This window comes from Shewanella sp. Iso12 (assembly GCF_012030025.1).
GTDB lineage: Bacteria > Pseudomonadota > Gammaproteobacteria > Enterobacterales > Shewanellaceae > Shewanella > Shewanella algae.
Map to the genome: position 1 here is coordinate 54,956 of NZ_JAAUHW010000001.1, position 57,671 is coordinate 112,626.

Annotated in this window: 49 protein-coding genes (2 of these 49 running past the window's edge); 19 read left to right on the top strand and 30 right to left on the bottom strand. The window is 53.1% G+C overall.

The window, feature by feature from the left end; translation table 11 throughout:
* Both HCX89_RS00335 and pdsO read right to left on the bottom strand, forming a co-directional pair.
* Positions 1-1,693, bottom strand: the 5' portion of a protein-coding gene (locus HCX89_RS00335; RefSeq protein ID WP_167714690.1) for a marine proteobacterial sortase target protein. The gene continues 635 nt to the left of window position 1, outside the view; the window shows 1,693 of its 2,328 coding nt (coding positions 1-1,693); its start codon is at positions 1,691-1,693; the stop codon falls past the left edge of the window.
* Positions 1,694-1,707: 14 nt separating this feature from the next.
* Positions 1,708-2,475: a sortase-associated OmpA-like protein PdsO gene (gene pdsO, locus HCX89_RS00340; RefSeq protein WP_101094910.1), complete on the bottom strand. Its 768-nt coding sequence runs from the start codon at positions 2,473-2,475 to the stop codon at positions 1,708-1,710.
* A 218-nt stretch (positions 2,476-2,693) separates the two neighbouring features.
* Between pdsO and pdsR the strand changes: the two genes are divergently transcribed.
* The 3 genes from pdsR to HCX89_RS00355 all read left to right on the top strand — a co-directional run bounded on the left by pdsR (position 2,694) and on the right by HCX89_RS00355 (position 6,846).
* Positions 2,694-3,386: a proteobacterial dedicated sortase system response regulator gene (gene pdsR, locus HCX89_RS00345; protein ID WP_025009526.1), complete on the top strand. Its 693-nt coding sequence runs from the start codon at positions 2,694-2,696 to the stop codon at positions 3,384-3,386.
* Positions 3,383-5,554 carry a proteobacterial dedicated sortase system histidine kinase gene (gene pdsS, locus HCX89_RS00350; protein WP_025009525.1) on the top strand — a complete coding sequence of 724 codons (2,172 nt, stop codon included), beginning with the start codon at positions 3,383-3,385 and terminating at the stop codon, positions 5,552-5,554. Before pdsR ends, pdsS begins: the two co-directional genes overlap by 4 nt.
* 113 nt (positions 5,555-5,667) lie before the next feature.
* Positions 5,668-6,846, top strand: coding sequence for a cystathionine beta-lyase (locus HCX89_RS00355; protein ID WP_044734353.1), 1,179 nt, complete (start codon positions 5,668-5,670; stop codon positions 6,844-6,846).
* Positions 6,847-6,898: 52 nt separating this feature from the next.
* On the opposite strand, the gene HCX89_RS00360 is transcribed toward HCX89_RS00355, so the two are convergent.
* Positions 6,899-7,096 (bottom strand): PA3496 family putative envelope integrity protein, encoded by a 198-nt coding sequence (locus tag HCX89_RS00360; protein ID WP_025009524.1) that lies wholly within the window; start codon positions 7,094-7,096, stop codon positions 6,899-6,901.
* A gap of 568 nt (positions 7,097-7,664) precedes the next feature.
* Between HCX89_RS00360 and HCX89_RS00365 the strand changes: the two genes are divergently transcribed.
* Positions 7,665-10,499, top strand: coding sequence for a TonB-dependent siderophore receptor (locus tag HCX89_RS00365; protein ID WP_107004715.1), 2,835 nt, complete (start codon positions 7,665-7,667; stop codon positions 10,497-10,499).
* A 60-nt stretch (positions 10,500-10,559) separates the two neighbouring features.
* Here HCX89_RS00365 and HCX89_RS00370 read toward each other — a convergent pair whose 3' ends face one another.
* Together HCX89_RS00370 and yegD are read right to left on the bottom strand one after the other, a co-directional pair.
* On the bottom strand, positions 10,560-11,048 hold the full coding sequence (locus HCX89_RS00370; RefSeq protein ID WP_051541651.1) for a CreA family protein: 489 nt from the start codon (positions 11,046-11,048) through the stop codon (positions 10,560-10,562).
* Between the two features lie 29 nt (positions 11,049-11,077).
* Complete coding sequence (yegD, locus tag HCX89_RS00375; protein ID WP_167714691.1) at positions 11,078-12,451, bottom strand: molecular chaperone; 1,374 nt, start codon at positions 12,449-12,451, stop codon at positions 11,078-11,080.
* Between the two features lie 503 nt (positions 12,452-12,954).
* Here yegD and ppk1 point away from each other — a divergent pair.
* Both ppk1 and HCX89_RS00385 read left to right on the top strand, forming a co-directional pair.
* Positions 12,955-15,057: a polyphosphate kinase 1 gene (gene ppk1 / locus HCX89_RS00380; protein WP_044734349.1), complete on the top strand. Its 2,103-nt coding sequence runs from the start codon at positions 12,955-12,957 to the stop codon at positions 15,055-15,057.
* A gap of 52 nt (positions 15,058-15,109) precedes the next feature.
* Positions 15,110-16,564, top strand: coding sequence for a Ppx/GppA phosphatase family protein (locus HCX89_RS00385; protein ID WP_254428342.1), 1,455 nt, complete (start codon positions 15,110-15,112; stop codon positions 16,562-16,564).
* 58 nt (positions 16,565-16,622) lie between these two features.
* Here the strand turns inward: HCX89_RS00385 and HCX89_RS00390 are convergent, their stop codons facing one another.
* The 3 genes from HCX89_RS00390 to HCX89_RS00400 all read right to left on the bottom strand — a co-directional run bounded on the left by HCX89_RS00390 (position 16,623) and on the right by HCX89_RS00400 (position 20,866).
* A complete protein-coding gene (locus HCX89_RS00390) occupies positions 16,623-17,462 on the bottom strand; it encodes a hypothetical protein (RefSeq protein WP_174839988.1) in 840 nt (279 codons plus the stop codon).
* Between the two features lie 249 nt (positions 17,463-17,711).
* Entirely contained in the window at positions 17,712-19,349 is a 1,638-nt protein-coding gene (locus tag HCX89_RS00395; protein ID WP_025888382.1) for an alkaline phosphatase, read from the bottom strand.
* Positions 19,350-19,363: 14 nt separating this feature from the next.
* Positions 19,364-20,866 (bottom strand): alkaline phosphatase, encoded by a 1,503-nt coding sequence (locus tag HCX89_RS00400; RefSeq protein WP_167715128.1) that lies wholly within the window; start codon positions 20,864-20,866, stop codon positions 19,364-19,366.
* Between the two features lie 676 nt (positions 20,867-21,542).
* On the opposite strand from HCX89_RS00400, the gene HCX89_RS00405 reads away from it, so the two are divergent.
* The 4 genes from HCX89_RS00405 to HCX89_RS00420 all read left to right on the top strand — a co-directional run bounded on the left by HCX89_RS00405 (position 21,543) and on the right by HCX89_RS00420 (position 25,110).
* On the top strand, positions 21,543-22,457 hold the full coding sequence (locus HCX89_RS00405; protein WP_107352202.1) for an alpha/beta hydrolase: 915 nt from the start codon (positions 21,543-21,545) through the stop codon (positions 22,455-22,457).
* A gap of 59 nt (positions 22,458-22,516) precedes the next feature.
* Positions 22,517-23,455 carry an alpha/beta hydrolase gene (locus tag HCX89_RS00410; RefSeq protein ID WP_167714695.1) on the top strand — a complete coding sequence of 313 codons (939 nt, stop codon included), beginning with the start codon at positions 22,517-22,519 and terminating at the stop codon, positions 23,453-23,455.
* A 73-nt stretch (positions 23,456-23,528) separates the two neighbouring features.
* Positions 23,529-24,233 (top strand): hypothetical protein, encoded by a 705-nt coding sequence (locus tag HCX89_RS00415; protein ID WP_167714697.1) that lies wholly within the window; start codon positions 23,529-23,531, stop codon positions 24,231-24,233.
* The gene (locus tag HCX89_RS00420) at positions 24,220-25,110 is read left to right on the top strand and encodes an AraC family transcriptional regulator (RefSeq protein WP_167714699.1); all 891 of its coding nucleotides are present in this window, start codon (positions 24,220-24,222) and stop codon (positions 25,108-25,110) included. Before HCX89_RS00415 ends, HCX89_RS00420 begins: the two co-directional genes overlap by 14 nt.
* A 127-nt stretch (positions 25,111-25,237) precedes the next feature.
* Here HCX89_RS00420 and HCX89_RS00425 read toward each other — a convergent pair whose 3' ends face one another.
* Positions 25,238-26,218, bottom strand: coding sequence for a rhodanese-related sulfurtransferase (locus tag HCX89_RS00425; protein ID WP_045283770.1), 981 nt, complete (start codon positions 26,216-26,218; stop codon positions 25,238-25,240).
* A 305-nt stretch (positions 26,219-26,523) separates the two neighbouring features.
* Between HCX89_RS00425 and HCX89_RS00430 the strand changes: the two genes are divergently transcribed.
* Positions 26,524-27,168 carry a glutathione S-transferase gene (locus HCX89_RS00430; RefSeq protein WP_144165608.1) on the top strand — a complete coding sequence of 215 codons (645 nt, stop codon included), beginning with the start codon at positions 26,524-26,526 and terminating at the stop codon, positions 27,166-27,168.
* A 55-nt stretch (positions 27,169-27,223) separates the two neighbouring features.
* Here the strand turns inward: HCX89_RS00430 and HCX89_RS00435 are convergent, their stop codons facing one another.
* Positions 27,224-29,011, bottom strand: coding sequence for a SulP family inorganic anion transporter (locus HCX89_RS00435; RefSeq protein WP_109247890.1), 1,788 nt, complete (start codon positions 29,009-29,011; stop codon positions 27,224-27,226).
* Positions 29,012-29,345: 334 nt separating this feature from the next.
* On the opposite strand from HCX89_RS00435, the gene HCX89_RS00440 reads away from it, so the two are divergent.
* The 3 genes from HCX89_RS00440 (at position 29,346) to ilvN (ending at position 33,212) form a co-directional block, all read left to right on the top strand.
* A complete protein-coding gene (locus HCX89_RS00440) occupies positions 29,346-30,512 on the top strand; it encodes a multidrug effflux MFS transporter (RefSeq protein ID WP_174840003.1) in 1,167 nt (388 codons plus the stop codon).
* A 481-nt stretch (positions 30,513-30,993) separates the two neighbouring features.
* Positions 30,994-32,715 carry an acetolactate synthase 3 large subunit gene (locus tag HCX89_RS00445; RefSeq protein ID WP_167714701.1) on the top strand — a complete coding sequence of 574 codons (1,722 nt, stop codon included), beginning with the start codon at positions 30,994-30,996 and terminating at the stop codon, positions 32,713-32,715.
* On the top strand, positions 32,715-33,212 hold the full coding sequence (gene ilvN / locus HCX89_RS00450) for an acetolactate synthase small subunit (RefSeq protein ID WP_025888373.1): 498 nt from the start codon (positions 32,715-32,717) through the stop codon (positions 33,210-33,212). The genes HCX89_RS00445 and ilvN overlap by 1 nt, the downstream gene beginning before the upstream one ends.
* A gap of 79 nt (positions 33,213-33,291) precedes the next feature.
* On the opposite strand, the gene HCX89_RS00455 is transcribed toward ilvN, so the two are convergent.
* Positions 33,292-34,164, bottom strand: a complete 873-nt coding sequence (locus tag HCX89_RS00455; RefSeq protein ID WP_025009508.1) for an OmpA family protein — start codon at positions 34,162-34,164, stop codon at positions 33,292-33,294.
* A 141-nt stretch (positions 34,165-34,305) separates the two neighbouring features.
* Here HCX89_RS00455 and rnt point away from each other — a divergent pair, with 141 nt between their 5' ends.
* Entirely contained in the window at positions 34,306-34,974 is a 669-nt protein-coding gene (gene rnt, locus HCX89_RS00460) for a ribonuclease T (protein ID WP_025888370.1), read from the top strand.
* 234 nt (positions 34,975-35,208) lie between these two features.
* Here the strand turns inward: rnt and HCX89_RS00465 are convergent, their stop codons facing one another.
* Both HCX89_RS00465 and HCX89_RS00470 read right to left on the bottom strand, forming a co-directional pair.
* Positions 35,209-36,225, bottom strand: coding sequence for a DUF3137 domain-containing protein (locus HCX89_RS00465; protein ID WP_071239049.1), 1,017 nt, complete (start codon positions 36,223-36,225; stop codon positions 35,209-35,211).
* 143 nt (positions 36,226-36,368) lie between these two features.
* Positions 36,369-36,974 carry a peroxiredoxin gene (locus HCX89_RS00470; protein WP_025009505.1) on the bottom strand — a complete coding sequence of 202 codons (606 nt, stop codon included), beginning with the start codon at positions 36,972-36,974 and terminating at the stop codon, positions 36,369-36,371.
* Positions 36,975-37,287: 313 nt separating this feature from the next.
* Between HCX89_RS00470 and HCX89_RS00475 the strand changes: the two genes are divergently transcribed.
* Positions 37,288-38,607, top strand: a complete 1,320-nt coding sequence (locus HCX89_RS00475; protein WP_071239050.1) for a Na+/H+ antiporter family protein — start codon at positions 37,288-37,290, stop codon at positions 38,605-38,607.
* A gap of 113 nt (positions 38,608-38,720) precedes the next feature.
* Here the strand turns inward: HCX89_RS00475 and HCX89_RS00480 are convergent, their stop codons facing one another.
* From HCX89_RS00480 to HCX89_RS00490, 3 genes are all read right to left on the bottom strand, one after another.
* The gene (locus HCX89_RS00480) at positions 38,721-39,170 is read right to left on the bottom strand and encodes an Hsp20 family protein (RefSeq protein WP_028779347.1); all 450 of its coding nucleotides are present in this window, start codon (positions 39,168-39,170) and stop codon (positions 38,721-38,723) included.
* A 268-nt stretch (positions 39,171-39,438) separates the two neighbouring features.
* Positions 39,439-41,133, bottom strand: a complete 1,695-nt coding sequence (gene ushA / locus HCX89_RS00485) for a bifunctional UDP-sugar hydrolase/5'-nucleotidase UshA (RefSeq protein WP_093982861.1) — start codon at positions 41,131-41,133, stop codon at positions 39,439-39,441.
* 395 nt (positions 41,134-41,528) lie between these two features.
* A complete protein-coding gene (locus tag HCX89_RS00490; protein WP_144168502.1) occupies positions 41,529-42,200 on the bottom strand; it encodes an alpha/beta hydrolase in 672 nt (223 codons plus the stop codon).
* Positions 42,201-42,380: 180 nt separating this feature from the next.
* Between HCX89_RS00490 and HCX89_RS00495 the strand changes: the two genes are divergently transcribed.
* Positions 42,381-43,391, top strand: coding sequence for a glutathione S-transferase family protein (locus HCX89_RS00495; protein WP_109247896.1), 1,011 nt, complete (start codon positions 42,381-42,383; stop codon positions 43,389-43,391).
* A gap of 4 nt (positions 43,392-43,395) precedes the next feature.
* Here HCX89_RS00495 and HCX89_RS00500 read toward each other — a convergent pair whose 3' ends face one another.
* The 4 genes from HCX89_RS00500 to HCX89_RS00515 form a co-directional block, all read right to left on the bottom strand.
* A complete protein-coding gene (locus tag HCX89_RS00500; RefSeq protein WP_025009501.1) occupies positions 43,396-43,623 on the bottom strand; it encodes a DUF3389 family protein in 228 nt (75 codons plus the stop codon).
* A gap of 70 nt (positions 43,624-43,693) precedes the next feature.
* On the bottom strand, positions 43,694-44,176 hold the full coding sequence (locus tag HCX89_RS00505) for a peptidylprolyl isomerase (protein ID WP_071239052.1): 483 nt from the start codon (positions 44,174-44,176) through the stop codon (positions 43,694-43,696).
* 70 nt (positions 44,177-44,246) lie between these two features.
* Complete coding sequence (locus HCX89_RS00510; protein ID WP_223828942.1) at positions 44,247-45,131, bottom strand: WYL domain-containing protein; 885 nt, start codon at positions 45,129-45,131, stop codon at positions 44,247-44,249.
* 136 nt (positions 45,132-45,267) lie between these two features.
* Positions 45,268-46,431 (bottom strand): lytic murein transglycosylase, encoded by a 1,164-nt coding sequence (locus tag HCX89_RS00515; protein ID WP_232786028.1) that lies wholly within the window; start codon positions 46,429-46,431, stop codon positions 45,268-45,270.
* 257 nt (positions 46,432-46,688) lie between these two features.
* On the opposite strand from HCX89_RS00515, the gene HCX89_RS00520 reads away from it, so the two are divergent.
* Entirely contained in the window at positions 46,689-47,048 is a 360-nt protein-coding gene (locus HCX89_RS00520; RefSeq protein WP_025009498.1) for a DUF2750 domain-containing protein, read from the top strand.
* A 71-nt stretch (positions 47,049-47,119) separates the two neighbouring features.
* Positions 47,120-47,758 carry a hypothetical protein gene (locus tag HCX89_RS00525; protein ID WP_167714703.1) on the top strand — a complete coding sequence of 213 codons (639 nt, stop codon included), beginning with the start codon at positions 47,120-47,122 and terminating at the stop codon, positions 47,756-47,758.
* Here the strand turns inward: HCX89_RS00525 and HCX89_RS00530 are convergent, their stop codons facing one another.
* From HCX89_RS00530 to HCX89_RS00575, 10 genes are all read right to left on the bottom strand, one after another.
* Positions 47,759-48,697 carry a chemotaxis protein CheV gene (locus tag HCX89_RS00530; protein WP_096141654.1) on the bottom strand — a complete coding sequence of 313 codons (939 nt, stop codon included), beginning with the start codon at positions 48,695-48,697 and terminating at the stop codon, positions 47,759-47,761.
* Positions 48,698-49,193: 496 nt separating this feature from the next.
* The gene (locus HCX89_RS00535; protein WP_025888359.1) at positions 49,194-49,805 is read right to left on the bottom strand and encodes a class I SAM-dependent methyltransferase; all 612 of its coding nucleotides are present in this window, start codon (positions 49,803-49,805) and stop codon (positions 49,194-49,196) included.
* A 64-nt stretch (positions 49,806-49,869) separates the two neighbouring features.
* Positions 49,870-50,463, bottom strand: coding sequence for a hypothetical protein (locus tag HCX89_RS00540; protein ID WP_025009494.1), 594 nt, complete (start codon positions 50,461-50,463; stop codon positions 49,870-49,872).
* A gap of 148 nt (positions 50,464-50,611) precedes the next feature.
* A complete protein-coding gene (locus HCX89_RS00545; RefSeq protein ID WP_167714705.1) occupies positions 50,612-51,283 on the bottom strand; it encodes an exonuclease domain-containing protein in 672 nt (223 codons plus the stop codon).
* A 1-nt stretch (position 51,284) separates the two neighbouring features.
* Positions 51,285-53,132, bottom strand: coding sequence for a DUF294 nucleotidyltransferase-like domain-containing protein (locus HCX89_RS00550; protein ID WP_167714707.1), 1,848 nt, complete (start codon positions 53,130-53,132; stop codon positions 51,285-51,287).
* 221 nt (positions 53,133-53,353) lie between these two features.
* Positions 53,354-55,087, bottom strand: coding sequence for a sodium:solute symporter family protein (locus HCX89_RS00555; protein ID WP_025009491.1), 1,734 nt, complete (start codon positions 55,085-55,087; stop codon positions 53,354-53,356).
* A 12-nt stretch (positions 55,088-55,099) separates the two neighbouring features.
* Positions 55,100-55,366, bottom strand: coding sequence for a DUF4212 domain-containing protein (locus tag HCX89_RS00560; protein WP_025009490.1), 267 nt, complete (start codon positions 55,364-55,366; stop codon positions 55,100-55,102).
* A 432-nt stretch (positions 55,367-55,798) separates the two neighbouring features.
* Positions 55,799-56,419: a thiol:disulfide interchange protein DsbA/DsbL gene (locus HCX89_RS00565; RefSeq protein ID WP_144191652.1), complete on the bottom strand. Its 621-nt coding sequence runs from the start codon at positions 56,417-56,419 to the stop codon at positions 55,799-55,801.
* Positions 56,420-56,454: 35 nt separating this feature from the next.
* Entirely contained in the window at positions 56,455-57,276 is an 822-nt protein-coding gene (locus tag HCX89_RS00570) for an SDR family oxidoreductase (RefSeq protein WP_025888352.1), read from the bottom strand.
* Positions 57,277-57,393: 117 nt separating this feature from the next.
* Positions 57,394-57,671, bottom strand: the 3' end of a protein-coding gene (locus HCX89_RS00575; RefSeq protein WP_028779362.1) for an HD-GYP domain-containing protein. Its footprint extends 931 nt past the window's final position; only the last 278 of its 1,209 coding nucleotides appear in the window; its start codon lies off the right edge, out of view; it ends in the stop codon at positions 57,394-57,396.

Here is a 57,671-nt window from a genome sequence, read left to right on the forward strand (position 1 = left end):
TAAAGCTGCCACGCCCCAGCTCGGCGGCGCGCTGCATAAAGTGGGAGTTGGGGGCACTGCCTATACCTACGGTAAACAGACGGTTGTCGCCGAGCCTGTCTTTAATCAGTTCAAACAGCGCCTGTTCATTGCCTACGGCGCCATCTGTCATGAAAATCACTTGCCTGAGCGCCTTACTCTCACCTTGCGAACCAATGTTATTTTGAGCGGCAAAATCATTGTTCAATGCCAGCTCAAGCGCCTTGGCCATCTCGGTACCACCGTTGGCTTCCAGGGCGCGAATAAACTGCTGCGCCCGACCTATATTGTGGGCCGTCGCCGGCAAAGAGTTGGCCGCCATGGTTTGCACTGCAGAGTTGAATTCAACAACATTGAAACTGTCCTCCGGTTTGAGACTGCTCAAGGCATACAGCAATGCCTGTTTGGCCTGAACAATTGCATCTCCCCCCATGGAGCCCGAAGTATCTATCACCAGAATAAGCTCCCTGGGCAAGGGCTTGGCCACCTCTTTGCTCTGTGGAGGCATCAACATCAATAGACTGTATTCATCCCTGGCAGCTTGGCCTTCGGCCTGCGCTAAAGAAGGTGCTGGGGTATGGGTCTGGCCTTGCTGGCTGAACAGCGCCGCTGCGGGCTTAACGCCCGGATCCGCTTGCCATTGCAACACAAAGTCGCTGTCGGCCTTGGTATTGTCTTGTTGCAACTGCACCCGAATACGGCCATCACTCAGGGTTTGTTGAGAAATAGCATGATAAGGGGATTCCAGCGACAGCAAGGGAAAACCGGCATCCAGGATAATATCCAAACTGAGGCGATTCTCCTGGCCACCGTTGTGCGCATGGGGGCTTTGCGCTTGGGAGCTTTTAAGATCAGAGCTTTCGCTATCTGTACCGGCAAACATCTTTTCAAGGCCCGCGGCTTCAATCACAGGACTCAGCAACCGCGCCGCCTCCTCCACACCCTTGAAGCTTTGCAGCATGCTTTGAGGCAGATAACGGGGCGTGTGGGTCATGGGAAAGCGCAGGCTAAACTGACCATTACGGTAATCCAATGCCTGCTGGTAGCTGAAGCTGACTTTAAGGGTTTCCCCCGGGGCCAAATTAGCCACCTGAGTGGTGAACAGGTTGGGCCGCTCCTGACTCAGTAAACTGGCGCGCTTGCCCTGAGCCTTGGCCTGCTCAAAAGTGCGCTTGGCCTCTTCCTTTGGTTGAATAACCCCCTCGATGATCCGCTCACCTATTCTCAGCTGCATGCTGTCCACCGCCGCCTCATTGGGCAGCGGGAACAGGTAACGGCCGTGGATCCACTCCTGGGTATCATTGGTGAATGACTGGGTGACGCTGACTCTGTTACTCCAGCCACTGATGCTCATGCTGACTTCGGTTGCCAGTGCCGGGGCCTGAGTGTCGCCAAAAGCGAGCACCCCGGCACCTGGCCATTGCGGATTATCAATCAGTTGAAGGGTACCTTCCTGAGCCTGGACACTTGCAGGCTCTTCGGCAAATTGGGGACCATTCTCGGCCCAGGCTTCAACCGAGCTCACCAGGTTAAACACCAGCAGTGCCAGCAGGGCAAAGCCTGAAAATTGCAGGGCGTTGACGGCCCTGCATAAATAAGTATCAGAATCGCTGTGACTGGCGGCGGGCATTCTCTGAAACTGCTCGTTTTCCTGCCGAGGGATATCCATATTCATTTTGTCGCTCCCTCTCAATTACCGCTTTGTTGATTGGCTGCCAGAGCAGCTCCCTGAGTCTGCAATTTCAGCGTGACCCGACGGTCAAAGAAGTCACTCTCGCGGCTCTGTTTGGCACTGAGGGGAGAACTGGCACCCAAAGCCTGGGTTTGCAAACGCTCTTCGGCAACGCCTTGGCTAACCAAATAGCTTTTCACCGCCTCAACTCGCTGTTCAGACAGCGTCTGGTTGTAATCAGAATTACCACGGCGATCGGCGTAACCGGTCAGATCCAACATCAGCTCAGGCGACAGGCTCATGGCATAGGCCAAATCGTCCAGCTGGCGGGCAAAGTGGGGTTCGATTTCGGCGGTGCCGGTACGAAACTGCACATTCATACCCACTATCAACTCTTCGAGCTGGGTAGCCCGGTCGCGGGAAAGCGCATTAAGACGGCTCTGGGCATCGGCGTATTGCAACGATAACTCCTTCAGTGCTCGCTGCTTCTCACTGAGACTCGCCAGTTGTTCGGTTTGCTCGGCCAGCTGTTGCTGCTGACTCTTGAGCTGCTCGTCATCGCCCACAGACTTACCCACTATGCCGCCGGTGAAGGCACCGATAACGGCCCCCACAGGTCCCCCAACCACGGCGCCCAGCAGTGCGCCTGTGCCAAAGCCAACCAACTCTTCGTTGTGGTCTCTCTCCTGAGTCGGTAAGTTTGGCTGGCTGTCGGCGTGCGCCAGAGAAGAAGTCAGCAACAGTGATGCCATGATCAGGGAGGCTATGGGGGTCTTTTTCATCATCTCGATTCCTTTTGTCTTGTAGAGCTTGCTGCCCAGTTGGCAGCGTTCCTCGTCGTTGAGATGATTAAACCCCATTGAAATGGCAAGTCTGGGGAGCAAAAATGGCACTTTGGCTATCAATTGTGGCAACAAAATGGCAATTGGAAGCGATCGCTTTTTTCACGGCTAAAATCCTGTATAGTCACGGCTATTCACGGCTCGGCAGGAACAAGAGGCAGATGAAACGCATTGCCATAGTGGAAGATGAAGCTGCAATAAGAGAAAACTACAAAGATGTGCTGCAATCACAGGGTTACTCTGTGCAGACTTACGCCAACCGCCCCGAGGCCATGCAGGCCTTCAACACCCGCTTACCGGATCTGGCCATTATTGACATAGGTCTGGAGCATGAAATCGATGGTGGCTTTACCTTGTGCCAGTCGCTGCGGGCGATGTCGGGCACCCTGCCGATTATTTTTCTCACCGCCAGAGACAGCGACTTCGATACGGTTTGTGGCCTGCGTCTGGGTGCCGATGATTACCTGAGCAAAGATGTCAGTTTTCCCCATTTGCTGGCGCGGTTGGCGGCGCTGTTTCGCCGCTGCGAACTCGCCGGCAGCAGCGCTCCGGCCGACACCCTGATGGAGCGCGGCGCCCTCACCATAGATGCCAACCGAATTCAGGTATACTGGCAACAGCAGCCGATTGAATTGACAGTGACCGAATTCTGGATGGTGTACGCCCTGGCCAAACATCCCGGCCATGTGCGCAGCCGCACCGAATTGATGCAGGAAGCCAAGATTTATGTCGATGACAGCACCATTACCTCCCATGTAAAGCGGATCAGGCGCAAGTTTATCGCCGCCGATCCGGCCTTTGACTGCATTGATACCGTCTATGGCATGGGTTATCGCTGGGATCCCGAATCTTGAAGTTTCCCTCCTATCACCCGCCAATAGGCCTCAGAACCAAGACTCTGGTACTGTCGCTGTTTTTGCTGTGCCTGCCCTGGCTTGGCTATCAGTATGTGTGGGAGATGGAGAAATATCTGCGTCACGGCCAGGAGAAAACCCTGGAAGGAACCACTCAGGCCCTGGCTACGGCGCTACATGAAAGACCCAGGCTGTTCGACAGCCAGGCCAGTTTCCTCAATCAAGTGGAAAAGGGCCGCGATCTCTACGCCTATCCGCTCAACGGCCCCATTCAGCTGGATGGCCGCCTCAATGATTGGGAGGCCTACCGCCATCGCGCCATGACCTATGGCGAAGAGCATACCCTGATGCGCTTGAGTGACAGCCAGTCAACGCTGAGCTTTACCCATATGGTAGGTAAATATGGCGGCTACCTTTACGGCTTTTTCGAGGTAACGGATCCAAAGGTAATTTACCGCGGCCGCAACAGCCTGAGTGTGGATCGCAACGACTATCTGGCTATCGCCACCCTGGCCCCGGATGGCCGTTTTCGCCGCTACACCATAGCCAACAAGCACGATGGCTGGCTCAGCGCCTTCGAGTTGCCTGAAAATCCGGCGCTCAGCGCCCCGGTGACACCAGAGGTCCGCATTCAGGGCCAGTGGTTGAAAACCGATAAGGGTTACAATATTGAACTCAGAATGCCGCTGGAGATGGTGGGCAGTAAACTCAGTTTTGCCATTCATGATGTCAACGACAAAAAGAGCCGCAGGCTGGAAGCCATAGTTGGTACCTCGGCCACTGACCGCGCCGACAAGCTGGGGACGGTTCTGGTACCATCACCGGAAATTGAAAGTATTATCAAAGGTATGGGGCATAACAGCTCGCGGATATGGGTGGTGGATGTCCATGGCCGGGTGCTGGCCAAGTCGGGCGATATTCGCGCCGATTCCAGTGTCTGGACCCGCTCGGTCGAGGAGGAGCGGCAACCGGAAAGCTTCTTTGGCAAACTGGAACACGACTATCTACACCCCATCTACTACACAGTGCTGACCAAGCCGCCTATGGATTTTATCGACTCACTGCAGGACTCGACTGAACTCGGCGGTAGCCATATTCGCCGGGCGCTGAATGGCCAGATGGCCTCCACCTGGCGCCTGACACCGGATAACAAGGCGGTGGTGTTGGCGGCGGCCAGCCCCATCTGGATTGACGATAAGGTGATGGGCGCCGTGGTTGCCGAGGAAACCACCCATGGTATCCGTACCCTGCGTAACCGGGCACTGGAGAAGCTGTTCAATGTGATCCTGACCGTGATGGCCATGGGAACCCTGGCACTGTTTGTGTTTGCCTCCGGGATCTCCAGCCGCATTCGCAAACTCAGGGATCAGGCCGAGCGCGCCATCGACAGCCAGGGGCGGGTTCGCGACACCATTCCACCTTCAAAAGTGCGCGATGAAATTGGCGATCTGTCGCGCAGTTTTGCCAATATCGTCAACCGATTGGGGCAATATACCCACTATCTGGAAAACATGTCCTCGCGGCTATCCCACGAATTGAGAACCCCGGTGGCCGTGGTACGCAGCTCATTGGAGCACTTGAGTCTGCAGCAACTGGACAAGGACACGGCCAAGTACGTCGACCGCGCCCAGGAAGGGGTCAATCGCTTGTGGCTGATCCTCGCCAACATGAGCGAAGCCACCCGGCTCGAGGAGTCCCTGTCCCAGGCCGAGATAGATGAATTCCCACTGACCAAGGTTGTGGCAGGCTGCGTCGCCGGGTATCAGATGACTTACAAGGAACAAGGTTTCGTGCTGGTGTTGCCGGATGAACCTTTGACCATGCGTGGCGTGCCTGAATATGTCGCCCAGCTGATGGATAAGCTGGTCACCAACGCCATTGAGTTCAGCAAAGCCGATACCGATATCCGCATCAGCCTCAAGGTGCAGGGCAAACAGGCCCTGCTCAGGGTGGAAAACCAAGGGCCACTGTTGCCGGAAAACATGACCGAGCAGATCTTCGAGTCCATGGTCTCAGTGCGGCCACAAACGATGCAGTCCAAACCTCATCTGGGACTGGGACTTTATATCGCCAGGCTTATCACCGCCTTCCATGGCGGCCATATCAGTGCCAGCAACCTGAGCGACGGCTCAGGTGTCGAAATTCGGGTCAGCCTGCCGCTGCTTTAAGCCGCGGACAACTTGAACAAGTCTCAAGCCCGCCGCACTGGCAATGACAAGATTCAATGTTAATATGCCTCAAAGGGGCGCTCGCCCCGCAATCACAGACAAGAGTTGCATCCATGAAGAAAGCCACCAAGCTGGTCTCGCTCGGCCGGGACAAAAAGTGGAGCAAGGGAGTGATCAATCCTCCCGTGTTTCGAGCATCAACCGTCGTATTTGACAGCATGGAACAGATGCGCCACGCCACGGCCAATCGCGCCAAAGGGGAGATGTTCTATGGCCGCCGCGGCACCCCGACTCACTTTGCCTTTCAGGCGGCCATTGCCGAACTCGAAGGTGGTGTTGGCACTGCGCTCTACCCTTCAGGCTCTGCGGCCATCAGTGGCGCCCTGCTGTCTTTTCTGAAGGCCGGTGATCACTTGCTGATGGTAGACAGTGTCTACGAGCCCACCCGGGATCTGTGCGACAAGCTGCTCAAGGGGCTGGGGATTGAAACCAGTTACTATGACCCCTTGATTGGCACCGGTATCCGCGAGCTTATCCGCCCCAATACCAAAGTGCTGTTTCTGGAATCTCCCGGCTCCATCACCATGGAAGTCCAGGATGTGCCGACCCTGTGCCGCATCGCGCATGAGCATCAATTGGTCACCATGCTGGACAACACCTGGGCCTCCCCCATCAATTGTCGCCCGTTTGAGATGGGCGTCGATATCTCGATTCAGGCCGCTACCAAGTACATAGTGGGTCACTCGGATGTGATGCTGGGTACGGCGACCGCCAATGAAGCACACTGGGATACCCTGAGGGAGAACAGCTATCTCATGGGCCAATGCACCTCTGCAGACGATATCTTTCTGGCGGCCAGGGGCCTGAGAACCCTGGGGGTGAGAATGGCGCAACATGAAAAAAATGCCCTCAAAGTGGCCAATTTCCTGGCGCAGCGCCCGGAAGTGGATCACCTGCGCCACCCAGCGTTTGCCAGTTGCCCGGGGCACGAGTTTTTCCTGCGTGACTTCAGCGCCGCCAACGGCTTATTTTCCTTCGTGCTGAAAGAGGGTAACCGCCAGGCGATGACCGCCTTCGTCGAAGGGATGGAGCACTTCAAGATGGGATTTTCATGGGGTGGCTTCGAGAGCCTTATTCTGGCGATATCCGGTATAGAGAAATTGCGCACGGCAACCCAGTGGGAAAGCAGCAAGCCCCTGGTGAGACTGCATATAGGTTTGGAAGATCCGGACGATTTGATTGCCGACCTCGAGCGAGCCTTCGAGCGTTATCACACCGCAATGCAGGCTTAATCAGCAAAAAGCCCGCTTGAATGCGGGCTTTTTAAGCTTATCGCTGTTAGCGTCAGTCAAAGTCCAGCTCATCTGCCGACACTCCTACGCCCAATTCACGGGATAAGGCCATCTGCTCACGAATATCCTCTATTCGCCTGCGTGCAGCGCTTATCCGTATGTCTTTTTTACTGACCCGGTTATTGGATGTCAGTGTTCCCTCTTGGGCCGCTTCGCTCTTGCCTCTACTCACAGATTGATTAAATGACATGTTCTTCCCTTAACTTCACGCCGGTTCTCTCCAGCTGTCTCAAGAGCGCTTCCTGCTCACTTGGGGCAAAGCCGGTAACCCGGAGTTAAAAACGACACATCCGGTATTAAACACACCGGCAACCCTCACATCATGCCTTATTAAAGAGCCCGTTCCTATCGGAAAGTTCCCTTATTTTAATTCCGTTCAGCAAAAACTCAGGCGTATAAAAAACAAACAAGTGCAAACGCTCAATTAATTAACGCACGACACACCTTATAAATGCATAGAAACATTTGCTTACTATTATCGGTGATACAAATTTGTTTAAATAAAAACATATATTTAACAATGTGTTTTAAAGAGCAATAAGAGCAAAAATAACATATTGATTTTAAATAGATTAACTCTTCATCCTTAGTTGTTTTATAAATGTTAATTTTAAATTAATTTTAAATTAATAAATATAGACAAGTGTTGCCAAATCTAGGTTTAAATTGAATCATATCTTTGTCATTGAAACATTTAACAAACAAAATAAAAACATTGCCACGCAAGGCAATTTACAATAATAATCAAGGAGAGAGATATGACATCCATATCTACAACAGCCAAGGCCGTTCGCTTCGGTCTTCTGGCTGCTGCAACCAGTATTGCTTGTACAGGTTTCAGTTATGCTGAAGATAAGCCTGAAACATTTGAACGTATTGAAGTCACAGGTTCAAAAATCAAGCGTATAGGGGAGATAGCACCAACACCCGTCACAGTGATCACAGGCGATGGCCTTATCGAAGCAGGTGTTACCAACGTAGCAGATCTGCTGCATAAGATGCCTAACACTCTGGTTGGTCTGTCACCGGAAACCACCAACAACACTGTTTTTGCCAGTGGTCTAAATAACACTGACCTGAGAGGACTGGGCTCCGACCGTACTCTGGTGCTGGTTAACGGCCGGCGCTTTGTAGCCGGCTCGCCAAGCTCAGGCGCCGTGGATTTAAACAACATCCCAACCGCCATGGTTGAGCGTATTGAAATTACTACAGGTGGCGCTTCTGCAGTTTATGGCTCTGATGCCATTGCCGGGGTGGTCAACATAGTGACCAAAACCAGTTTTGATGGCTTGGCTATCGATGCTTCTACCACCCGTCCTACCGAAGATGGTGGTGAAGAGGAATACGCCTCGCTGACTTTCGGCTCTGACTTGGGTAAAGCCAACTTTGTGACCAACATCAGTTGGTCACGTCAGGGGCAGATTTCATACATGGACAGAGAGTTCCTGCGTGAAGCGCCGATTGTGGTTCGCAATCAGAATGCCAATGGCCCGAATGATCCGCAGGCAGTAATGTGGGGCTATGGTCAACAGGTACTGGCTTCATACAGCAAGACAGGAACTTTTGTCTCCAACGGCACCCGTTATACCTTCAGCGATGACGGTCAAATTCGGCCAATGGATCTGGGTCAACCACTGCCGCCGCTGACCAGCGGCCGGGTGGACTATCTCGGTGGTGAAGGCTACAACTTTGCCGAGAACTCTTTCATCAAGACACCACTGGACAGGATCAATTTCTTTACTGTGATGAACTATGACATCAATGATGATCATAAATTTACCATGGAGGCCAACTACACCAAGTCTGAAGCCTATGGTGAAAGTTCACCTGCATTCCTCAACTTCCGTCTGTACGATGACAATGCCCTGCTCTCACCCGAAGCGGCGGCTTTGGTGACGGCCGGCGAATCCACTGCTGGCGCCGGGGTAAACGTAGGCTATCTGGCATCTGATTTCGGCAACCGTAAATACAGTCAGGACAGAACCACAGCGCGTTTGGCACTGGGTGTTGAAGGTGCGCTGTCCGATACCTGGTCCTATGACGTTTACGCCACTGTTGGCCATGTTCAAGCCGACACCGAATGGTATGGCGAAATGTTCGAGCAGCGCTTCTATGACGCTGTCGATGTGATTAAAGATACCGACGGTAATCTGGTATGTCGTGACGAATACGCCCGAGCCAATGGCTGTAAGCCTCTGAACGTATTCGGCCGCGGCCAATATGATGAAGCCGCCTACAACTGGGTCAGCACAGATGCCATTCGCCGCTCATCGATAGATCAATACGTCGCCGGTGCCTCTGTCAGCGGCGATCTGTTTGAACTGCCAGCCGGCTTTATCGCAGCGGCATTCAGCGTTGAATACCGTAAGGAAACGGCTGAAACCCTACCGGATCCGGCAATGCGTGAAGGTTTGCTGTTCAACAACCAGTCTCAACCACTTTATGGTGAGTTTGATGTGACCGAGGCATCAGCCGAATTGTCCATCCCGCTGCTGCAGGATGTGATGTTGGTGCAGGATCTGACGCTGGAAACCGCGTTCCGTTATATGGACTACTCCTCCTCCGGCTCTGATACTGCCTGGAAAGTGGGTATCAACTGGGCGCTGAATGATGATCTGCGCATCCGTGCCAACCGTTCCAAGTCTGTACGGGCACCTAACATTGCCGAACTGTACACCCCATCCAGCCAAACCTTCCGCACGATCAACGATTATTGTGCTGCCAGCTTCAGGAACAGGATCAACCCTGATTACCTGGACAATGTGTTGGCCAACTGTGCGGCTCAAGGGATCCCGACCGACTTTGAACCATCCCAGGACTGGTACGGTTCAACTCGTCCAGGCTTTATTGTGGGTAACCAGGACCTGAAAAACGAAGTTGCAGACGACATCACTCTGGGCTTTGTGTACACCCCGTCTTACCTGGAAAACTTCAGCCTGACGGTGGATTACTGGAAGTTTGACATGGAGAATGTGATCAACAGCTTCAGCGGTGCTGAAGTGGTCAAGTACTGCTATCAGTCCAGTACCATAGATAATGACTTCTGTCCTTTGCTGGAACGTGATCCCGATACCCATGAGATAGTGAACTACTATGAGAAGCCGGTTAACTCGGCATCCAGTATCACTTCAGGTTTCGATATTGAAGCCAACTATCGCCTTGAAACCAGCTTCGGTGACTGGGGCTTCCGCCTGTTCAGTACCTATCTGGAAGAGCGTTCATTCAACTCTACCGGATTCGCCGATGATGAAGTCAAGGAAGTGGGTGAGCAGGAGCGTCCGCGCTGGCGTCACCGCTTCACCACAGACTACACCTACAATGACTTCTCTGCCGTGCTGACAGCCAACTATCGCAGCGGAACCGTGCTGGACAACGAATGGTCACCCAATCAAAACAACTATAACGACATCCCGTCTTATACCACTTTTGATTTGACCAGCCGTTACAACATCACTGATGCATTGCAGGTTCGCGCCGGCATACTCAACATGTTTGACCGCACCCCACCTCGCCAGCCAGGCGTATATAACCAAGGTGCTTACTACGACATGCTGGGTCAGCGCATCACCCTGGGTGTGAATTACAAGTTCTAATCCAGTAGCAACCCCAAAAAAGCCTCGATCTCGAGGCTTTTCTTTTTATATCTTGACCTATCAGTTTACCGCCTGGGGCCTTGGCTCATAGGCATCGGTTCCCCACAGCGGCACAGTGGACAGGGCGTGCTTGTGGCTGCCGTTGGTTTCTTTGGTGGAATAGGACAGATACAGGAGTGTCTGGTGTTCGCTGTCATAGATACGTCTCACCTTGAGGCTCTTGAACAAGATGCTCAAGGACTCGGTAAACACTATCTCGCCCTTCTTCCCCAGTTCGATACTGGCCAGTTGCGCCTTGGTTATCGGTCCTGTCTGGCGACAGCTGATACTCATATCCGATGGGTCGGCAAAATCCAGATTGGCCTCTATGCGGCTGATATGACAGGTAACACCGGGCAGTTTGGGATCTGTCTTGGCATCTATGATCACATCTTTGGTGGTAAATACGCCCAGGCTGACCTTGCCCACATCATCGCCGCACCCGGCGAGCAAGCCTGTTGCCGCAGTCACGACTAAGGTGGCCAAGAGTGGCGTTTTTTTCAGTGCCATGAAGAGTCCTCTTTCAATTAAAGTGCAATTTAACGGTACAGGCGCTCGGCCCAGCGGGTCAAGCCGGCCACCACTGAGCCGAAGTGATCGCCACTGACTAAAACCACATCCGGGAAACGCGCGCGGATCTGCTCGGTAATATACGGGCTCTTGGCGCTACCACCTGTGAGATAAATGACATCCGGCTGACATCCCCCTTCCGCCAAAGCCTGGGTGATAAGCTTGTGCACCGTTTCGAGCGATTCATCGATGGCGGCGACAAAGGTGGCGGCATCGACATTCACAGTCAAGGGCTGCGGTTTGGGCGCTTCGACAAAACCTATATCCATAGCGGCTTGCTTACTGTCGCTCAGGGCGATTTTAAGCTGCTCGGCACTGCGCACCAAACTATAACCCAGCTGATCTTTTTGCACCTTCAATAAGCGCGCAAGTTTCGCCTGCTCTTTGGCATCCCGCTGCAGCTCTTCAATCAACTTGCGACTACTCAAGGCAGAAAACTCCCGCTGGGCACTGACATCGTTGACGGCGACCGCGTTCCAGAAGGGTTGCCTTGGCATAGGCTTGCCTGTGATCAGCGCACTGCCGAGCCCCAAGTGCGGCATAAAACCAGCCATCGCCAGAGCGATATCCAGATCGTTGCCCCCTACCCTTTGACCACTGTGGCCCAGGCAGTCGTCACTGCGATCTTTCTTGTCTTTAAGCTCAGGCCCCATGCGCACAAAGGAGCAGTCGCTGGTACCGCCGCCAATATCCACCACCAGCACCCGCTGCTCCCGGGTGAGTGTCGACTCAAACTCAAGGGCAGCCGCCATAGGCTCATACAGAAAAGCCACATCGGTGAACCCGGCGCGCTGGGCCCCCAGAGTCAAAATGGCCTCGGCTTGCTTGTTGCTCTGCTCGCCACCAATGCCCTGAAAGTTAACCGGCCGCCCGATCACCACCTGGGAAATCGCCTGTTTCAGGCTCTGCTGCGCCCGGGTATGAATTTCCTGCATCATCAGGGTGACGATATCTTCAAACAGCGCCATCTGATTGCTGAGCAGGCCCGAAGCGCCGAGGAAGGACTTGGGCGAGCGAACATAGAAGCCCTCTTCCGGCATTTCCATATAGGTTTCAATCGCCTGATTGCCGATGAATACCGCTTGCTCGTTGGCAAGCAAATCCAGCTCCAGGCGCGCCGTTCGGGCGCGACTCAGCTCGGCGGCGCGTTTGGGTTTGAAATCAGCCTGGGCCGCCAAAGGCAAGCGCTGCAGCACAGATTCGGAAATGAGTTCCCGCTCCATGGCATAAATGGTCGACGGCATATAGTTGCCATCCTCGGCCAGAGGCAAGAGCCGGGTCTGGCCCCCATCCATCACACCAATGGCGCAGTTGGCACTGCCATAGTCAAAACCTGCAAACATTCCGTCCTCCTGCTTTCGCTGGCTCGAAGTGGCCCGGGCGCCGCTTTTTGCTTTGAAGACAAAGCCTCAGCGCCCCTCTCCTGGCCAGGAAACCGGCCGAGAAAAAAGAGCGCAACATAGCATAAGCCGGGCAGAAAGCCCAATCGCCAATATCGCTCTCTTTGACCAAAGTGGGGGCATTGTCATTCTTTCGACATAAATTCGCCCTACCTTTAAGGAATGCTTCTTGCCTTCTGGCAAAGGACAAAGGGCTAAGGCCATTTGCTGCAAACCGCGCCTTGTATCCAGGTCTATAAGCCAACGCAGAGCACACATGGTACTTGTTCGCACCTTCTTTAGCGCCGGCGCAACCGCAAATTCAAACCTGAGCCGGCCCGAAATAGCGTAAAACCAAGAAACTGCGCCCCGCCTTTATTCTCTGATTACAAGCGGATATCGGAGTGTTATTGTATATCTGCCGGGCTTTCTCTATGTCCGGCGTCTGCTCACGAGGAGTCTTTGCCGTGTCACCGTCCGTCGAAAAATTTTCTCTGGATAAGGAGCTTTCCTGGCTGTCTTTCAATGAAAGAGTCTTGCAGGAAGCAGCCGACCCTCTGGTTCCTCTGGTGGAACGGGTTCGCTTTCTGGGCATATTTTCCAACAATATGGATGAGTTCTTCCGGGTCAGAGTTGCTGCGGTGCGCCGCTCGATACTGTTATCCAGCCTGCAGGAAGGTCGCAACTCCAGCCGCCATTTGATGGCCAAGATCCAGACCAAGGTATTGATACTGCAAGAGCGTTTCGACGCCATTTACGGCGAGTTAATGCGGGAACTGGCAAGACACAGCATCTTTCTCATCAATGAGAAACAGTTGAGTGATTTTCATAGCCAGTGGCTGAAGAAACACTTCAAGGATCAGCTCAAGCGTCACATCACGCCGCTTATCCTCAGCAACCGCTCCGAGCTGTTCAAACAACTCAACGATGACACCACCTATCTGGCAGTGTGCCTCTACAGCCGGGAAAAGCGTCAGTACGCCCTGGTGGAAGTACCCACCAAGAATGTGCCGCGTTTCATCCAACTGCCGGCAGAAACCTCAAAACGCCGCAAGCATTTGATTTTGCTAGATAACATAATAAGGCACTGTGTCGATGAGCTATTCGCCCCCTTCTTCGAATATGAAGAGATTGAAGTCTTCTCCATGAAGCTGACCCGCGACGCCGACTTCGATCTCACCGATGAGCTGGAACAGAGCCAACTGGAAAAGCTCACCAAGGGCCTGAAAAAGCGCCTCACCGCCGAGCCGGTACGTCTGGTGTATGACAAAGAGATGCCGGAGCATATGCTGAGTATGCTTACGGCGCAGCTGAATATCTCCAATACCGAGTGCCTGATCCCCGGCGGCCGTTACCACAGCTTCAAGGACTTTATCGGCTTTCCCAATCCGGGACGCAAATACCTGGAAAACGACAAGCTTCCGGCACTGGACTCGGCCGGATTCAGTGTCTGTGCCAACAAGTTTGACGCCATTCGCCGCGGCGACATCATGCTTTATTACCCCTATCACAAGTTTTCCCACTTTACCGAGCTGGTGCGCCAGGCGGCCTATGATCCTGCCGTCAAGTTCATCAAAATCAGCCTCTATCGGGTGGCGAGAAAGTCCCATATCATCCAGTCGCTGATAGATGCAGTGAAAAACGGCAAACAGGTCACCACTGTGATTGAACTCAGGGCCCGTTTCGATGAGCAGGCCAATATCGAGTGGAGCCGGGTGCTCGCCGAGGCCGGTGTCAAGGTGCACCATGGGATCCCAAGCTTGAAGGTCCATGCCAAGATGTGCCTTATCGGCCGCGAGGAAGCCGGTGCAATGCGCCTCTATGGCCATATTGGCTCGGGCAACTTCAACGAGGGAACGGCCAGGGTGTACACCGACCTTTCGCTGTTTACCGCCAATCAGGAAATTGCCGCCGAAATAGAGCAGGTATTTGAGTTGATTGAGCACCCTTACAGACGGGATAACTTCCAGCATCTGATAGTTTCCCCCTATGATGCGCGCCAGAAGCTGACCGGCCTTATCGAGCAGGAGATCATCAATGCCCAAAGCGGCATCAAGGCCGCCATCACCCTCAAGCTCAATAATCTGGTGGATGAGGCGATGATCCAAAAGCTGTATGAAGCTTCCAGCGCCGGCGTCAAAATCCGTCTGCTTATTCGCGGCATGTGCGCGCTTATTCCCGATATTCCCGGGATCAGCAACAATATTGAGGTCTTCAGCATAGTGGACAGATTCCTCGAGCACTCGCGGGTGATGCTGTTCCACTCAGGCGGTGAAAACAAACTCTTTCTCTGCTCCGCCGACTGGATGGGGCGTAATATCGATAACCGTATTGAAGTCAGCACCCCGGTATATGATCCTGGCTTGAAGCAGATGATCCTCGATACCCTGGCGCTGCAATTTACCGACAACATCAAGGCGCGGGTGATCAACAAAGATCAATCCAACCCCTACCGTAAGCGGGGCAACAAGCGTAAGGTAAGATCCCAGATAGCCATACATCAGTATCTGGGCAACTACGAAAAACAGCGGCAACTGGATCTGGCCAAGCCCCAGGAACCGACGCAATAGCAAAATGAGGACCACCTTGACTGCAACACCCAAGCATTTTGTCGCTGTGGATATGGGCTCCAACAGCTTTCATCTGGTGATAGCCCGCGAGCAGGATGGCAGCATTCAGATCCTGCATAAAGAGAAACGTCTGGTACAGTTGGCCGAGGGGCTGGATCTGGACAACAGGCTGGATAATGACGCCATAGCGCGCGGTCTCGCCTGCCTCAAGGATTTCAACCTCAGGTTTTCCACTCTGGATCAAGCCAGAGTCAGACTGGTGGCCACCCACACTCTGAGAGTCGCCCGTAACCGTGAGGCCTTTATCGAGGCTGCCAGGGCCATTATGCCCTACCCGGTCGAAGTGGTCTCCGGCCATGAAGAGGCGCGCCTTATCTACAAGGGCATAGCCCACAGCCAGGAGTTGGCAGAGCGCAACCTCATCATAGATATCGGCGGAGGGTCAACAGAGGTGGTGCTTGGCCACAAGACTCAGGCGCAGATACTCTCCAGCCTGCGCTGTGGCTGTGTCAGTTATAACCAGAAATACTTTGTCGACGGCAAGCTGACGCTGGAGAACTTTCGCGCCGCCCAGGCAGCGGCCGATAAACAGTTTGCCTCACTGGCCAAGGAATATTTCAGTGGCCAGTGGGATCTCACTCTCGGCAGCTCTGGCAGTGTCAAGGCCATCTGCGAAGCGATGCAGCACTTCTTCAACGATGAAACCATCACTCTGCCCAGGCTCAAGCAGTTGAAACAGCAGTTGCTGGACTGGGGGCATGTGGATCAGATTGAACTGCCGCAGGTGGACAGCAAACGTGCACCTTTGCTACCGGCGGGGCTGGCTATCCTGATCAGCTTCTTCAAGAGGCTGCCGGTCACCGAGTTGCAGTTTGCGCAAGGGGCTCTGCGCGAAGGCGTACTATACGAACTTGCCGGGATCAGCCAATTCGGTGATGTCAGCGGCCGCACTGTCGAGAGCATGGCCAAACTCTATCATGTGGACTTGAACCATGCCGCCAAGGTGGCCACTTCCGCCAAACAACTGTTTGATGCCGTTGCCGACGGTTGGCAACTCGAGCCCTGGCGCTCCCTGCTGGAACATGCGGTGAAACTGCATGAGATAGGGATCCATATCAATTCCCGCGCTCACCACAAACACGGCGCCTACATCATAGCCAATAGCGATCTGCCCGGTTTCAGCCAAGAGCAGCAACAGCTGCTGGCACTACTGATTGGCAACCAGCGCAAGAAACCCAACCTGGAGGCGCTGGCACAACTGGAGCCCGCTCAGAAATTACGCCTAATCCGTTTAATGGCGCTGCTGCGGCTCGCCGTGTTGCTGAATCTCGGCCGTATCGCCCGCAGCTTGAAAATCACCCGGGTAAAACCCACGGCAACAGGGATGCAGATAAGCCTGCCCGAGCCGCGTCAACGCATCAACCTGTTTGCCAAAGACCTGCAGCGGGAGCAAAAGCAGCTCGCCCAGTTGGGTTTTGAGCTGCAGATAAGTTATGCCGACAACTGACGTCCTGTGACTAGGCCCTTGTTATATCGGTAACTGGGGTTAATCAGTGGCTGTGATGTCAGTGGCTGTGATGCCCGCCTTCAAGCTGCTGACCATCTGCCGAGTAGAAGCCTGAGCTGCCATGTTGAATAAAGCCCTGGGTGATCATCTTGGCAATAAAAGGGTCTGACTCACTGTCGCCCACATCGGCAAAGTCGAGCTCCTGGAAACCTGAGGTAAGCCGCTTGAAACTCTCCTGGCTCACAGGCGTCAGTTTGCTGAGCCGATAAACAATACGCTGCTCACCTTGAGTGATAGTCATCTCGGCCGGCAGTTCCAGCTCGCTTATCCAGCTCAGTTGCAAAGACTGCGGCTCGGTGGCACTTTTGTTCGCGTGACTATGGTTTTCTTCATGACCCTTGCTATTAAAGGAATAGCTCTGACGGGTGAAGCAGCTATCCTGCAGGCTTTGGCCCTTTTCAAATTGACTCAAGGCAGCAGGCGATATCAGGTGGAACTGCCTATCGAGATCGGTGTGAATATTCAGCGCCAAGAGATCGCCGCGGCGATAGCTGATAGAGCGTTTCTCCTGGGGGAAATAACGCACATACTCGCCATTTTTATGCCAAGCCTCATAGCTGACAGGGCTGCGCTGATAGATGATGGTATCGTCAAAGCGCGTCAGGGTCAGTTGCTGCTGCCTGGCCTGCTCACCGCTGCCAACAGTGATCTGATAGCTGGCTTGAAAACGACCGGGGTTGGCGGCACAAACATTAGCATTATCGCCAATTGAGCCGCCCGCTTTGACATGGGCGTGCTCTTGGCTGCCAGGCTGGTTGCTGACAGACAAAGTATTGGCCATGGCAAACTGCCCCAGCGAAGCTGTGATCCCCAGAGCGAGTGACAGCGTGAGTGACAATGTGATTGATAATGTGATTGACAACGTGAGTGGGCGACCAAGAACGCGAGGGGCTGTGCAATGAGCTGTGCAAAGAGCTATACGAGGAGCGATATGAAGCGCTACGCGGGAAAAAAGGGGGAACGCTGGCTTGAATGTTACGCGAGACATAATAAACCTACTGATATTACTCTAAAACCAAAGAAGCAGCCTGACACCCTGCCTGAAACTAGGGGCAGGCAGGGGCATCAGGCTGCGAAACGCTAAACCTTATTGCGCCGCGGCGGCCTCGGCCTTATTGACCAAATCACCGGCAAAGTTCATCACATGGAAGATGTGGTTCTGCTCAACCGTACCCTGAACCAGGCTGGCACCCGGGCCGCGAGCGAAGATGGCCACATCTTCACCGGCATGGGTTTCACTTTCCAGCGGCACCAATGCCTCCTGATGGAACCCCACACTCTGGGTGTCTATGTAATTCAGATCCACCCGACCAGGCTCGGCGGCATAGTTGTAACGCTCATCGCCACCGGTCGCCAGCGAGCCAAAGCCCAGGCCATTGGCATAACCAACCGTGGTATAAGGCATGCCGTTGGCATCGGTAGAGTTGGTGACCGACGGCTGACCGTTGGCATCGTTACTCTTCACCAGGCCCAGGATAGGATTACCTCGGGTCGGATAGCCGGCGATGGTGAACACATGGCTGTGGTCGGCGGTAACCATCAGCAAGGTGTCATTGGCCGAAGTCTTCTCCATGGCGACACGTACCGCCTCAGACAAGGCTATGGTGTCGTGCAGGGCACGGGCCGCATTACCGGCATGGTGAGCATGGTCGATACGACCGGCTTCAACTATCAGGACAAAGCCTTTGTCGTTCTTTTTCAGAATATCGATACTCTTGGCCGTCATCTCTGCCAGAGAAGGCTCGCCGGTAACACCGGTCTCGACTCTGTCGTAGTCATATTCCATATGAGAGGAGTTAAACAGCCCCAGCGCATGCTCTGTGCTGCCGGTATCCATCGCCAGGAAGCTGTCACGGTCGGTAACGTAACTGGCGTTGGGGTACTGGGACAGCCACTCGGCGGTCAGATCGCGACCATCGTTACGCTTACCCGCTTTGCCTTCAGGATCGATAGTAGTGTTGGGAATAAACGCGCGGCGACCACCGCCCATAACCACATTGATCCCTTTGCCGTTATTGAAGTCCAGCATCTGGGCGGCAATGTCTTTACAGCCGTTGCTGACGGCTTCGGCCGGCAAGTTGCTGTCCGCTTCCCAGTCGCGATCCGGCACATGGGCATAAGTGGCCGCCGGGGTAGCGTGAGTGATACGTGCAGTTGAAACCACACCGGTAGCCATACCCGCCATGGCGGCCAGCTCCAGCGAAGTCACCAGGTTTTGACCGCTGGCGGAGGAACAAACACCGCGCTCGACACCTTCAGCCTGTGAGATCACGCCAACGTCCGTCTTCACCCCGGTGACCATGGCCGTCATGGTGCCGGCCGAATCCGGGGTTTGACCATCAACGTTATATGTCTTGGCCAGGCCAAGATAAGGCAGAGTCTCAAAGGAGAGTGAGTTTTCCTCTCCGGTTTGCCCCTTGAGTTGACCATCGAGGATCCGCGCCGCCGTCACAGTTGAAACGCCCATGCCATCGCCGACAAACAAGATGATGTTTTTCGCCGCCCCCGCCTGGGTGTTATTACTCATATTGGATGCCTTGGTGACGCGGTTTTGACCATCGACATACCATTGATTAACGGCGGTCCAGTCTTTTCCGTCACTGCCGTTGCTTCCATCCGTACCCGGGGTACCTGCGGTGCCGTCCTTGCCGTTGTCACCGTCACTTCCACAGGCCGCCAAACCGAGAATCGCGGCCAAAGACAGTACCAGTAATTTCTTATTCATTTCCTTGCTCCCAATTAATACTTAGTACCGCCAAGCTCTTGGGCTTGATTGATAATGTGGAAAATCACGTTCTGCTCCATTACACCCTGCACCAGGTTGGCGCCGGGGCCTGTGGCATGCAGACTAATGTCTTCACCGGCGTGGGTTTCACTTCCCATAGGAATAAGAGCTTGTTGCATAAAGTCTTTGTCTTGAGTGTCCACTGAGGTCAGGTCGTCACGGTTCCCCACAACTGCGCCCGGGCCATTGGTATAACCCAAGGTGGTGTATGGCTTACCATCGAGGGCAGTAGAAAGGTTTCCATCTACGCCGTGTACCAGACCAAGAATGGGGTTACCCCGCTTCGGATAACCTGCGATGGTGAACACGTGGCTGTGGTCGGCGGTGACCAGAATGAGCGTCTCTTCCGGGTTGGTGTTTTCGACCGCCGCCTTAACGGCGTTGGAGAGTTCCACCGCATCGGCCAGGGCGCGCTTGGCGTTACCGGCGTGGTGACCATGGTCGATACGACCCGACTCGACAATCAGCAGATAGCCCTTGTCGTTCTTCTGCAAAATCTCGATAGATTTCGCTGTCATCTCAGTCAATGAAGGTTCGCCGCCCACATCATCGGCGCGGTCCGCTTCATATTCCATGTGGGAGGAGTTGAACAAGCCCAGCAGGTGATCTGTGGTGCCGGTATCTATGGCATCAAACTCTGCGCTGTTCCATACATAGGCGGCGTTGTCCAGGTTGTCGACCCAAGCCTTGGTCAAGTCCAGGCCATCCTTACGCTGCCCTTTCTTGTTCTCGCCATCAGTCACTGTTTCAGGGATAAAGGCGCGGCGACCGCCCCCCAGGGCGACTGACAGGGCATTGTCTTTATCGCGCATCACCATCTGGTAGGCGATATCTTTACACTCGTTGGCTACCGCCTCGGCAGGCAAGTTGGCGTCAGATTCCCAGTCACGCTCCGGGCTATTGGCATAGGTTGCTGCCGGAGTGGCGTGGGTGATACGTGCAGTACTCACCACACCGGTAGATAAGCCTTTGGCATTGGCCAGATCCACCAGAGTCACCAGCTCATTGCCTTTGGATGACAGGCAGTTGCCACGAAGGCTCTGTTCGGATACCGAAATCACCCCCGCTTTGGACTTTACCCCGGTCGCAATGGCCGTCATGGTGCCTGCACTGTCCGGTGTTTGCTGGTTGGTGTTATAGGTCTTGATCAATGCGGTATGGTCAAACTTCTCAAAACTCAGGAAGTTCTCTTCACCACCCTGGTTACCGGCCAGCTGCTGCCCTTGGTAGATACGCGCAGCAGTCAAGGTGGAGATCCCCATACCGTCACCGACAAACAAAATGACGTTTTTGGCTTTTGCTTTTGATTCTAATGTAGCCTTGTCTGACACCCGCAGGGCGCTTTCCTTATACCAATGGCTGTCAGTTTGAACACTGGGTAACACGGCGCTGTTGGCCGCCATGGTTACCAGGCTGCAAGAGATCAACGCAGCTAATCTATTTTTCATCACTTTCATCATCCGTATTGGGTTGAAGTAAATTGTTCGCTATTAAAAATAAAGCGGCCTGATTGTCAGGGATCCAGATGACAGATTTGATTAATCAAGATTGCAGTTATGTGAAGCTCTGCGTTTAAACGACACAAATCAAAGGAAAAGCTGGCTTTTTGGCCAAGAAACCTGAATGGGGATTGGATAGGAAATATGCCAAAGGAGACACGTGTTTGTTCTGACTATCGAAAAACAGTGGTCGCACCCACCAGGCCACAGCTTAAATATTCACCAGATAAGCGCTAAAAAAAGCTCAGGAAAGCTATGATAAAAGAGCCATTTGGTTCTTATGTGTTTGTCACCGACTGGTTGCAACTGTTTGGCAATTTGGGAAAACAATGACAGAGCAAGCACTTAACCAACACTAAAACCTGTTGGATCCCGCAAAGGCACCCTCTTCAAATATATAAAGATATGCCTTATTTATCAGCACATTAATAGACCCCATCATTAGAAAACGTTTCACAAAAGCATTTCAATTCGTTATTTCAGGCATTAAGGCAAATCAGGCAAGCAACTCGTCATTTTAGGCAAACTTACTCGGCATCCCCTGCCTATACTGGTGCTAATTCAGGAGCAAATGACAAACACTGTTTCAGCAATACTTCCTGATAACGACCAACTCTAGTTAGGAGCAATCCAAATGAACAAAGTCTACTTTCCTAATACCAACGGTCTGGACATTACGCTCGCTGGGCTGATCAACTTCCCAGAAAATTTTGATGCGACCAAGCGTTACCCTGCGATTGTGGTGTCGCACCCGGGTGGTGGTGTGAAAGAACAAACCGCAGGCACATACGCAAAAAAACTTGCAGCGCACGGGTTTGTTGCCATTGCTTATGATGCGTCTTATCAAGGTGAAAGTACCGGTAATCCGCGCCAGTTGGAAAACCCACACGTACGTACGGAAGATGTGAGTGCCGTGATTGACTACCTCACCACGCTGGATTACGTCGACAACGACCGCATTGGTGCGATGGGGATCTGTGCGGGTGCGGGTTATACCGCCAATGCCGCCATCAATGATCGTCGTATCAAAGCTGTGGGTACGGTCAGCATGGTGAACATCGGCCAAATGTTCCGCAACGGTTGGGACAACAACGTCAAAGACAGCGATGCGATTCCTTACCTTGAAGCCGGTTCTGGTGCGCGCACTGCTGATGCGAGTGGCGCGGAGCCTGCAACCATGCCAATGGCGCCGATGAAGGAAGAAGATGCACCGAATGAAGAGCTGCGTCAGGCTTGGGAGTATTACCATACCGATCGCGCGGCGTATTGCACCGCACCGGGTTTTGCGACGGCTCGCAGCCTGACTCAAATCATCTCGTATGATGCATTCTTTAAAGCGGAAGCGTTCCTCACGCAGCCTCTTTTAACCGTGGTCGGCAGCAATGCGGGCAGCAAATGGATGAGTGATGATCTGATGGCGCGTGCAGCGAGCAACGACAAACAGATGTACATTGTCGATGGTGCGAACCACATGGATCTCTACGATGGCGAGTCACCGATTGCTGAAGCCATTGGCGTACTTGCACCATTCTTCCAACGCACGTTGTAACACGCACAATGAATATCAACGAAGGCTCAAAACATTGAGCCTTCTGCGAGGATAAAACGATGGATATTAAAAAAGTCTCGTTCCGAAACACCGATATGGCTTGGGATATGGCCGCATTCATCTTGTTGCCAGACGGCTTTGACGCAGCCAAACGCTATCCGACTATGGTTAGTGTTCATCCATTTGGGAGCTGCAAAGAGCAAACCTCCAGCGCAGTTTATGGGAAGGCGTTGGCTGAATTAGGCTATGTTGTGATTGCCTTTGATGCGAGTTTTCAAGGTGAGTCGGGCGGTATGCCCCGTTATGTGGAAGATCCTACGCAACGCGTCGAAGACATCAGCCGCGTGATCGATTATGCCGTGACCTTACCTTATGTGGATGAGACCCGCATTGGCGGATTGGGCATCTGTGGTGGTGGCGGTTACATTCTTAATTCTGCCCTGACCGAGAAACGTATGAAAGCCGTTGTGGGCATTACACCTGTCAATGTGGGGCGTTTGTTCCGCGAAGGGTTTAGCTTGTACAACCCCATCGGCACATTGGAAGCCATGGCGACGCAACGCACGGCTGAAGCTCGTGGTGCTGAGTTACAAGTGAATGAACTGTTGCCACCAAGCCTCGAATTTGCAAAAGAAAACGGTTTGACCGATCGCGATGTGTTTGAAGCCACAGAGTATTACAAAACACCGCGGGGACAGTCGGAAGGTGGTGCAACGCGCATGGTCTTTTCTCACGCTCAAAAAACCTTAAGCTGGGATGCCTTCGCATTTGCAGAAACCTTGATGACACAACCTATGATGGCGGTGGTTGGCCAGAAAGTGGGCGCGTTTGGCGCGTTCCGTGATGGGCAAGAAATTTATGGTCGAGCGGTGGCTTCGAAAGATCGTCAATTGGTGGATCTGGAGAATTGGTCGCACTACGAGCTGTATGACCACCCCGAGGCGGTGAGTTTGGCCATGGAACGCGTGGCGCCATTCTTGGCGAAATATCTCCAATAAGTGAATGATGCGTTCTTCGCGTGAGTGAAGAACGCATCATTCACCTTTTTTGAAATCGTAAGGGATGGCACTGATGATCCGTTTGTTCCTGATGTTGCTGTTGGCGCTCGCTCTCATCTTGTTCGTGGTTGCATTTGTGGTCACGCGTATTGAAAATGCACAAGATGCGGCCAATCATGCGTTAAGAAATCACGCGTTAAAGCACAATGATGCCAACCACGATGATTTAAAACATCACAGCGCTTCGGAAAAACCTCACAACGTGGCCGTTGTGGTCTTTTCTCGTTCAGGAAACACGGGCGTTTTAGCCGACCACATTGCCGAAACCTTGGATGCGGATGTCCATGAATTAGTGGCAAACGACTATCAGCTTGGAATGGTTGGCTGGATAAACGCATTGAGCGATGCTCGGAACGATTTCGCGGACATCACGCCGAATCATATCGATGTTTCGCGCTATGACACCGTGTATCTGGGATCGCCCATCTGGCTATACAGCCCAGCGCCACCGATCTGGCAATTTGCGAACAATACCGATTTCACCAACAAGCACGTGGTGTTGGTGAATACATTTAACAGTCAATTTAAGCAGCATTTTATTGATGAATTTGAAGCACTCGTGCGTTCGAAAGGCGCGATCAGTTTTGCTCATCAATACGTGAAGCGGGGAAGAATGGGAAGCCAGATGTCCTCGCAAGAGTTAACCCAACGATTCGATGAAAAATACAATATGAAAAGAATCAACGACAGAGCAGGTGAGCGTGATGAACAGCAATAATGCCAATCAAGCGCTGGTGGAGCAAGTACGCGCCTACAGCAGTAAAGAGGGCAGTTACGTCACCGATATCCCCGGGCTTGAAGTGCATATTCGAAATACGCCGACAGCGCCGTTGCATTGCATTTATAGCCTTGGATTTTCACTGATTTTACAAGGGAGCAAGCAACTGGCGATTGATGACAGGCAAGTCCCTGTCGAAGCCGGGCAGTCAATGTTGACCACCTTTGACACACCGATTGTATCGCATGTGACAGAAGCAACACGTCATCAGCCATTTTTGGCGCTCGCCCTGAAATTAGATTATGACCTGATCATGCAAACGTGCACGGAGTTGCAGCTCGACAAGCCCGATCGTCAGGTGGAGTATCAATCGATTTCCATTCAAAACATGGACGATGGCATATACCGGACGATGAGCCGTTTGTTGGCGTTGGAGCAAGAGCCTGAATATCTCGCAAGTGTGGTGCCATTGATAAAAAAGGAACTCGTGATTCGTTTGCTTCATGGGCCGCATGGCACGCAACTGCGCCATATTGCCTCTGTCGGTTCGCCCAGCAATCACATTCTGAAAATCGTGACGTGGATGAAGAAGAACTTCACCGAAACGGTCGGCATGAATGAGCTAGCGGGGCAGGCACACATGAGCGCTTCAAGCTTTCGAGTGCACTTTAAAGCCTTAACTGGTAGCAGCCCGCTGCAATACATGAAAAACCTAAGGCTGCAAGAAGCGCGGGAGCAGATGCTGTTAAATGGCCTCGATGCGACGCAAGCCAGTAATCTGGTGGGCTATGAAAGTGCCTCTCAATTTAGTCGTGAATACAGTCGTTTATTTGGATTACCGCCCCAAAAAGATATTCAGCGCCTGCGACAATATTAGAAACGTGGAAACGAGCAGTAAACCGCATTCGCTGTAGTAGCTCAGACCAAACTATTTGCCCGAACTCACAGTCGAACGACAGAATTCAGTAGCTACTGCTCATTTCCTGCTTCAACTTTTACCGCTATCAAGAGGTTTGCTTGGCCTGCTCTTTCTGACGCTGTTTCTGCTCACGGCGCTTATGGATCACTTCTTTGACATCGGCGCCTATGTGAGCCTCACCGCGGCGCTTGGCCAGTTGCATCTGCCGCTCACGCTCGATAAATCGCCGGCGCTGCTTTTCATCCAGCTTATCTATGCAATGGGGACAGCTGACACCCTGCTCATAGGCCGGGCTCTGCATATCGGCCTCGGTTATCGGCATCCGGCAGGCATTACATTGATCGTACTGGCCTTTTTGCAACTGGTGATCCACTGAAACCCGGTTGTCGAAGACAAAGCATTCTCCCTGCCACAGACTCTGCTCTTCGGGCACTTCTTCCAGGTATTTGAGGATCCCGCCTTCGAGGTGATACACCTCATCAAAGCCTTGTTGCTTAAGGTAGGCGGTGGACTTTTCACAGCGGATCCCGCCGGTGCAAAACATGGCTACCTTCTTGTGCTTGGCCGGATCCAGCTGCTGCTTCACATATTCCGGGAACTCGCGGAAAGTCTCGGTCTCGGGATTGACGGCATTCTTGAAGGTACCAATTTGCACTTCATAGTCGTTGCGGGTATCAACCAGCAGCACATCGGGATCGGAGATCAGCGCATTCCAGTCTTTGGGTTTGACATAAGTGCCGACCACTTCTCTGGGATCTATGCCTTCCACCCCCATGGTGACTATCTCTTTCTTGAGTTTGACCTTGGTGCGGTAAAACGGCATCTCATCATCAAATGAGCGCTTGGAGACGATATTATCCAGGCCATTCTGGGCATCCAACCAGGCCATCAGGGTATTGATGCCGCTTTCCGAGCCGGCCACTGTGCCATTAATGCCTTCGGCAGCCAGCAGCAAGGTGCCGCGAATGCCATTGTCTTCCATGGTCTCGAGCAACGGCTGACGCAAAGCCTCATAATCCGGCAGGGAAACAAACTTATATAAAGCGCATACAACTATTTTGGACATCATCACCTCAACTTCTGCTGGCTGGAACCTAATTTCCAGTGCATAACAGCCTCACCTTCTGGAACCTTCCTTAGGTGATCGGCCTCCCAAAATGGGGGCGCCATTCTACCCCAATCACAGTAGCGCAAATAGACAGAAAAAGTAGGGTTATTAGGCGATTTCTGAATCAAGTAGCCGTATCGTAACGACTTAATCCTATACACGTCTTTGGGCAGGCGACCTTGCCTGTCACCCGAGTCATTCCTACAATGGCTGTTTTATTGAAATGCCAAGGGACTCTTGTGACTCAAGTAAGCAGTCAAACTATGCTGTACAGCTTTCGCCGCTGCCCCTATGCCATGCGCGCCAGACTGGGCTTGATTGCCGCCGACCAGTCTGTTGTGGTGCGGGAAATTCTGCTGAAAAATAAGCCGCAGGAGATGCTGGCCCTGTCGCCCAAAGGCACAGTGCCTGTGATGCAACTCGCCGGTGGAAGGGTGCTTGACGAGAGTCTGGATATCCTCTTCTGGGCATTGACGCAAACCGATCCCCACTCATTACTGCCGCAAAATCCTGAGGAAGAAAACCTTATCTCAGCCCTGATTGCAACCAATGACAGGGCATTCAAGCCTTTGCTGGACAGATACAAATACTTTGACCGTTATCCTGAGTTCAGCCAGCAAAGCTATTTCGAACAAGCGCTCGAGTACTTGCTGCCACTGGAGCAGAGACTGGCTGAGGCTCAAGGGCAGCAAGAGCAAGCCATGTTGCTCGGGCGTATGAGCGCGGCAGACCTCGCCATCTTCCCTTTTGTGCGCCAATTTGCCCATGTGGATAGAGCCAGGTTCAATGCAGCCCCCCTGCCCTGTCTGACTCAATGGCTGCAGGCCTGGCTCGAGCACCCCTGGTTTATCCGCGCCATGAAACCCAAGCCACTGTGGCTGGAAAGCGGCGAGCAACAGCCACTTTAGCGCCTGCCGAGCAATCTTGGCAGGCGTTTGCGTGCTATCGGGAGCCCGCCAGGTTTTACAGATGGGACGGTCTGGGGGCGCTGGTATCATCGCCGGCCAAACGCCGCACTTCGGGGGCCTGGCCCTCAGCGACCGCTTGTTTGTAGTTTTGATGCATACGCACCGCCAAGGCCAAATCAGGCCTGATGATCAAACCATCCTCCGCCACATCTATGCCACTGGCTTCACACCAGCTGAGCAGTTGACGTTTACGGCCCGCCAGTACCAGGCTGACACCGCGGCGCTTCAACAGGTGCGCCAAATCGGCAATCATGGCCATCACACTGATATCCAGATGACTGAAACAGGCCACCGCATCGACTATCACACAGTCCACCGGCTCGGGCTGCTCTTTTAACCTGGCCAGCAGCTGGCGTTTGAAATAACCTGCGTTGAAATAGGTCAAGGGTGAGTTGAAACGGTAGATCATGATCCCCGGGATCGCCGTAGCCTTGTCACTGCGGTCGATACTGCGCAGCACCCCTTTACGATCGACACCGAGCAGCTGCTCCGAGGGTTTCATCACTACCCGGATAAATTGGAACAAGCCCAGCAGCACTGCCAGGGTGATCCCCGGGATCACCCCGATGAAGAGCACGGCCAACAGGGTGATCAACGCCAGGGTAAAGGCGCCGTTGTCACGCTTTCTCAGCTTCCAGATCCCCTTGATATCAATCAAAGAGAGCGATGCGATAACCAGCACCACCCCGAGCGCCGCCGAAGGGATATATTGCAGCGGCGCAGTCAGGAACAGGGCCACCAGGGCTATCAGCAGCGCCGCTATCACAGAAACCAACTGCGACTTGCCGCCATTGGCATCATTAACCGCGGTGCGCGAATCAGCGCCGCTGATGGCAAAACCCTGAGACAGCGCCGAGGCGATATTGGCAAATCCAAGCGCGCGAAACTCTTTATCGGGATCTATGTCGTAGCCGTTTTTGGCGGCAAAGCTGCGCGCCGTCAGCATCATGGAGACAAAGCTCACCATGGCAAGGTTCAGCGCCGGCATCACCAGTTCACGGCTGAGCCCCAAATCAAATACCGGTGCCTGAAACTCCGGCAGACCGCCTTCAATAGTACCGACCACCGCCAGTTGATACTGCTGCAAATCAAACAGCCATACCAATAATCCTGCCACCGCAATCGCCACCATGGAGGCAGGCAGTTGCGGCCGCAGACGCTTGACCAGCAGGAACACCAGCAAGGTGGCCAGACTCATGCCCAATGTTGGCCAGTGAGTGCGCGACAGATACTCGGCACCGCCTGCCAGGCGCTCCAGCAAATAGCGGGAGTCGAAGCTAAAGCCAAAAATCTTCGAGAACTGGCCGACGATAATGGTTATCGCCACCCCGTTGAGCAGCCCCATCAAAATCGGCCGCGAGAGAAACTCGGCAAGCACCCCAAGCCGAAAGCGGCTGGCCAGCAGACACCAAATGCCCGTCATCAGGGTCATGGTCATCACCAACTGCCAGTGCACCTTGGCATCGCCGGCGGCCAGTGGCGTCACCACAGCGGCTATCACGGCGCAGGTTGCGGCATCCGGACCCACTATCAGTTGCCTCGATGTACCAAACAAGGCATAAATCAACATAGGTAAAATACAGGAGTAAAGCCCGGCCACGGCGCTGACCCCGGTAAGCTGGGCATAGGCGATGGCCACAGGCAAGGCCACCGCGGTTACCGACAAGGCGGCACGCAGATCATCCCGCAACCATTCTTTTTGGTAATGCAGCAATCCTGCCAGCCCGGGAAGTGATTGAGTCAGCAACTCCTTGGTGTTCCATTGTGGAAAATTAACTCGCATATTCAGCACTCAACTCCATCAATTTAAGCGCATACTGTCCTGAGTGGATAATGTAGTGAGCTTATGCCAAGAAGTCATCCAGGGCTAAATAAAATATTCTCACTATTCACATTTCCGCTTTTGTTTGTCAGTAATGTAAAGAAAACACTTGGGGGGATTGGCTAATTGGCCGCCGCGACTTAACATAAACCCCAAGCCCCTTTTCGTGGCATGAATCACACTCCTGACCAAGCATCCAATGCTTTTTGGCCAATATAATGAGGTTAAATTGGATACCCAACCCCAGATAACCAGGCGCACGCCCCAAGGGCTGCATCTGGCCTTGCTTATTCCCATGCTGTCGGCCATCGTGGCGATAACGCCTTTGGCTATCGACATGTATCTGCCGGCCATGGCTACCATAGCCGAAAGTTTCCATTCCGATATCACTACAGTGCAGCAGTCTCTGAGCCTGTATCTGGCCGGGTATTCTCTGGGTATGCTTACCTTTGGGCCTTTGGCCGATCGCTTCGGCCGTCGTCCTTTGGTGATCATTGGCCTATCGGGATTTATGTTGGTCAGCCTGGGATTGGCGCTGTCGCAAACGATAGAAATGTTTTTAAGCCTCAGATTTGTCCAGGCCTTTATCGGCGCCGCCGCTACCGTGGTGATCCCCGGCTATATCAAGGAGGTCTATGGTGACAATACGGCCAAGGGCATGTCCTATGTCAGCCTAATAATGATGCTGGCGCCACTGCTGGCTCCATCCATAGGCAGCTTAATTCTGGAGCTGGGTGAATGGCATTTGATTTTCTTTATTCTCGCCTTCTATGCCCTGCTGCTGCTCATGCTGGTATTGCTGAAACTACGTTTGCCTTCGGATATGCAAGGCGCCGAGCGCAGCCGCAAGTCATTCTTTGGCGCCTATGCCACCGTCTTTACCCGGCCAGGCGTTAAGCTGCATATCGGCAGCGGCGTGCTGACTTCATTCGCCTTCTTCTGCTATCTGACAGCCTCGCCGTTTGTCTATATGTCGGTATTTAACTTGGATAAGTCACTGTTTGCCATACTATTCAGTACCAACGTAGGCGCCTTGATGCTGGCCAATATTATCAACTCACGCATTGTTGGTCGCTATGGCTCAAGACGCATGTTGGTTGCCGCCACTATGCTCGGCAGTATTGCCGCTACCGGGCTGTTACTGGTGAACCTGCTCGACTTGAGTTACCACTTTACCGTGGCCATGCTGATCCCCCTGATGGGATGCCTAGGGATAATGTCGGTTAACGCCGATGCCATAGTACTGATGAAGTTTCAGCAGGAAACAGGCACAGCCACCGCGGTTATCGGCACCCTGAGGTTTGGCTTTGGTGCTCTGGCAGGACCGCTGCTGGCGCTGTTTTACACAGGTACTGCCGTGCCCTTTGCCGCGCTGATGCTGGCCTCTGTGCTACTGGTGGGTCTGTGCCAGTTCGCTGTCAGTCGCCGCCCTGTGCCCGAATGCCGCAGTACCGGTTCCTAAAATAAAGCTGGCGATAAAGCATGCTCAAGCGTTTGAAACCGCTTGAGCGAAAAGCGCCGTTTGTCGATTTCCGCAACCCCAGAACCACAATTTTCAAAGACTGGGTTCATACACAAGGAATTGCGGCGCTTTAGACCAAAGTCTAAAAAGATCCTTAATTTGGAATAAAACACAATAAATTCAATATTTAATCAATAACACTTTAGCAAAAACCTACCGCAATCAGGGCCGCTTTTCGGCGGCAAAAATGAAATTTATTCATGCTCATAAAAAAGCCGCTCCCTGGGGCTTGAAAACTTCTCTCTTTCCAATATGATGAAATTCTGTCCATTGGTGACAGAGACCCCTTCCCTACAGGGAAGTGAGCCCCAAGGCCGGGTCGACAGCTGGCCGGAACTACCCTTCCGGCCCGAATTAGAGCGATAACCGTCGCTGTAAAAGTTACTGTTTACCGTAACGGTATCTTATCAAGGAGTACCAAATGGAGATGCTTTCAGGCGCCAGCATGATAGTGCGTTCGTTAATTGACGAAGGCGTAAAACATATATTCGGCTACCCGGGTGGCTCAGTTCTCGACATCTACGATGCCCTGCATCAAAAATCCGATATCGAACATATTCTTGTCCGCCATGAACAGGCGGCCGTGCACATGGCCGATGGTTACGCCAGAGCCACGGGCAAGGTCGGCGTGGTATTGGTGACATCCGGCCCGGGAGCAACCAATGCCATTACCGGCATCGCCACCGCCTACATGGATTCAGTCCCTCTGGTGGTGCTTTCGGGCCAGGTGCCCAGTAACCTGATCGGCAATGATGCCTTCCAGGAATGCGACATGATAGGGATCTCCCGCCCTGTGGTGAAACACAGCTTTTTGGTGACAGATCCCACCGAAATTCCCACCATTATCAAGAAAGCCTTCTATATCGCGGCCAGCGGCCGCCCAGGCCCTGTGGTAGTGGATCTGCCCAAAGACAGCCTCAACCCGGCGATACTGCACGAGTATCAATACCCGGAAGAGATTAAGATGCGCTCCTACAACCCGACGCTTTCGGGTCACAAGGGCCAGATCCGCCGGGGTTTGCAGGCCTTGATGGCCGCCAAAAAACCAGTTCTGTATGTGGGCGGCGGCGCCATTATCTCCGGCTGCCACCAGCAGCTGTTGACACTGGCCGAACAACTGAAACTGCCTGTGGTCAATACGCTTATGGGGCTGGGCGCCTTTTCCGGCTCTCATCACAACAACCTGGGCATGCTGGGGATGCACGGCCTGTACGAAGCCAATATGGCCATGCACCATTCAGATTTAATCTTCGGCATTGGCGTGAGGTTCGATGACAGAACCACCAATAATGTTGCCAAATATTGCCCGGATGCCACCATACTGCACATAGATATCGACCCTTCATCCATCTCCAAGACCATCAAGGTGGATATTCCGATTGTGGGCTCGGCCGATAAGGTACTGAACGAGATGCTGCAATTGCTGGATGAAGACAAGGTAATGCCTCAGGATGACGAGGCGCTGCAACACTGGTGGCAGCAAATTGCTTCCTGGCGCAGCCGCAACTGCCTCGAGTATCAGCGCAATGCCGAACGGATCAAGCCTCAGCAAGTGATAGAAACCCTCTATCGCCTGACAAACGGTGATGCCTATGTGGCCTCGGATGTTGGCCAGCACCAGATGTTTGCCGCTCTCTATTATCCTTTCGACAAACCACGGCGCTGGATCAACTCAGGAGGCCTGGGCACCATGGGATTCGGCTTGCCGGCCGCCATGGGTGTCAAGATGGCGATGCCGGATGAAACCGTTGTGTGTGTCACCGGCGACGGTTCGATTCAGATGAATATTCAAGAGCTTTCCACCGCACTGCAATACGATGTGCCGGTGAAAATCATCAATCTCAACAACCGCTTCCTCGGGATGGTGAAACAGTGGCAGGACATGATCTACTCGGGCCGCCACTCCCATTCTTATATGGACTCGGTGCCTGATTTTGCCAAAATCGCCGAAGCCTACGGCCATGTGGGGATCAATATCGACCATGTGGATGAGCTGGAGAGCAAACTGGCACAAGCTCTGGCCATGAAAGACAGGCTGGTGTTTGTGGATATCAGTGTTGATGAAACCGAGCACGTCTACCCGATGCAAATTCGTGGTGGCGCTATGAATGAAATGTGGCTGAGCAAGACGGAGAAAAGCTGATGAGACGTCGAATCATATCTGTATTGATGGAAAACCAGCCCGGCGCCCTGTCAAGAGTTGTCGGTCTCTTCTCCCAACGCGGCTACAACATTGAAACTCTTACGGTTGCGCCCACCGATGACCCTACCCTGTCCCGGCTGACAGTCGCAGTTGAGGCCAATGAAAGCATTCTGGAGCAGATAGAGAAGCAGCTGCACAAGCTTATCGATGTGCTCAAGGTGTCCAACATCACAGAGTCCACCCATGTGGAGCGGGAACTTGCCTTGGTCAAGGTCAAGGCAAGCGGCGCATTGCGGGAAGAAGTGAAACGCACCGCCGATATCTTCCGCGGCCAAATTGTCGATGTGACAGCCAATCTCTACACAGTACAGATGGCGGGAACCAGCGATAAACTGGACGCCTTTATTGCCGCGCTGACCGAGGTCACCAAGGTGGTGGAAGTGTCCCGCTCCGGAGTCGTGGGGCTTGCCAGAGGCGACAAGGCGATGCGCGCCTGAGTCTCCCCGCCAAAGTCCACGCATGAAAAAACCAGGCTTGATCCTGGTTTTTTACTGTCTGTGAAAGCATGCTCTGGCGTTACTGGAGCGGTTTGCTTATCCGGATAACCACCCGGCGGTTGCGGGCACGCTCGTCACTGGAGTCGTTTGAAGCCACATGGCGGCGCTCGCCGTGCCCTTCGGTGTGGATCCTGTCACCCGGGATACCCCGCGCCACGAAGAACTCTTTGACTGAACCGGCGCGCTGCTGAGACACCTTCTGGTTGATACTACGACCACCATAGCTGTCGGTATAGGCGTCTATCAGCACCAGTTCCACTTCGGGATCATAGGCCAGGTACTCCTGCACCCGCGCCAGCTGCGCCTTGGAATAACGGGTCAACTCGGTACCGCCCATCTCATAGGTAAGCACGGTAAAGGCGATATCATCGAAACTGTAAGGCAATAGATTGGCCAGGCACTGCTTGAACTCGCGGTATTTCTGGGCAAAGTTGGCCGCAGAAAGGCCGACCGCCACCTTGTTGCTTTGGTTGTACCAATCGCTGTAGTAGAAAGTGGGTTCCATACCGCGATCCAGCTCTGCCAGCATGGACCAGGCGGCCTTTTTCGGCACTTCACCATTGAAGTATTTCTGGTAGCTCAACTCGGTAATCGCCTTGGAGGTCACCCCGGGACGCCAGGCCGGCGCCTTGCTCATCAAGCGGGCATGGGTCACGGCATCAGGCTTTTGCCACATATCCAGAGTAAACTGCAGATTCAGCTCTTTACCCGCATGACTGGAAAACACCGCCTTGCCGTAGGCGGGAATGTCGTGCTCCAGGCTGCAACCTATGGGGGTATTTTGCGCCACGCGCCAATGAGAGTCGTCAAGTGACGCCACATAGTGCCTGAGATCTGCCATCGCCGACAGCGGCAGACAAAGAGTCGACAGCAGGAACAGTTTACGCCACATAGAAATCTCTCTTTTCGCATACCATGTTGTCTCTATCGGCAAAGAAATTCATTCCTTTAGCCTATAAAAACAACAATCGAACATGACACCCTGTTGATGTTTTAGCATAATAGCCGCTTCGTTATTTTCCAGGGGAAATGCATGACTCAGCCAAGCCTAGCCAACCAACTCAAGCACAGATTCAGGGGCTATTTCCCTGTGGTGATCGACGTGGAGACCGCTGGCTTCAATGCGCAGACCGACGCGCTGCTGGAGATTGCCGTCACCCTGCTGAAGATGGATACCGATGGCAATCTGGGAATAGACAGAACCCTGCACTTCCATATCGAGCCTTTTGAAGGCGCCAATCTCGAGCCGGAGGCACTGGCATTCAACGGCATAGATCCCAACAACCCTCTCAGGGGCGCCGTCAGCGAGAAAGAAGCTTTTCTGGAAATATTCAAGGCGGTGAAGAAGGCGCAGAAGGCGGCCGATTGCCACCGTTCTATCATAGTGGCTCACAATGCCGCCTTCGATCACGGCTTTGTCAGTAAGGCAATTGAGCGCAATGATATCAAGCGCTCGCCGTTTCATCCCTTTGCCACCTTTGATACCGCTACTCTGGCCGGATTGGCCATAGGCCACACAGTGCTGGCCAAGGCCTGCGCCTTGGCCGGGATCCCCTTCGACAACAAAGAAGCCCATTCGGCGCTTTATGATACAGAGCGCACCGCCGAGCTGTTCTGCTATATAGTGAACCGCTGGAAAGCCCTTGGCGGCTGGCCTTTGCCTGCAGCTGCCGAAACCGAAACCCCACAGGATGCAGTCTAAACCCGCTCAAATATACGCTCAAACATAGCAAGTCGGCTCAGACATATAAGCCGACTCAAACTAAAGTGTTTCCCGTCCTCACGCCAAATCCTTTGAGCATCTGGTGTGAGGGCGCATCAAAACCCAGCGACCAAAGACCAGCGTTCAGAAACCCGTTCAGAAACCAGTGACCAGAAGCCAGTGACCGAAAACCAAAGATAGCCCGGCTCAAAATTAAGGTCTTGAGCCTCATGTTTAAAGCCCTGTACGATTATCGAGTTTCAGGGCTTTAATCAAGTCGAATACTTCATGGATTTCTTTGAACACTTGCTCGATATCTGCGCTGAGATCCAGCGGCTTGAGTAGATCCAGTTGCGGCTCAAAATAGCTGTGCTGACAGGCTATTTTGACAAACAATCGACCCTGTCTAAAACAGGCTTCCAGCTCGCCTTGATAAAATCCTGATAGTGACAACAAACGTTCCATAGTCGCTGTATTGAGCACATATCTGGCTTCAAGCTGATCGTCACTGTAGACCTCAAATCTACGCTCAAAGTCCGGGTCTTCCAGCTTTACCCTCGAGAGCTTGTTTCTAAACTGCGCCAAGCCATTGGCCATAAAACCTTTATCGCGGCGCACTTGGATGGTCGCGGAAAATGTCTTCGGCAGGTCAAACTCTATCACTATGCCATCGAACAGCGTCTTATATTGGGGACCATTATCGTTCTTGCCTGTGCGTTCGAGTAACGTCAGTTCCCTAAGCAGAAAAGGCACATTAAGATATTTGCCTCTGACCGAGTTTTGAAAATAACCTTTGTCATAGTCGGGAAAGAGACCATAGTCTTTATAGCTTTCCAGTTCAGGCAATCCCGAGGGGTTGAACGCAAAGCTTTTACCGAAATACCCCAGCAGCAGAGGATAGATCTCCTCGACTATCTGGGTACGCAGTTCACTTATCTCACTGCCAGCCCAGATGTTGGCCAACACCACCACCGCCAGAGATACCACGGCGCCGCCAAAGCCGATAAAAAACACCCCTTCTTTAAAATTCAACATCAAGGCGCCGTAGAAACCCATGGCAAAAAACAGCAAAAATGCCGGAATGCCGATAAAGGTGAGAGGCGCAACTATCTTTCTACGCTCTTTATACCTGGCAGCAGCGGCCTCTCGAACCGACTCATAACGCCGACACTTGGGTGCAATCTTTTGCGCATAATATTGGTCGAAGGCCTGCTTGTCTTGCTCCGGAATAGCAAACTCCATTGAATTCATCCTGTTTTCCTTGCTATTTTTCCGGTTCAATTAGCAACTATCTAGAACCTTTCGTCAAGCTCTTAGCTCTGGAATGGGCAATAAAGGTTTAGATAGGTATAAAAAAGCTGCCCGAGGGCAGCTTTATAAAGCTATACAAGCAATTACAGCTCTTCAGCGTTCTCAGACAGGTAGGCAGCAACACCGTCTGGGCTGTCTTTCATGCCTTTCTTGCCTTTTTCCCAACCTGCAGGACAAACTTCACCGTGCTCTTCGTGGAATTGCAGCGCATCAATCATACGCAGCATTTCATCGACGTTACGGCCAAGAGGCAGATCGTTAACGACCTGGTGACGCACCATGCCTTCTTTGTCGATCAGGAAAGAACCGCGGAAAGCCACACCGGCTTCTGGGTGCTCAACATCGTAAGCCTTACAGATATCGTGGCGAACGTCGGCTACCAGAGTGTATTGAACCTGGCCGATACCGCCTTTTTCCACTGGGGTGTTACGCCATGCATTGTGAGTAAACTGAGAATCGATAGAAACACCGATCACTTCAACGCCACGCTTCTTGAACTCTTCCATGCGGTGATCGAAGGCGATCAGCTCAGATGGGCACACGAAGGTGAAATCCAGTGGGTAGAAGAACACTACCGCAGGCTTGCCTTTGATTGCTGCAGTCAGGTTGAAGCTGTCAACAATTTCACCAGAACCCAGAACAGCTGCTGCAGTAAAGTCCGGAGCCGGACGGCCTACTAATACGCTCATTTTATACCTCCATCTATGGATTGAGCTGTGAATAAAACAGAATCCGTTTTAACTACAAGCCATTATAAGAGGTGCCATGCACCTGACAACCTATTTAGGATCAATATCACGCTTTTGCTGCATTTTAAGGCTTGTCTGGGTAAGAAATCGGCAAGTGTGCGGCCACCGCAATTACCTGGCTCACAAAGCGACTCAATAACCTTAGGATCCAGTTCACAAAGAGAGATTTTTTCCCGCAAACACTGATTGCAGCTGGACATCCAAGCCCCCCCAGTCAAAAATAGCCCCTTTGTTTAGCGAATAAGACTTTACTATGAACGCAGTTGTGATTGCCGTCTGTCTGATGCTCGCTCTCAGCCTGGCCCGGGTCAATGTGGTGATCGCCTTGACGATCAGCGCCCTGGTCGCCGGCTTGATGGGAGGACTGGACATCCACCAGACCATAGAGGCATTCAATACCGGCCTGGGCGGTGGAGCCCAGATAGCCCTGAGTTATGCCCTGCTCGGCGCCTTTGCCGTGGCCCTGTCCCATTCCGGGCTGACCACTTTGATCTCCACCTCTGTGATCAAGGCCCTTGGCAAAGATCCCGATAGTCAAAACCTCAAGTGGGTTCGCAGCCTGTTGCTGCTGTCCCTGTTAGCCATGGCTATCAGCTCACAAAACATTCTGCCGATCCATATCGCCTTTATCCCCATTCTGGTGCCGCCACTCTTGCATCTGATGTCCAAACTCGAGCTGGACAGGCGTTTGGTCGCCTGTGTTATCACCTTCGGCCTGGTCACCACTTATATGGTGTTGCCTGTGGGCTTTGGCGGCATATTTCTAAACGACATACTGCTGGCAAACCTGCAGTCCAACGGCTTAGAGGCCCAGTCAGGGGATATTCCCCAAGCCATGCTTATTCCGGCCGCCGGCATGCTGGCCGGACTGTTGACGGCCGTGTTTATCAGCTATCGCAAGCCAAGAGAGTATCGGGAAGAGCAGATCCTCGCCGCCGAGCCGGAAACCGGACTCAGCAAGCGCAACATCATCATTGCTGTGCTGGCCATTCTGGCGACTCTGCTGGTGCAGCTGCAGACAGATTCGATGATCTTCGGCGCGCTGGTTGGCTTTATGATCTTCTCATTCAGCGGCGCGCTCAAACATGTGGCCGATGAAGATATCTTTAACCAAGGCGTGCGCATGATGGCCAACATAGGCTTTATCATGATAGCCGCCGCCGGTTTCGCCGCCGTGGTCAAACAAACCGGTGAAGTGCTGACTCTGGTGAGTGCCATAGGTGAGTTGATTGGTGACAACAAGGGCCTGGGCGCGCTGTTGATGCTGGTGGTGGGCCTGTTAATCACCATGGGTATTGGCTCATCTTTCTCGACTATCCCCATTATTGCCACCATCTATGTGCCACTGGCACTGAACTTTGGTTTCTCTGTGCCTGCGGTTATCGCCCTGGTCGGCACCGCCGCGGCGCTTGGGGATGCCGGCTCACCGGCATCGGACTCGACGCTCGGCCCCACCGCCGGCCTGAATGCCGATGGTCAACACGACCATATCCGCGACAGCGTGATCCCAACCTTTATTCACTACAATATCCCGCTGCTGATCTTCGGCTGGATTGCCGCCATGGTACTCTAAGCACTGCCTTGGGGAATGATGGCCCTGAATACAAAAAGCCAGTCTGTATCAGACTGGCTTTTTTGCTTTAGCGGCCTGCTTTACAAGCCGGGGCCGAGCTTATCAGCGCTGTTTCAGGCCTGAGTTTCTTCTATCAGGCGGTTACCTGAGCCTATCTCTATTTTGCGCGGTTTCATGGCTTCAGGGATCTCGCGCACCAAATCTATATTGAGCAGGCCGTGTTCCAGATGGGCGCCTTCGACGGTCACATAATCGGCCAACTGGAAGGTACGTTCAAAGCCGCGCTCGGCAATGCCCTGATACAGGTATTTACGCTCCGGAGCCTGTTCGCCCTTGGTGCCTTTCACCAACAGCTTTTCGCCCTCGCTGGTGATCTCCAGCTCATCCATGGCAAAGCCTGCAACCGCCATGGTGATCCGGTAACGGTTCTCACCCAAGAGTTCGATATTGTATGGAGGGTAACCGGCATTGCCATTGTTGGCGGCGGCATGTTCGGCCAAACGGGCCAAACGATCAAAACCGATAGCGCTGCGGTAAAGGGGAGTCAAATCATAGTTACGCATAGTCATATCCTCATAAATTAAGCAATATGTAGTGTCGGGCCGAATCATCGCACCCTAGGTTCAAACGGCCGCCCAATGGCACGGCCTTTAATTTATCGGTCAAGGCGCTTCCCCTGCCGACACTCAATAGATAGGGTCGGGCAATGGTATTTCAAGTCCCGGTAGAATTAATTGGTTAAAATTTACACAAAACCACATAACCACCCTGCTCTTTTGCCACAAAAAAGCAGCCCCGAAGGGCTGCCTGTAAAGTGACTTAAAATGCTATTTACTGAGGCACTTCACAACCCAGTGGGCTGTTGGAGTTTTCATAAACGATATCGCCTACCGGCTCGTAATCAACGGCCTTGATGCTTTGCTTCTCTTTCAGGAAGCTGTAGAAGACTTCGGCATCAACATAGCCGGTTTGTACAGGATCCAGCTTGGGATAGCCGTCACCGCCCGCGGCGTTGAAGCTGGGTACAGTGAAGGTGTAGCTGTCTGTTGCACTGTAATCCTTGCCGTTGACTTCGCTGATAGCGACCGACTTGGCCTGACAGTCAACTGTCATTTTCACGCCTGTGATCTGGGCATAAGCCCCTGAACCGCGCTGCATGGTCGCCACTACACCCAGATAATCGCTGAGCTCGGCACCTGTCATAGTGCTCAGGGTGATCATGTTACCGAAAGGCTGCACTGTCAGTACATCACGGTAGCTGATATCACCGGCGGCGATAGAGTCACGTACACCCCCCGAGTTCATCACGCCAATATCGGCATTAACCTTGGTGGCCTGCGCCATGGCGAGCAAACGGCCCAGGTTGGTCTGCTGACCACGAACCACGGCGCGATCGCCTTCCAGTTTTCCATCGGTAGTGGCGATGATTTCGCCCAGTTTTTCACTACCCTTGTCCTGATATTGCTGCAGCACAGCCTTCACTGTGGTATCGGCAGGGATAGGCTCACCGGCCAGTTCCTCTGTCTTCTTGCCTTCGGCATCCAGTTTCCTCAGGTTGACCGGGATCAGCTTGTAGCTGGCCAGGTGTAGTTTACCGCCATAATATTCAAAATCGGCGCGGCCAACATATTTACCCCATTCATGGGCCTGCATGATCCAGGTGCCGTTTTGCTGATCAGGGCGACAATCATCACCTGGGTTGAAATCGGCATAGCTCTGGGTACCGGGTTCCATACAAACCGGGTTCTGTGAGTGGCCACCTATGATAACCTGCAGCTGTCCCTCTTCCAGGGCGCGAGCCATGGCCACGTCACCCGGGGCGTTGCTGCCATTTTGGCCATCGGCATAGTGACCCATGTGAGTGGTCGCCACTATGATGTCGGCGGCTTTCTTATCATTGATCTCTTTGATGACCTTTTTGATCTCTTCTTTGGGATCAGTAAACTCAAGCTCGCCGATAAACTCAGGGTTACCTATCTTGGCGGTATCTTCTGTGGTCAAACCTATGACAGCCACTTTAAGACCTTTAACATCGAAAACCTTGTAAGGCTCGAAGTAACGGGTGCCATCTTTTTTGTAGATGTTGGCAGCCAGCATAGGAAACTCGGCGAGCTCACGCTGCATATCCAACACGCTCAGTGGGTTATCAAACTCGTGGTTACCCACGGCCATGGCGTCATAGCCAATCAGGTTCATGCCGATAAAGTCAGGCTCGGCGTTTTGCAGATCCGACTCAGGCACACCTGTGTTGATATCACCACCGGAGAGCAACAGAGTCTGGCCGCCGTTGCTTTCCACTTCGTTGCGTAAGCGCTCAACCAGCGTCTTACGGGCTGCCATACCATACTCACCGTCACTGTTTTCCCAGAAGCGGCCATGGTTGTCATTGGTGTGTAAAATGGTGAACTTGGTGCAGTTATCGGCGCCGCAGACTTCCGGTGCCGGATCCTTGTCATCACTGTTACAACCGGCGAGAGCAGCCAGAATGGCTGTCGCCAAAAGTCCTTTCATCAGTTTATTAGACATAATTAAATCAACCCCATGTTTTTATTTATTTTTACCATCATCATTAATAAGCGGTGAAGCGAACTTCCCGCGCCCGACATACTAGCAAGATTAAGTCGAACATGTGTCATTTTTATTAATAAAAGTGAGCTAAATGTGTGATTTTAAGGCGGGAAATAATACAGTTTGTTTACGTTACCAAATAACCCCCTAAACGAGGGGGATATCAAAGCGGGATATGCTGCGGGACCAGGATTTAAGAACTCTAACCAACCATAGTTATCTTGCTGTTATTTAAGATAATAACTAAAGCTTGCCATGAGACATGGCCATTGTTTGGCAAAACAAACAGCCCGGGTGATAATTTTCTTGCCCCAGGCTGCTTAGTTTTCAGGCGCTCAACCCTTAACGGCCACTTAGCTCAAACACGCCTGCAGCCACTGACTAATGAGATTAAGCTCCTGCGGTACCACGCCGTGCGCCATTGGGAAAGTGTGCCATTCAAGCCGATATCCCCGCTGCTCGAGCGCCTCTTTAGCCATAAGCCCGGCACTGAGGGCAACCACATCATCCTGCTCGCCGTGGCATTGCAAAATAGGTGTATCACGGTTGGCGCTGCTCAAGTCTTCCGGCAGTTGCTCACCCCCTGGCAAATAACAGGACAGCGCCATAATGCCAGCCAAGGCTTCGGGATAGCGCAGTGCGGTAAAGAGGCTCATCACCCCACCTTGGCTGAAACCGGCAAGCACAATACGGTTGGCGGCAATGCCCTGAGCGACTTGCTGCTCTATGAGTTGTCGAACCAAACGCTCGGATTGCAACACCCCTGGCATATCGGCTCTGTCATGGAGATTGAGGCTCTTGATGTCATACCAGGCGCGCATCACATAGCCACCATTGACAGTAACAGCCTGCTCAGGCGCATGTGGAAACACAAAGCGTATCGAGTGATCGGCAGGCAGTCCCAATGCCGGCACCACAGGGGCAAAGCCGTCACCCGAGTCACCCAAACCATGCAACCAGATAACACAGGCCGTGGCCGGCTCCCGGGGTTCAACAACAACGGCATCCAGGGTGGCTGACGACATAACAACATCCTTCTTGATAGGCAAAAAATGTGACCGACATCATATCAGGCTGAAGATTCCTTGCCAGTACCATTCTAAAAATTCGAATAAAAACACATGTATTTCGCGCTTTACCCATAAATAACCACCACCTAGACTGAGATGCAAGCCATGAAAGCAAAGCCGTTAAAGGAGCGACAGATGGGATTATTGCAGCAGGGCAAATGGGTTGATCAGTGGTATCAGACAGACAAAAGCGGCGGCAAGTTCGTCCGTGAAGATGCAAAGCTGCGAAACTGGATCACCCCGGACGGCAGTCCGGGCCCCAGTGGCCAAGGCGGATTCAAGGCCGAGCCGGGCCGCTATCATCTCTATGTTTCACTCGCTTGCCCCTGGGCCCACAGAACCTTGATATTTCGCGCCTTGAAGGGATTGGAAGCGCTGATCCCTGTCACTGTGGTCGAGCCCCACATGTTGGAAAACGGCTGGGAATTTGCCACAGAGGCGGCGGGCCCCAAGGGCGGCCACCATATCCAGGGCGCCGAGCAAGACCCTTTGTTTGGCAAAGCATTCCTCTACCAAATTTACCAGCTCGCCGCGGCCGATTACAGCGGTCGGGTGACAGTACCTGTGCTGTGGGACAAACATCATCAGACCATAGTCAACAATGAATCGTCGGAAATCATCCGTATGTTCAACTCCGCCTTCGATCATCTGACCGGCAATAACCTGGACTTTTACCCGCCCCATCTGAGAGAGGAGATAGATACGCTCAACGAGTTCATCTATCCCAATATCAATAACGGGGTTTACCGGGCCGGTTTTGCCACCTCACAACAAGCCTATGAAGAGGCCTTTGAGCAGCTGTTCAGTGCCCTTGACAGATTGGAGTTGCAATTGAGTGAACGCCGCTTTCTCACCGGTTCACAAGTCACTGAGGCAGACTGGCGCTTGTTTACCACCTTAATCCGTTTCGATGCCGTCTATGTGGGCCACTTCAAGACCAATAAACGCCGCATTGAAGACTACCCAGCGCTGAGCCAATACCTGCGCGATCTGTATCAGTACCCCGGCATTGCCGCCACGGTCAACTTTGAACATATCAAACAGCACTATTACTACAGCCATGGGCAGATAAATCCCAGTCGCATCGTACCCAAGGGCCCCGAGTTAGACTATCAGCGCAGCCATCAACGCCACAGACTGGAATAGTAAATCACTCGGGCGTCAGGCCGTAAAAGTCTGCCAGTTGCTCGAGCTGTTCATCTGAGTCGAGCCGCAGCTGCCAACGCACGGCGCCGGCATCGGCCAGCAGAATGCAAGGGCCTTTGAGCAAACGGATATCGTCGCTCAGCGCCATCAACACTGTCTGCATGGCCGGCAAGCGTACCTGCAGCTCATTGGGACTCAGCAGCAATCGCCCCTGCTCGCAGTCAATTTTCATCCCCTCTCCTCTCAATGGTTTTTCAATCAAAAACGCCCGCTAAAGCGGGCGTATTCAGTTAAAGCCAAACTCAGTGGTGATGGCCTCCGACGCCATGGGCATGACCATGGGCTATCTCTTCATGGGTGGCTTCACGGGCTGAGACCACTTCGATATCAAAGGTCAGCTCGCGACCGGCCAATGGGTGATTGATGTCCACTGTGGCCATAAACTTGCCCACCTTGACCACAGTCACCTGACGCTGGCCTTGATCTGTATTGACGACCGCGCGCATGCCTGGCTTCCATACTTTGGCGCCCATCAGGTGTTTTACCGATACACGCTGCTCGGCGCCTTCAACCCGCTCACCGTAAGTTTCAGAGGCAGGCAAGGTCACACTGAACTTGGCGCCTATCTCTTTGCCTTCGATGGCTTTCTCGACTCCAGGCATCATGTTGTCATGGCCATGCAGATAGGCGATGGGATCGTGCCCCTCGTTGGTTTCCAGCACTTCACCCTTTTCATCGCGCAGTGTGTAATTGAACTGCACCACCATATCTTCTTTAACGCTCATTCTGAGTCCTCAGTATTCATGATTCCGGCGCAGCTTAACAAAACTGTCGCCTGCACTCCACTGCTTTGGATTACCGCCCGGCGCCAGGCACTATCGCCAGATGCTCGAGTCGCTCCAGCACCTGGTGGTTTTTAAGTGCCAACTGACAAACACCACCATCGATTTGATGCTTGGCGGAGCAATCCACACTCCAGCTGCGCAGCAGATATCCGGCCAAGGCCGCGTTGCTGGCAACCTTGAGTTCACCATCCTCCATACGATAGTCGAGCATAATCGCCTCCGGATGCTTCAGGCTCGGATGGGGTACCAACACCAGTTCCACCGGCGTCAACCAGTTGCTGTCGGCCGCCGGTTGCTCCTTGGGCAAGGGAGAGCCTTCAAGTTCTCTGGCCTGCTTGATACGGGTCACCACAAAGTCGTTGAACTTGCCATGCTGTCTGTCAAATGCCCGTACATGCCAGCGCTGGCCGTTGTTGACCAGGGCATGGGGCACAATTTCACGGAGGGTTTCACCGCTTGAGGTGGAAACATATTGCAGCGCCAGCGCCTGCCCTTGTTGAATCGAGCGCATCAGCGCCGCGATAATCTCGGTATCCGGATGAATAAGCCGCACCGCATCGAAACAGACCTGACTGGGAACCAGGGGCTGTGACAAACCATCACCAAAGCCACGGGCCAAACCCGAGAGAATGGCTTCGGGATCGTGATGAAACAAGGGCTTGAATTCATGCTGGCGCTGATAATGACGACTGGGGTGCATCAGCTTGAGGTTCTGCGGCGCCAATTCGCGATAGAGGCTGAAGTCGCGGGTGGCGGCCGCCAATCCGGTGGCAAACTTGGCAATCAGATCCTGACGACTGACCTGGCCAAAATACTGCAGACTGAAATCGATAAAGGCCAGACGCTGACGCTGGCCGTGACTCAACTTATCTATGTTGCTCATCTCGCTGCTCATATCATTCCCTGAGTTCAAATAGGTGAGGGAGAACGCCAATTTCTGCTGCCGGCATTATCCGGGCAGCTTCTTGGCGCCTTTATGAGCTAACATTAGCCAATCCCTTGGCTGCTGGCAATCATTTTGATTAGCAGAACTAGAGTCCCAGGGCTTTAAAGGTTTCGGCAGAGGGGAAGCCGTCGGCTACCAAGCCTTTGCTGAGCTGAAACGCCTGTAAACTGGCGCGGGAGTTACGCCCGAGAATACCGTCCGGCTTCCCGGCATCAAACCCCTGCTCATTGAGCTTTTGCTGCAGCGCCTTTATCTGGGCGCGGCTCAAGCGGGTTTGCTGCGGCGGTGCTTTGGCAAGCCGTCCGGCGCCACTTATTCTGTCGGCCAAATGGCCTACTGAAATGGCATAAAACTCAGAACGGTTCCAACGCTGGATCACCTGGAAGTTATCGTAGCCGAGAAACGCAGGGCCCTCGTGCCCAGCGGGCAGATAGAGTCTGGCTTCCATCTGGGCCTGTGGCAGCACCTCGCCATTGCTCTGGGTCAATCCCAGCGCCTGCCAGTCGGCGAGAGACTTTTTCTGCCCCAGGTGCTGATAATCAAACGCCTCAGGTAAGCGAACCTCCCTGCCCCAGCGCTCGTTGCGCTGCCACCCCAGGTGAGCAAGAAAGTTTGCCGCCGAGGTCAGGGCATCATCTATGCTGTTCCAGAGATCCGCCTTGCCGTCACCGTCACCATCGACGGCATAACTGGCGTAGGCACTGGGCATAAACTGGGTGTGTCCCATGGCACCGGCCCAGGAGCCTTGCATATCGGCGGCAGCAAAACCATATTTCTGGCTCAGCTTCAGCGCTGTCATCAACTCCTGGGTAAAAAAGCCAGAGCGGCGGGAGTCACAGGCCAGAGTCGCCAGCGAGTCCAGGACCGGCATCTTACCCTTGTAGCCTCCGAAATTGGTCTCCATGCCCCAGAAAGACAAGAGATATTGCGGCGGCACGCCATACTCGCGCTTGAGCTTGTCCAGCAGCGCCTTGTGCTCAACCAGCAGTTCCCGGCCCTTGGAAACCCGCCAATCAGTTACCCGTTTATCGAAATAGTTGGCAAATGTCTGGGTAAACTCGGGCTGACTGCGATCCAGCTCTATCACTCTGGGGACAAACTTGAGTGGCTTAAGATGTGAGTCGATGGTCTGTTGACTGATACCCTCGTTAAGGGCCTTGTCCTGCAACTCCACAATACACTGAGGAAAAGCCGCTTCCCCGGCTTTTATCAGGGCTTCTACGGGATCCTCATTCTGGGGGGCTGCCAGCGTTTGCGTGGCCAGCAGCAGGGGAAACCAGGATAATACTCTGAACACCTTCCGACTCCTTAAAAGAATAAACACCCCATCGAGCTCCATCCTAACCAGTCGCACAGTGTTTTTTAAGCCCCGCAGGCATAATTCCCTGTCGTTGAGCCGATTTTTAAGCATTTATTCCTGTTTGTTCATCTGAGGTTAAGATTCACTTGGACTCCAGTGCTTATGCCGTATAATGGCGCCACTAACCCTTGCTCAAGAGAGAGATCATGACTGATTTAGCGCCGGCACTGAGCCAATTTATCGATAACGTCAAAGAGCACCAGCAGGTGTGGGGCTTACAGGACGACTCCGGCGAAGGCTGGGTGGTGTGTGACTCCAGCGAATATGAAGACACAGATGTCATGCCGCTTTGGTCTGATCAGGCGGTGGCCCAGAGTCATTGCACCGAGGAGTGGGTCAACTTCGCACCGGTAGCGATTTCACTGGAAGAGCTGCTGGAGTTCTGGATTGAAGATCTCAACGAAGATGGCGTATTGATAGGTATCGATTGGCGCGCCGAGCAGGAATGTCCCGAAGTTGAGCCGGTAGAGCTGGCCAAGTTCCTGGTGGACGTGGAAGCCGAATAAGCCTTACCCGGTCGGGAGTCATCAAGACTCCCGACTTCTTTTAAGACTCAGAGCAGCATCTGCACAACCCTATGCCCTGTCCCTTGGTCGACATCCCCTTTAATTGCCGTCACAGCTGCTGGTTTTGTGCCGAACCCTGCGAGCACGTTTTTGCCTTTAGAGCCTCCCCCCATGCAGAACATGCCTCACTGAGCGTGCCCGCCTGTAAGGAGTGCCTGACGCTGGCCCGCCAACATACTCTCACCTCGATATACGAGTGCCGTATTGCGGTTAAAGATGCGTTGATGAAGCGCTACGCCAAACATCTGGCCATAGGGCTGAATTGGACCCGTGAAGAGCTGGAAGAATCGGAGTTTTCCTGCAAAATTCTTGGCGGCTTTAAACGCAGCGCCTGGTTTATGTATGAAGTGGCCAGAGACAGGATCAATGCCAAGGGCTGGCCCCTGTGTATTGATGGGGTTCCGCTGAGCGACGAGACGCCAAATACCGGGTTTGACTTCGACGGTTTGCACTACAGCTCAGTGTTTGCCGCCATAGAGCACTACGCCAAAAACTTTGCACTGGATAAAGACTTTCTGCAGGCCTTGACTGCCATCTGCGGCCGCGACAGATTTGCCTTTGCCGTGCGCCTGGCCAGACTCAACATAGCCGCGGACAAACGCACCAAGAAGCAACTTATCCGCGAACTGGAGCTGGAAAACAGCCACTAATCAGCCGAGCTGACGAATTCTGTCCTGCACGGCTTCCACCAGCAGATCCGGCTGGAACTTGGAAATAAAACGATCGCACCCCACCTTTTCCACCATCGCCTTATTGAAACTGCCACTGAGTGAGGTATTGAGGGTGATATAGAGATCGGCCATCCGCTTGTCGTTGCGCACCTCATAAGTCAAACGGTAACCATCCATTTCAGGCATCTCAGCGTCGGTGATCATCATCAAAATCTGATCTGTCACCTTGAGCCCCTGATCGCACCATGACTTGAGCAGCGTCAGCGCCTCGCGCCCATCGCTGCGTTCAATCACTTCAAGCCCCAACTGCCCCAAAGTATCGCGAACCTGGCGTCTGGCGGTGGGCGAATCGTCGACAATTAAAATCTTGTGCCCCGGCATCTTGGCCACCAAGGTCTCATCCAGCACACCTTCAGAGAGACGCACGTCATAGTGGATGATCTCCGCCAACACCTTTTCCACATCGATAATTGACACCAACTCAGTTTTACCCTGAGTCTCAATACGGGTAATGGCGGTAAGGTAATGATTACGGCCGGCAGTCTTCGGCGGTGGCATGATATCGCCCCAGGTCATGTTGACGATATGCTCAACCTTGCCCACCAGAAAACCCTGCACACTGCGGTTGTATTCTGTGATGATAAGGTTAGCGTCTTCGCCCACCGGCATGGGCGAAAAACCTATGGCACTGCGCAGGTTAATGACAGGGATGGACGTACCGCGGATATTGGCGACGCCACTGATGGCGGGATGACTGCCGGGCATGGCAGACAGTTCCGGCAGTTTAACTACCTCTTTGACCTTGAATACATTGATGGCAAACAGCTGGGTCGAACTGATCCTGAACAGCAGCAGTTCCAGACGGTTCTCACCCACGAGTTGGGTACGTTGATCTACGGATTCCAATACTTTTGCCATAACGACTGCGTTTCCAATTTAACTTCGGAGTATTAAGCAAATTATAGTGGTAAAGCGGCACAACAAACCATGCTTCAGGGCAAATTTAGGCTAAATTGTCTTAAATGATACGCACTTGGATGCTGTTATATCGGTTGCAAAAGATAGGGAAGGTGCGAACAAGTCCCATGCGTGCTCTGCGTCGGCTTACAGGCCAGGATGCAAGGCGTGGTTCGCAGCAAATGGCCCTAGTCCTTTGCAAGAGGCATAACACAGCAGGCAGGTAAGCCACGCCCTTTGGGGCTTTCACAGCAACCGGCTCTCTGCGTTATCCGACTTCGACAGGCCCCGGCATGCCTTCAGTCAGATGCCTTGAACGCCAATTGCTGTGTAAGCCAGAGTGCCGCGAGGACTGATTCGCACCTTCCATAGGATTAAACGCATAAGTGCTTATAGAGTGGAGCTGGGCAAAACCGCCAAGCACGACAAGGCCCGGCTTGACCCGTCATTATCCTGCTCAAGCTTTGCCGACGGTTTTACGGGCCAGGATAATACCCGCCAGCGCCGGCAACTGGTGTTGGCGGATAATCTCAAAGTTGCCGGTATCTTCAAGAACAGCCAAGAGTTCAGCGTGATTGAAACGGTTTTCCTGGGGATGTTCAAACAAACGCCGACTCAAGGGATTACAGATAGCAACGCGATAAAGCTCTTCCATGACGAAATAGCCGCCAGGGCGCAATACTCTGTGTACTTCGGCCACCGCCTGTTGCCAATCCGGAATATGATGAAAGGCGGCAAAATCGACCACAAGGTCAAACTGGCTATCGGCAAAAGGCAAGGTGCTACCATCGCCCTGGCACAGATGCAACCAGTTTTGATCAGAATACCGCCCGGCGCAGTGGCTGACCATGTCGAAATCAAAATCGAGCGCCCACACTTCTTCCGCCCCCAGATCCTGACGCACAAGCGCGATTCCCTCACCAAAGCCGCAGCCTATCTCCAAGGCGCGACTAAAAGCAGGTAAAGGCTTGGCAAACAGCTTCAACAACATCCGCCGCTCCAGCTGTCTTTGCAGCCACAAACGCAGCGGATGCCTGACTATCGATTTTTCAAAGCGATTGAGTTGCATGAATGGCAAACCACCCAAGATAATTCATGGTTAATATTTAAGGCCCTTGCGGCGACAATCATCTTCACTCTTCCCCAAAGGGTTCCAGCGGCAGTTGATCCCAATAGATGCCCTGACCGAAGAAGTCTTCCAACAGTTGATTGAGCCGCGAAAAACTGCTCACCCTTTGCGGCTTGCCACTGATACAGTGCCACACGTACCTGTGGCAGTTATTGTCAAACAAGTCATAATCCCGATACTGAAACAGGCTCTCGCCGGCGCGGGCCAGCGCCTGTTCACTGACCAGGGGCATTCTTTGATGATCGCAGGCAACAAACACCTTGCTGCCGCTGCGACCTGCCAGGAAACGCTTCACCGACACTGGCCGCACAAGGCCGCTGCCGTGGAGTTCGGCCAACATACCGTCACCGAGCCAGATACCTGTGTGTTCAATGACCCCGAATACGTGGCAGCACACCAGCATCCCGGGCTGCACTCGTTTGACACTCTGACTGTGAAACCATTCACTGGGTGTCAGCCGCGCCTGCCCCTTGGCCCCCTTTGTCGGCATATCCTTGAGTACTCGATTGCGGGCGACTTTCTTACGCTTCTGCCCTTCATCGGCAAGCCACACGGCGCCGAGTGCGGCAGAGCCGAGCCAGAGTAACGGAAGTGCCATAGCTTTGCTCCTTAACGCCTTGAGTGGCACTTTGAAATTAATCGAATTCGGGCCGCTTGGCAAAGTTCAATTCGACCAAGCTCAGTTCTGACAACGCTCTGCTCAGTGTCAAACCAAGGGAATACACCCAGGAAGTGCTCACCGACTGCTATACCCAGGAGAGGAAATCGGCCACAGGCTCTTTGGCAGCATCACAGCTTTGCGCCAGAAACAGCTCACCACAGGCCAGCGCGTCAGTCAGGGCATTGTGGGCCGAATACGGCGGCAGATGATAGCGGCTGCGGCAAGCGCCGAGGCGCAGACTACCGCTTGGCAGCACCTCCTGTTGCCGCTGCAGGCGGGTCTTTTCCAGCAGCAGGGTATCTATCACGGGAAGATGCAGTTTAGTACCGTATGCCTGCTGACAAAGCCTGCTGAGAAAAGCGCAGTCCAAAGGAGCATGATGCATCAGTAAAATGCGCCCCTGACTTTGCCGTAACAGCCAAGGCAAGAGCTGTTCGGGCGCCAGCGCCCCCTGTTCAAGATGGCGATCCATAATGCCGTGAATCGTGGCGCTCTGACCGACACTGCCGGCAATACTTACCAATTTGTGGCGGGCGCCGCTGAGCTCCAGTCTGCCTTTGTTGATGGGCACCACACCGATGGAGAGTATCTGATCGCAACCCGGCTCTAGGCCGGTCATTTCCAGGTCCAGCGCCATCAAAGGCGCCTCTGCCACAGGTTTGGATAACACAGGACTCAAGGCCTGGTAAAAAACCTTGAGTGGCTCCTTAGCCTGCCAGCAATGCCAGACCAGGCGGGCTTTGTGCAGCAAAGGCATCCTAGAAACTCCGGGTAAACTTGAGTCTCAGCGCCGCCTGGGCATCATGCACCACCTTGAAGGCATCCCTGAGTTGATGACGCATCAGTGAAGAGAGTGCCTGCGGCATCAGAAAATTGCTTATCCCTTGGCCTTGCTCAAACTGACGCCCCTGATTGGCCAGCCGCATATGGGCAATAAATTCATGGGCATCGGCAAGATTAAGGGCATCTTTGCGGCTCAACAGCTTGCTCTCCATCAAGGCGCGGATCCGTTTGGCGGTATTGACCTCTTTGACGCCGGCGGCCAAGGCATATACCCGGGCGATGTCATTGATAAGGGCGCTGCCCCTGTGTTTAAGATCCATCCCCTTGACCTCACTGCCATCCCTGTCGAGCACGAATTGGCGGAAAAATCCCAATGGCGGCGACTCACTTAAGGCATTGCCGGTCAGGGCCGCCAGAAAGATATCGTTGTCTTTGGTCTGCGCCAGCACCTTGTCTTGCAGCGCATCGAACAGGCTGTCCGGCCCATATACGGAGCGCATATCGAAAAAGATGCTGGCATGCATCAAGGCCTTGGGCTCAGGGGTATTAACCCAAGAGGCAAACTTCTGTTGCCAACTTGCCAGCGACAAACACCAGTTGGGGTTTTGCGCCATGATATCCCCGGGGCAGTATACATAACCGCATTCGTTGAGCCCGGCGCACACCCCCTTGGCCAAGGCCTTAAAGTAACCTCTGGCATGCTCATCCGGCTCTTCGGCCAGCAATAAACCATTGTCCTGATCCGAGCATGCGGCCTGATCCTGCCGCCCCTGTGAGCCAAATGCCAACCAGCAAAACGCCATCGGCGCCTCCCCGAGCAGCGCCTGATTGAGCTGGATAAGCCTGCGGGTAAGCGCGTCGGTAACTGAGGTCAGTACCCGACCAATCTCCTCGGCACGAGCATCGGCGCTGATAAGGTTTTGCAACAGAAGTGGAATTTGCCGACTGACACTGATGAGGCTTTGCAGATCTTTTTGCCGCTCTATCTCGCCAATCAGCAGCAAAGGTTGGGATGCCTGACTGCGCAATATGTCTGTGCTGGTGATCATCCCGACCGGCTGCTCTCGCTCCATGACCGGTAGATGGTGAATGTTGTGCTCGCTCATCAGCAGCATGGCTTCAAATACCAGGGCCTGGGCATCTATGTATACGGGCTGGCGGGTCATGGCTTGAAACACGGCTTCATTGCCGGTAAGCCCCTCGGCCAGCACCCGATTACGCAGATCCCTGTCGGTGAGGATCCCCACCAGTTTGTGATTATCCAGTACCAAGACAGACGATACCCTGTGCTTGCGCATCAGCTTGGCCGCATCCGTGATACAAAGGCGGTGATCGACACTGACAGGCTCATGGGTCATCAGGGTGCTGATACGGCTGGTGGTGGTCAAATCCCTGGCCCGAAAACGACCTTGGTGGCGCAACCGTTTGGCATAGGCGCGGTTGAAGAAGCGGTCGAAGCTGCGACACTCCAGGCGCAGAGTGTCAAACAGCGCCGGTGGCACATGATAGACCAAGCCATCGTCGAGGATCAGCACCTTGTTACTGATCTCCTCGCCCGACAGCAGAGAGGGAAAGCCAAAGCAATCGCCCTCCCCCAAACGGTCCAGCAACTCGCCTTCGGCATCGCGCACTTCAAAGGCACCGCTGCGAACGATATAGAGCATGGGGTTGGCCGAATCCAGCGGCACGGCTTTCATCGACTTGCTGTAATAACCTATGCCGATGGCGCGGCAACATTGCTCCAGCAAGAGTTGCGGCAGTTCATCGAAAGGAACCGTCTGTTGCAGAAAGCTGCGAATAGGCAGCAGTTCACTCTCATCCATGGGCGGCCTTTAGAGTTGGACTGACTAATCTCAATATTGCCCACTCTGTATCATGCTGGCTATCTGGCTTTAGTCGAATACAGCCAGAACCAAGGCAGAAAGCCCGAAACAGAAAGCCCAAACCAAAGAAAAATAGAAAGTTGAGTATCCAACCCAAACTGCACTGATAAAAAAATCCCCCGGCCAAGCGGGGGATCTTCCATTTATGCAGCATCAGACTATCAGTGTTCCTGCGCCGTGCCTGCACCTTTGGGGAAACGGATGGATTCAACCATTTCCTGTACATGCTCCGGAACAGCGGCTGTCATCTTGGCAACAATAATCGCCACAACAAAATTGAGTATCATGCCAATCATGCCTATTCCTTCAGGCGAAATACCAAACAGCCAGTTTTCAGCGCTGTTATCGGCAGGATTAATGAACTTGAAGTAGATGATATAAGCCGCGGTAAAGCCAAGCCCCACCACCATACCGGCTATGGCTCCTTCCTTGTTCATCGACTTGGAGAAAATACCCATCACGATTGCCGGGAACAGTGACGATGCCGCCAAGCCAAAGGCAAAGGCCACCACTGCCGCCACAAACCCTGGCGGATTAATCCCGAAGTAACCGGCAATCACTATACCAACAGCCGCCGCGGTTCGGGCATAGAACAACTCCTTCTTGTCTGAGATGTCCGGCATAAAGTTTTTCTTCAACAAGTCATGGGATACCGAGGTTGAGATAACCAGCAGCAAGCCCGCAGAAGTCGACAGCGCCGCCGCCAGACCACCGGCTGCAACCAGAGCAATCACCCAAGCCGGCAGATCGGCGATTTCAGGGGTCGCCAGCACCATGATATCGCGGTCGATATTCATCTCATTGCTGCTGTCGTCGGTGAGATTACCCTTGGCGTAGTACATCTTGCCGTCGCCATTTTTATCATTCCACTTGATAAGCCCGGTGGTTTCCCAGTTTTTGATCCACTGCGGCGCCGACTCATAGGCAACACCTGTCGATTCAGGACCATTGATGGTTTCTATCATGTTCACCCGGGAGAACGCCGCCAAGGCAGGCACAGTGGTGTACATAATGGCAATAAACACCAGCGCCCAACCGGCACTGATACGGGCATCTTTCACCTTAGGTACGGTAAAGAAACGCACAATAACGTGTGGCAAACCGGCAGTACCTACCATAAGCGCAGCAGTGATGGCGAATACATCTATGGTGCTCTTGGCGCCTTCTGTGTATTCAGTGAAACCCAGCTGGGTTTGCAGGCCGTCGAGTTTTTGCAGCAGATACACCCCGGTATTATTCCCGGCGGCGTCTATCAGTTCAGCGCCAAAACCGATTTGTGGAATGATATGGCCTGTCATCATCACAGAGATAAAGATGGCCGGAACCATAAAGGCGAAAATAAGTACGCAATATTGGGCCACCTGAGTGTAAGTGATCCCCTTCATGCCACCGAGTACGGCGTAGAAGAACACTACCGCCATACCTATATACACCCCAGTGTCGACATCCACTTCCAGGAAGCGGGAGAACACCACCCCAACACCGCGCATCTGCCCGGCAATATAGGTAAAGCAGATAAAGATGGCGCAAATCACAGCCACCACTCGGGCCGCCTGGGAGTAATAACGCTCACCAATAAAGTCAGGCACAGTGAACTTGCCGAACTTACGAAGGTAAGGCGCCATGCACAAAGCCAGCAACACATAGCCGCCGGTCCAGCCCATCAAGTACACACTGCCATCGTATCCGACGAAAGAGACAATCCCCGCCAGCGAGATAAAGGAAGCGGCCGACATCCAGTCTGCGGCCGTCGCCATACCGTTCATCACTGGGTGAACCCCGCCACCGGCAACATAGAAATCTTTGGTAGAGCCGGCTCTTGACCAGATGGCAATCCCTATATAAAGGGCAAACGAGAGCCCCACAATCAAAAACGTTAATGCTTGAACATCCATACGGCCCGCTCCTTAGTCTTCGTGTACGTTATATTTTTTATCTAAGGCATTCGCTTTGGCCGCATATACGAAAATCAGCACTACGAATACATACATGGAACCTTGCTGGGCAAACCAGAAGCCAAGCTTGAATCCCATAAAATGAATTTCATTGAGAACATCCACCAGCAAAATCCCACAACCGTAGGAAACCACGAACCAGATGGCCAGTAGTGCCAGTACCAAGCGCAAGTTTTCGCGCCAGTACCCCTTTGCCTTGTCATTGTTTTCAAAACCCATAGCGACTCCCCTGTGGTAATAATTATTAAGTCACAGTTAATCTAGCAACCGCCGGGAGTGCCACAATCAAGACCTTAGTCTAACCCCAAATTTACACATTAATAACAATTGTAAAAATCCAATATTTATCAGCTGGTTAAAACAAAATACGCCAATAAAACGCTCGTTTAATTGGCGCTTATTATTAGACCAATGTCGAAGTGATTTTCAGGATGGTTTGCATCAGGAAGCGGCCCTTCTCCGCCATGGGAAGGGTCGAACAAGAACCCAAAGCTGCCATAAACGCTTTTATCGAACCGAGGTGGAATAAACTCTTATGACCATTCAGGCTCTTGTCTGAATTTGTTCGGCAGATTAATGCCAAAAAGCGTAAAAAAAGAGGCCATTCGGCCTCTTGATTGCATTTTCTTGACTGCATTTGCAAAGTGGTCGCTATGGCGCTTCCTGGTTCAAATAGAGGACTAGCGCTGCCAGCTCCTTGGGATCTGAGCTTTGGGAGGTGATCAAATACTTGCCATTGACCAAGAGTGAAGGCACACCACGAATCCCTGAGAGCTGAGTCTGGGTATCATAATTGGCCAACGCCAGCTTGCTGTCGGCCGAGCCCAAGGTTTGGTTAAGCTCTTGCTCATTGACCCCCTCCGCCAAGAAGAAATCCTTCAACTGCTGCGGCCGATCAAAAGCCTGATGTTTCTCATGGATCCTGTTGAAAATATTGCCGTGCACCTGATCGGTTATCCTGAATTTTTGCGCCAGATAATAGGCTTCCTGACTGAGGATCCAGGAGGGACGCCCGGCACCGACCGGGGTTCGTTCAAAATCCAGTTTCCCCTTCAGCAGGGCAGCAGTTTGCTGCATCAAGGGATCCTTGTGATAGCAATGGGGGCAGTTATAGGAGAAAAACTCTCTGACTATGCCACTCTTGGCTTCCGGAATCCCTGGCACCTTGACATAATCGCGCCCTTCCTGAAAATCGGCCGCACTGGCACTGAAACTGCCGAAGGCCAAGAGTATCAGCGGCAAGGCTCTCACCATTCTGGATAAAAAAGACATAGGGTTTCCTCTTGTTCTGTTTTTAGTCACGCTTTTTATTGGCAAGCGGCAATAAGGCTATCAGCCTCGGGGTAACTGTATTCAAAGTCAAGCTCGCGGCAGATGAGAGAGCCATCCACCCACTTACCGGTTTCACTCTCTGTTGCAAACTCAGGCGATGCCAGGCCAAGCGCCTTGGCGGCAAGCGGATAGAATTCTTGCCTGGTTGGATGACACGGCGCACAAAGGTTATAGATGGCCCCTGGGTTAGCGGCGGTCAATAACTGCAGGCAGGCATTTATGCAATCATCGAGATGCACCAGATTCACCACGGCGTTTGCTCCGGGCAGCCCTTTCTTGCCGGCCAGGAAGCGCCCGGGGTGACGGCCAGGTCCGACCAAGCCAGCAAATCGGATGACAGTGACTTTGAGACCTTCGTTGGCAAGCGCCAGTATCTTCTGCTCAGCCATCGCCAAGGTGCCGGAATAGCTGTCCGCCGGAGCATCAACAGATGTCGCCTCTGTGACCACGCCCTGAGACTGTGGGTAAACCCCTGAACTGCTTATAAACAACAGACGTTTGATGGAACTTGCTGCAATCACAGGCAATAAACGCTCGAGAGAGGACAGATAATCATTGGCGCCACGCCTAAGGCCGGGGGGGATATTGAGCACCAAGGCATCACAGCCATCCGGTAACGAAGGTAAAGGTGCAGGCTCAGCAAGATTGAGGGTTACGGCATCCATCCCCTCTTTTCTCAACAGATCCGCGCCCTCCTCGGTACGCTTACTGCCGCAAACCTTAACGCCTCTGGTCTGCAGTTCCTTCGCCAGTGGCAAACCAAACCAGCCGCAGCCCCAAACTGCAATATGTTTCATCGCCCTACTCCGTTGTAAACCGAGCTCAAGCATAAGACAAATAACAATAAAAACCAGAGGTGGGCCTATGAGTGGCCAAACTTTGGCCGCTCACGGCAAGAGAAAGCGGGTTGCAAGCTATTCCAGGGCGCTGAAATAGAAACTGATGCTGGCACCGGTTTGCAGGGTTTTTGAGGCGCCTTCGGTCAGTTCATCAGACTTGAGCACGGCCTCCACGCTGACCTCCTCATCCATAAGAAAGCGCAACTTAGGCTCGCTGCCATCGCGTTTACAGGCCCAGACCTGGGGTTGTCGCACCTCTGCGGTCGTCATCATCACCTTGCCGACACTGTTGTCAGACAGACTCACCAGGGTGCCAGGCGGATATATACCCAGCACCTTGACCAGCGCCGAAA

Excerpts from the sequence above, each read along its gene's own strand:
- HCX89_RS00540 (WP_025009494.1), bottom strand. The coding sequence starts at position 50,463 with ATGGCACTTCCGTTACTCTGGCTCGGCTCTGCCGCACTCGGCGCCGTG.
- HCX89_RS00480 (WP_028779347.1), bottom strand. The coding sequence starts at position 39,170 with ATGCGTAACTATGATTTGACTCCCCTTTACCGCAGCGCTATCGGTTTT.
- HCX89_RS00570 (WP_025888352.1), bottom strand. The coding sequence starts at position 57,276 with ATGAAACATATTGCAGTTTGGGGCTGCGGCTGGTTTGGTTTGCCACTG.
- HCX89_RS00530 (WP_096141654.1), bottom strand. The coding sequence starts at position 48,697 with ATGGCAAAAGTATTGGAATCCGTAGATCAACGTACCCAACTCGTGGGT.
- HCX89_RS00550 (WP_167714707.1), bottom strand. The coding sequence starts at position 53,132 with ATGGATGAGAGTGAACTGCTGCCTATTCGCAGCTTTCTGCAACAGACG.
- HCX89_RS00395 (WP_025888382.1), bottom strand. The coding sequence starts at position 19,349 with ATGAATAAGAAATTACTGGTACTGTCTTTGGCCGCGATTCTCGGTTTG.
- HCX89_RS00475 (WP_071239050.1), top strand. The coding sequence starts at position 37,288 with ATGAACGCAGTTGTGATTGCCGTCTGTCTGATGCTCGCTCTCAGCCTG.
- HCX89_RS00400 (WP_167715128.1), bottom strand. The coding sequence starts at position 20,866 with ATGAAAGTGATGAAAAATAGATTAGCTGCGTTGATCTCTTGCAGCCTG.
- HCX89_RS00470 (WP_025009505.1), bottom strand. The coding sequence starts at position 36,974 with ATGAGCGTATTAGTAGGCCGTCCGGCTCCGGACTTTACTGCAGCAGCT.
- HCX89_RS00520 (WP_025009498.1), top strand. The coding sequence starts at position 46,689 with ATGACTGATTTAGCGCCGGCACTGAGCCAATTTATCGATAACGTCAAA.
- HCX89_RS00355 (WP_044734353.1), top strand. The coding sequence starts at position 5,668 with ATGAAGAAAGCCACCAAGCTGGTCTCGCTCGGCCGGGACAAAAAGTGG.
- HCX89_RS00555 (WP_025009491.1), bottom strand. The coding sequence starts at position 55,087 with ATGGATGTTCAAGCATTAACGTTTTTGATTGTGGGGCTCTCGTTTGCC.
- HCX89_RS00505 (WP_071239052.1), bottom strand. The coding sequence starts at position 44,176 with ATGAGCGTTAAAGAAGATATGGTGGTGCAGTTCAATTACACACTGCGC.
- rnt (WP_025888370.1), top strand. The coding sequence starts at position 34,306 with ATGACTCAGCCAAGCCTAGCCAACCAACTCAAGCACAGATTCAGGGGC.
- HCX89_RS00415 (WP_167714697.1), top strand. The coding sequence starts at position 23,529 with ATGATCCGTTTGTTCCTGATGTTGCTGTTGGCGCTCGCTCTCATCTTG.
- HCX89_RS00495 (WP_109247896.1), top strand. The coding sequence starts at position 42,381 with ATGGGATTATTGCAGCAGGGCAAATGGGTTGATCAGTGGTATCAGACA.
- HCX89_RS00500 (WP_025009501.1), bottom strand. The coding sequence starts at position 43,623 with ATGAAAATTGACTGCGAGCAGGGGCGATTGCTGCTGAGTCCCAATGAG.
- HCX89_RS00535 (WP_025888359.1), bottom strand. The coding sequence starts at position 49,805 with ATGCAACTCAATCGCTTTGAAAAATCGATAGTCAGGCATCCGCTGCGT.
- HCX89_RS00490 (WP_144168502.1), bottom strand. The coding sequence starts at position 42,200 with ATGTCGTCAGCCACCCTGGATGCCGTTGTTGTTGAACCCCGGGAGCCG.
- ushA (WP_093982861.1), bottom strand. The coding sequence starts at position 41,133 with ATGTCTAATAAACTGATGAAAGGACTTTTGGCGACAGCCATTCTGGCT.
- yegD (WP_167714691.1), bottom strand. The coding sequence starts at position 12,451 with ATGTTTGCAGGTTTTGACTATGGCAGTGCCAACTGCGCCATTGGTGTG.
- HCX89_RS00565 (WP_144191652.1), bottom strand. The coding sequence starts at position 56,419 with ATGTCTTTTTTATCCAGAATGGTGAGAGCCTTGCCGCTGATACTCTTG.
- HCX89_RS00545 (WP_167714705.1), bottom strand. The coding sequence starts at position 51,283 with ATGCCTTTGCTGCACAAAGCCCGCCTGGTCTGGCATTGCTGGCAGGCT.
- HCX89_RS00465 (WP_071239049.1), bottom strand. The coding sequence starts at position 36,225 with ATGAATTCAATGGAGTTTGCTATTCCGGAGCAAGACAAGCAGGCCTTC.
- HCX89_RS00410 (WP_167714695.1), top strand. The coding sequence starts at position 22,517 with ATGGATATTAAAAAAGTCTCGTTCCGAAACACCGATATGGCTTGGGAT.
- HCX89_RS00430 (WP_144165608.1), top strand. The coding sequence starts at position 26,524 with ATGCTGTACAGCTTTCGCCGCTGCCCCTATGCCATGCGCGCCAGACTG.
- HCX89_RS00385 (WP_254428342.1), top strand. The coding sequence starts at position 15,110 with ATGGGCTCCAACAGCTTTCATCTGGTGATAGCCCGCGAGCAGGATGGC.
- pdsR (WP_025009526.1), top strand. The coding sequence starts at position 2,694 with ATGAAACGCATTGCCATAGTGGAAGATGAAGCTGCAATAAGAGAAAAC.
- pdsO (WP_101094910.1), bottom strand. The coding sequence starts at position 2,475 with ATGATGAAAAAGACCCCCATAGCCTCCCTGATCATGGCATCACTGTTG.
- ilvN (WP_025888373.1), top strand. The coding sequence starts at position 32,715 with ATGAGACGTCGAATCATATCTGTATTGATGGAAAACCAGCCCGGCGCC.
- HCX89_RS00440 (WP_174840003.1), top strand. The coding sequence starts at position 29,346 with ATGCTGTCGGCCATCGTGGCGATAACGCCTTTGGCTATCGACATGTAT.
- HCX89_RS00455 (WP_025009508.1), bottom strand. The coding sequence starts at position 34,164 with ATGTGGCGTAAACTGTTCCTGCTGTCGACTCTTTGTCTGCCGCTGTCG.
- HCX89_RS00370 (WP_051541651.1), bottom strand. The coding sequence starts at position 11,048 with ATGGCACTGAAAAAAACGCCACTCTTGGCCACCTTAGTCGTGACTGCG.
- HCX89_RS00425 (WP_045283770.1), bottom strand. The coding sequence starts at position 26,218 with ATGTCCAAAATAGTTGTATGCGCTTTATATAAGTTTGTTTCCCTGCCG.
- HCX89_RS00525 (WP_167714703.1), top strand. The coding sequence starts at position 47,120 with ATGCCCTGTCCCTTGGTCGACATCCCCTTTAATTGCCGTCACAGCTGC.
- HCX89_RS00445 (WP_167714701.1), top strand. The coding sequence starts at position 30,994 with ATGGAGATGCTTTCAGGCGCCAGCATGATAGTGCGTTCGTTAATTGAC.
- HCX89_RS00405 (WP_107352202.1), top strand. The coding sequence starts at position 21,543 with ATGAACAAAGTCTACTTTCCTAATACCAACGGTCTGGACATTACGCTC.
- HCX89_RS00560 (WP_025009490.1), bottom strand. The coding sequence starts at position 55,366 with ATGGGTTTTGAAAACAATGACAAGGCAAAGGGGTACTGGCGCGAAAAC.
- HCX89_RS00510 (WP_223828942.1), bottom strand. The coding sequence starts at position 45,131 with ATGAGCAGCGAGATGAGCAACATAGATAAGTTGAGTCACGGCCAGCGT.
- HCX89_RS00420 (WP_167714699.1), top strand. The coding sequence starts at position 24,220 with ATGAACAGCAATAATGCCAATCAAGCGCTGGTGGAGCAAGTACGCGCC.
- HCX89_RS00360 (WP_025009524.1), bottom strand. The coding sequence starts at position 7,096 with ATGTCATTTAATCAATCTGTGAGTAGAGGCAAGAGCGAAGCGGCCCAA.
- HCX89_RS00435 (WP_109247890.1), bottom strand. The coding sequence starts at position 29,011 with ATGCGAGTTAATTTTCCACAATGGAACACCAAGGAGTTGCTGACTCAA.
- HCX89_RS00365 (WP_107004715.1), top strand. The coding sequence starts at position 7,665 with ATGACATCCATATCTACAACAGCCAAGGCCGTTCGCTTCGGTCTTCTG.